This window comes from Variovorax boronicumulans, from assembly GCF_019352895.1.
Classification (GTDB): Bacteria; Pseudomonadota; Gammaproteobacteria; order Burkholderiales; family Burkholderiaceae_C; genus Variovorax; species Variovorax boronicumulans_A.
In genome coordinates, this window is record NZ_JAAAFX010000003.1 from 54,868 (window position 1) to 110,942 (window position 56,075).

Genomic DNA, 56,075 nt, shown 5'->3' on the forward strand with positions numbered 1-56,075 from the left:
CGCGGGCAAGGCGCACCGCGCCACCGACGGCGCGGTCTACAGCGTGGTCGAAGGCCGCGGCACGGCCGAGATCGCGGGCCAGCGCTTCGACTTCGGCCCGCGCGACACCTTCGTCGTGCCCTCGTGGGCGCCGCTGAAGCTCACGGCCGCCGACGAAGTGGTGCTGTTCAGTTTTTCCGACCGCCCGGTCCAGCAGGCCATGGGCGTGCTGCGGGAAGCCTTCCTCCAAGACTGAGCGCTTCAGGTCTCGATCCTTTCATCTTTCATGCGCCGCCGCGTGCGGCAGGAGCCCTCATGTCCTTTGCCTTCACCCCACCCGCGACCGTCGGCCTGCCCATCGTCGGCAGCGACGATCGATTCCCCGTGCGCCGGGTCTACTGCGTCGGCCGCAACTACGCGGCCCACGCGCGCGAGATGGGCTTCGACCCCGACCGCGAGCCGCCCTTCTTCTTCTGCAAGCCCAACGACGACGCCTCGGTGGTGCCGGTGGCCGAGGGAACGACGGCCACGCTGCCCTACCCGCCGCTGACGAAGAACTACCACTACGAGGCCGAGCTGGTGGTGGCCATCGGCAAGGGCGGGCGCGACATCGCGCAGGCCGATGCGGCATCGCATGTGTTCGGCTATGCCGTGGGCCTGGACATGACGCGCCGCGACCTGCAGATCGCCGCGCGCGAAAAGGGCCGGCCCTGGGAAGTGGGCAAGGCCTTCGATTTCTCCGCGCCCATCGCGCCCATCGTGCGCCGTGACGCGGCGCCTGACGTGCAGCGCGCGGGCATCGTGCTCGAGGTCGACGGCGCCGTGCGCCAGCAGGCCACCATCGCGCACCTGATCTGGTCGATCGACGAGGTCATCGCGAACCTGTCCTCGCTGTTCACCCTGCAGCCCGGCGACCTGATCTTCACCGGTACGCCCGAGGGCGTGGGCGCGGTGCAGCCCGGCCAGACCATGGCCGTGCGCATCGACGGGCTGCCCTCGCTGTCGGTGCGTATCGACTGAGCCGGAGCGACGCGATGAATCCCACCACGCGCACTCCGAAGAGCGCGCCCCGCGTGCTGCTGATCGGCGGCGGCATCGGCGGCATGGCGGCAGCCTTGGCGCTGGCGCGGCAGGGCCTCGCGGTCGAGCTGCTGGAGCAGAGCCACGCCATCGGCGAGATCGGCGCCGGCCTGCAGCTGGGCCCCAACGCCTTTGCCGCGCTCGACGCGCTGGGCGTGGGCGAGGCGGTGCGTGCGGGCGCGGTCTTCACCGACCGGCTGGTGATGATGGACGCGGTCGATTGCCGCGAGGTCGCATCGGTGCCCGTGGGCGAGGCCTTCCGCGCGCGCTTCGGCAACCCCTATGCGGTGAGCCACCGCGCCGACCTGCACGGCGCGCTGTATGCCGAAGTGCAGCGGCAGCCGCTGATCCGCGTGCACACGGGCATGCAGGTCGAGGTGCTGGAACTTGGCGGCGCGCAGGTGCGGGCCGTCGCGCACGATGGCCGGATCTTCACGGCCGATGCGGTGGTCGGTTGCGACGGCGTGAAGTCGGTGGTGCGCGAGAAACTGGTCGGCGACGCACCACGCGTGTCGGGCCATGTGGTGTACCGCGCGGTGGTGCCGGCCGAGGACATGCCGGCCGACCTGCGTTGGAACGCGCCGGTGGTCTGGGCCGGACCCGACTGCCACCTGGTGCACTACCCGCTGCGCCATGGCGAGCAGTACAACCTGGTCGTGACCTTCCACAGCCGCGACAAGGAAGTCTGGGGCGTGAGCGACGGCAGCAAGGCCGAAGTGCTGTCGTACTTTGACGGCGTGCACGCACGGCCGCGCCAGTTGCTTGACCGCCCGACCTCCTGGCGCCGCTGGAGCACGGCCGACCGCGAGCCGATCGCCAACTGGAGCGCGGGCCACGCCACGCTGCTGGGCGACGCGGCGCATCCGATGATGCAGTACCTGGCGCAGGGCGCCTGCATGGCGCTCGAGGACGCGGTCACGCTCGGCGCGGCCGTGCAGGCCTGCCGTGCGGCGGATGGCGGCGATGACCTGCCGGCGGCCTTCCGCCTCTATGCCTCGGCCCGTGTGGCGCGCACCGCGCGCGTGGTGCTGTCGGTGCGCGAGATGGGGCGGCTCTACCATGCCAAGGGCGTGGAGCGCGCGGTGCGCAACAGCCTGTGGGTCGGCCGCCCGCCCGAGCGCTTCTACGATGCGGTCGAATGGCTCTATGCCTGGCGGCCGGATCGGTGCCTGGACGAGGCCGACGCGGCGCTGCGGCCCGAACGCCGGCGACATCCGGCCGACGCCTGAAGGCGCGATGATCGGTATTGCGCAAAGAGAAGAAGACCTTCCATCGCAGATCCATCCACCAGGAGACTTCCCCATGCCTTCGATGCCCCCTCTGTTCGCCTCGGCCGCTGTCGCACTGCTGCTGGCGCTGAACACCGGCGCCCACGCGCAGACCGCCGCCGCCGACTTTCCGAGCAAGCCTGTGACGCTGGTCACGCCCTTCGCGGCGGGCAGCGGCCCCGACGCGGTGCTGCGCCTGGTCTCCGAGAAGCTCTCGCGGCTCTGGGGCCAGCGCGTGGTGGTCGACAACAAGCCGGGCGGCGGCGGCTTCATCGCGATCGACCAGGCCAGGCGCGCCGCGCCCGACGGCTACACGCTGCTGCAGCTCGACAGCGAGCACATCGCCGCGCTGCCGCACCTCTACAAGTCGCGCAATTTCGTCACGCTGCAGCATTTCGACCCGGTCGCCTCGCTGTTTCGAACGCCGTTCTTCGTGGCCGTGGGCACCGATTCCAAGTGGAAGAACATGAGCGACCTGATCGCCGATGCCAAGGCGCATCCGGGCGAGATCAGCTATGGCTCCTGGGGCGTGGGCAGCCCGGGCCACCTGGGCGGCCAGCAGCTCGATGCACTGGCCGGCACGCGCATGCAGCACGTGCCCTACCGCGAGGTCTCGCAGCTGTTCGCCAACGTGGGCGCGGGCGACGTGCCGTGGAGTTTCGCGAGCATTCCGTCGAGCCAGGGCATCTACAAGGCCGGCAAGCTGCGCTACCTGGCGATCGCCGCGCCCAGGCGGATTCCGCAGATGCCCGACGTGCCGACCATGGCCGAGGCGGGCGGCCCGCCCTCGCTGGAGGTCAATTCTTTCGTCTCGCTGCTCGCACCCAGGGGCGTGCCGGCCGCGGTCAAGGCGAAAATCAATGCCGATGTCGCCAAGGTCATCGCCGACCCCGAGATCCGTGCCCGCTTCGACACCTTCGCCTTCGAGCCCCTGGCCTGGTCGCCCGAGGAAATCGTGCGCAACGCCGAGGCGAAGTCGAAGGTCTATGGTGAACTGGTCCGCATCGGCAACATCAGCCTCGAGTAACGCCTTTTTGCTTCTGAAAGAGAAAAACATGCGCCGTTCCCTTCTTGTCCTCGCACTGGCGGCCGCCTCCGCCGCCGCCGTGCCCTTCGCCGCCGCGGCCGAAGGTGCCTGGCCGACCCGGCCGATCCGCCTGGTCGTCGGCTTCCCCGGCGGCTCGACGCCCGACATCGCCGCCCGCACCATCGCCGAGCCGCTGTCGCGCGCGCTGGGCCAGCCGGTGGTGGTCGACAACCGCGCCGGTGCCTCGGGCAACATCGCGGCCGACCAGGTGGCCAAGGCCACCGACGACCACACGCTGGGCATCGTCATCAACGGCAACCTCACGTCGTCGAAGATGCTGTACCCCAAGCTGCCCTACGACCCGGCCAAGGACTTCACCTACCTGTCGCTGATCGCCACCGCGCCGCTGGTGGTGGTCGCGCCCAACAACCTGCCTTCCGGCGCCGCCTTCTTCGAGGCCGCACGCAAGGCCGGCGACACCTGGAACTACGGCTCGGTCGGTACCGGTTCGGTGGCGCACCTGGGCATGGAACTGCTCAAGAGCCGCGTGCCCGGCTTCAACCCGGTGCACGTGCCCTACCAGGGCAATCCGCAGGTCGTGACGGCCATGATGGGTGGCCAGGTGCAGATGGCGCTGATCCCGCCGGGCGTGGCCATGCCGCAGATCCGCGGCGGCAAGCTGCAGGCCATCGGCATCACCAGCGGCCGCAGCCCGCTGGTGCCCGAACTGGCGCCGCTGGCCGATGCCGGCGTGAAGGACTTCAACCTCGAGGTGTGGGTCGCGCTGCTGGGCCCGGCCAACCTCTCGAAGGCCGCGCAGGAGCGCATCTCGAAGGAAGTGGCCGTGATCATGAAGTCGCCCGAAGTGCGCCAGAAGCTCTTCGAACAGGGCTGGCAGGCCGTGGGCACCTCGCCCGAAGGCATGCGCTTGCGCGTGGACGAAGAGGCCAAGATCATGAGCCGGATCATTCAAACGCGAGGGATCAAGCTGCAATGACCCAGACCCTGAACGAACCCGCGCGCAGCCTGCCGGTCTACGGTGAATACGACGTGGTCGTGGTCGGCGGCGGGCCGGCCGGCCTGGCGGCGGCGGTGAGCGCGGCGCGCCATGGTGCGCGCACGCTGCTGGTCGAGCGCTACGGCTTCCTGGGCGGCATGGGCACGGCCGGCGGCGTGACCAACTTCGCCGGTCTCTACGGCAAGCGCCAGGGCGAGATGACGCAGCTGGTGCACGGCGTGGCCGACGACCTGCTCGCGCGCATCGATGCGCTGGGCGGCCTCAACAAGCCGCAGGACGGCATGCAGGGCCGCATCCGCGTGCGTTCCTACGACACCTCGGCCTACAAGTGCGCCGCCGACCAGATGATGGTCGACGCCGGCGTCGAACTGCTGTTCCATGCCTATGCGGCCGCGGTGCTGAAGGATGGCGCGCGCATCGCCGCGCTGGTGGTCGAGACCAAGTCGGGCCGCCAGGCGATCCGCGCCAACGCCTTCATCGACGGCAGCGGCGATGCCGATGTGGCGGCCTTCGCGGGCGTGCCCTTCGAGGTCGGCGACGGCCACGGCAGCGGCCTGTTCCCGACCACCATGTTCCGTGTCGGCCAGGTCGATGCGCCGCGCGCACTGGCCGCGGTGGGCGAGTTCAAGGCCATCAACGACCTGATGAACGCGGTGCGCGAGCGCAGCCCCGAGGCCTACCGCTTCCCGCGCGACGGCGCGATCCTGCGGCCCAACATCGACCCGCGCGAATGGCGCGCCAACGTCACGCAGATCCGCAATGCCCAGGGCAAGGCGATGAACGGCGTCGACGCGCGCGAGCTCAGCGACGGCGAGCTCGAGGGCCGGCGCCAGATCGCCGAGTACTTCCGATTCCTGCGCGCCGAGGTGCCGGGCTTCGAGCAGTCGGCCATCGTCGAGATCGCGCCCCAGGTGGGCCTGCGCGAGACGCGCCGCATCGAGGGCGAGTACGCGCTGAGCGGCGAGGACATCCTGTCGTCCGCGAAGTTCGACGACGTGATCGGCCTCAACGGCTGGCCGATGGAGATGCACGCCGACGGCCGCATCGAATGGGCTTTCCCGCGCGACGAGGCCAACACCTTCAACCACCTGCCGTGGCGCATGCTGGTGCCCCGGGCGGTCGACAACCTGCTGGTGGCCGGCCGCTGCGCCGCCATGACGCACGAAGGCCAGTCGGCCGCACGTGCGAGCGGCGGCTGCTTCGTGATGGGCCAGGCGGCCGGCACGGCAGCGGCCACGCTGGGTGCGGGTCGGTTCGCGCAGGTCGACGTGGCGGCGCTGCAGAAGCGGCTGATCGCGGACGGGGCGGACCTGGACCGATAGGCGCACCTGCGGGTCGCCCCGCGCGGACAATCCACCGATGCGCAATCTGGTGGTGGTCCTGGGCGACCAGCTGAGTCTTTCGAGCGTGGCCTTCGAAGGCTTCGACGCCGCGCGCGACCGCGTCTGGATGGCCGAGGTGCCCGAAGAGTCCGAACACGTGCCGAGCACCAAGATGCGCACGGCGCTGTTCCTTTCGGCGATGCGCCATTTCGCCGACGCGCTCGCGGCCCGCGGCCTGCCCCTCGACTACCTGCGGCTGGGCGCGCACCCCTTCGCCTCGATCGAGGAAGCCCTGGCCCGGACGCTGGCGCGCGAACGCCCCGAAGCGCTCGTGATGGTCGATGCCGGCGAATGGCGCCTGGAACAGGCGATCGCGCGCACCTGCCAGGCGGCGGGCGTGCGGCTCCTGCAGCGCGACGACCTGCACTTCATGGCCTCGCGCGCCGACTTCGCCGACCATGCGCGGGGCAAGCCGCGGCTGGTGATGGAGGCCTTCTACCGGCAGATGCGGACCCGGTACCGGGTGCTGCTGGACGCGCAAGGCGGGCCCGAAGGCGGGCAGTGGAACTTCGACGCCGACAACCGCGGCGCCTTCGGCCGCGCCGGGCCGGGCCTGCTGCCACCGCCGCCGTCCTTCGCCCCCGATGCGATCACGCGCGAGGTGCTGGCCGACGTGGAGACGCACTTCGGCGACCACTACGGCAGTGCCGAGGCCTTCGACTGGCCGGTGACGCGCGCGCAGGCCCTGGTTGCGCTGGCCGACTTCATGACCTGGCGACTGCAGGACTTCGGGCGGGTGCAGGACGCGATGTGGACGGACGAGCCTTTCCTCTATCACAGCCTGTTGTCCTCGTCGCTCAACCTGAAGCTGCTCGACCCGCGCGAAGTCATCGATGCGGCCGTTGCGCAGTGGCGGGCCGGTGCGGTGGGGATCGAAGCGGTCGAGGGCTTCGTGCGGCAGATCCTGGGCTGGCGCGAGTTCATGCGCGGCGTGTACTGGTGGCGCATGCCCGCGCTGGCCGAGGCCAACGCGCTGCAGCACCACGAAGACCTGCCGGCCTGGTACTGGTCGGGCCAGGTGCAGATGAACTGCATGCGGCAGGCCATCGGCCAGACCTTGCGCACCGGCTATGCGCACCACATCCAGCGGTTGATGGTCACCGGCAACTTCGCGCTCACCTTCGGCGTCGCGCCGGCGCAGGTGCACGCGTGGTACCTGTCGGTGTACGTCGATGCGGTGGAGTGGGTCGAGCTGCCGAACACCGTGGGCATGTCGCTGTTCGCCGATGGCGCGCGCTTCGTGACCAAGCCCTATGCCGCGGGCGGGGCCTACATCCGGCGCATGAGCAACTACTGCGATGGCTGCCGCTACGCGCCCGGCACGCGCAGCGGCGAGGGTGCCTGCCCGATGACCGTGATGTACTGGGATTTCGTGGCGCGCCACGAACGCCTGCTCGAGAACAACCCGCGCACGGTGATGATGGTGCGCAACCTCCGGCGCATCGATGCCGCCGAGCTGAGCGCGATCCGGCAGACGGCCACCCGGATGCGCGCGCGGCCGGACCTGCTCTAGCGCGGCAGCACCCGCAACACGCGCCCGCTCTGGCTGTCGGTCAGCAGGTACAGCGAGCCGTCGGGGCCCGCGCGCACGTCGCGCAGGCGCTCGCCGAGTTCGGTGAAGAGTATCTCCTGCGTGCCGGGCTGGCCCTTGTCCATCGGCACGCGGCGCACGCTCTTCTCCTTCAACGCGGCCACGAACAGGCTGCCGCGCCAGGCGGGGAACAGCGTGCCGTCGTAGTGGGCCATGCCCGCGGGCGCGATGGAGGGCGTCCATTCCGCCAGCGGCGGCGTGATGCCCGGATAGCTTCGGTACGGCGTGATGCGCGCGCCGGTGTAGTCGACGCCGCCGGTGGTGATCGGCCAGCCGTAGTTGGCGCCACGCGCGATGCGGTTGAGCTCGTCGCCGCCCTTCGATCCATGTTCGTGCGCGTACAGCCGGTTCTGGCCCGGCAGGCTCACCATGCCCTGCGGATTGCGGTGGCCGAGGCTGTAGATCTCGGGCAGCGCACCGGCGTGTCCGACGAAGGGGTTGTCGGCCGGCACGCTGCCGTCGCGGCCGATGCGCAGGATCTTGCCCAGGTGCGTGTGCAGGCGCTGCGCGTCGGTGCGTTCGAGGTTGCCATCGCCCATGCCGACCACCAGCGTGCCGTCGTCGAGCAGCGCCATCCGGCCGCCGAAGTGCTGGCTGTGCGCCTTGGCCGGGCGCGTGGTGAAGATCGGCGTCACCTCGCGCAACCGTGCGCCATCGAGCCGGGCGCGCACCACGCGCAGGTGGTTGGCCGATGCCGTGCCGTGCGCGAACGAGAGATAGACCCATCCGTTCTGCGCGAAGCCCGGGTCGACCAGCACATCGAACAGCCCGGCCTGGCCGCTCGCATGGATCGGCGGCAGGCCCGCGACCGCTTCGGCGCGCAGCACATGGCGCCCCTCGGGCGTGCGGTCGAGGAGGCGCAGGCGGCCGGGCCGCTCGGTCACCAGCAGCCGGCCATCGGGCAGCGCCGCCAGGGCCCAGGGATGCACCAGGCCGTCGGCCACGGTCTCGATGCGGTAGGGCACGCCGGGCGCCGCGGCCTGCGATGGCGCGGGGGCCGCCAGCAGGCCGGCCCACAGCAGCCAGGCGACCCGTGTCCCTGAGGATCGGACTTGCATGCGCCGTGCGCCATGATGGGGGCCTCGTTTCATGTGCCCAGTATCGAACAGCCTGCCTGCCGATGAACCCTGAAGACCCTTCGCACCCTCGCCCATGGCGCACGCGCCTGATGGCCTTTGCCGGCGCGGCCCTGTTCGCCATCGCCTGGGGCTCGCTGGTGCAGACGCAGTTCAACCTGAACGCACTGGTCGCGCTCGGCGTCGAGATGCCGCCGGGCCTGCGGCTGCGGACATCGGTGCAGGACCTGCTCGGCTTCGGGCCCGTCTATGCGGCCATCGTGCTCGCCGCCTGGCTGCCCGCGTTCGCGGTGGCCGGCTGGCTCGCGCGTCGGCGCCCGGCCTGGCGCGCCGCGCTGTTCGCACTGGCCGCCGGCGTAGCGCTGCCGCTCGCCATCCGCGCCATCGACGCCGTCGCGCCCATGCCGGTGCTGATCGACGCCACGCGCGGTCTCGGCGGGCTGTCGGCCATGGTGGCGGGCAGCGTGCTGGGCGGGGCGCTCTTTGGGTGGGGGACGCGGGTGCGGCCCTCGGGCGTCTGATTTCCCTGTGACAGCGCTTCGTCCCGCGCTTTGCTATGGTGCGTGACTCCCTTTTCGCCTCCGCAGCCTTCACGATGACCGATCCCGCCACCCCCACCCGCCTCGTCGACGAACTCGTCGCCCTCATGCAACTCGAGCCGCTGGGCGACGACCGCTTCCGGGCGCAGAGCGAGGACCTGGGCACGCCGGCCGTCTTCGGCGGCCAGGTGCTGGGCCAGGCGCTGATGGCCGCGAGCCGCACCGTCGAGGCCGATCGGCCCGTGCATTCGATGCACGCCTATTTCCTGCTGCCCGGCGAGCATGCGCCCATCGAGTACACGGTCGACCGCGTGCGCGACGGCCGCAGCTTCACCACCCGCCATGTGGTGGCGCGCCAGCAGGAACGCATCATCTTCGAGATGTCGGCTTCGTTCCAGACCGTCGATGCCGGCGTCGAGCACCAGTTCGGCATGCCGCCGACCCAGGCCCCCGAGCAGCTCGGCGACGACCTGCAGCGCCGCGCCGCGCTGGGTGACCGCCTGCCGGAGCGGTTGCGCATCAAGGGCCTGATGCCGCACGGCATCGAGTTCCGCACCGTCGAGCCCGACGACCTGATCGCGCCGGTGCCGCGCGAAGGCACGCGCGCGATCTGGATGCGCGCCGTGGCGCCGCTGCCCGACGATCCGCTGATGCACCGCGCGCTGCTGGCCTATGCCTCCGACCATGGCCTGCTCGGCGCCGCGCTGATCCCGCACGGCCTGACCTACCTGCAAGGCAACGTGCGCATGGCCAGCCTGGACCATGCGATGTGGTTCCACCGCGACTTCCGCTTCGACGACTGGCTGCTGTACGTGCTCGATTCGCCCAGCGCCAGCGGTGCGCGCGGCCTGTCGCGCGGCAGCGTGTTCACGCGCGACGGCGTGCTGGTGGCCTCGGCCGCGCAGGAAGGAATGATGCGCGTGCGCAAAACGGAATCCCAAGGAAAACCATGAGCCAGCTCTTCTCGCCCCTGCAGCTCGACGCCCTCACGCTGCCCAACCGCATCGTGATCGCGCCCATGTGCCAGTACTCGGCCGACGGCGCCGGCAACATGACCGACTGGCACCTGATCCACCTGGGCCAGCTGGCGCTGTCGGGCGCGGGCCTGCTGATCATCGAGGCCACGGCGGTCGAGGCCATCGGCCGCATCACGCCGGCCGACGTGGGGCTCTACGACGACGACAACCAGGCAGCGATCGCGCGCGTGCTGAAGGCTGTGCGCCAGCACTCGCGCATGCCGATCGCGATCCAGCTCGCACACGCGGGCCGCAAGGCCTCGAGCCATGTGCCGTGGGAAGGCGGCCAATGCCTGGCGCCCGCCGAAGGCGCCTGGCAGACGGTGTCGTCCTCCGCGCTGCCGCATGCGGCCGGCGAACCCGCCCCCGTGGCGCTCGACGAGGCCGGCCTGGAGAGCGTGAAGGCCGCCTTCGTGCAGGCCGCGCAGCGCGCGCACGCGCTGGGCATCGATGCCATCGAGCTGCATGGCGCGCACGGCTACCTGCTGCACCAGTTCCTCTCGCCCCTCGCCAACCAGCGCAGCGACCGCTACGGCGGCTCGCTCGAGAACCGCATGCGCTTCCCGCTCGAAGTCTTCGAGGCGGTGCGCGCCGCGGTGCCGGCCGGCATGCCGGTGGGCGTGCGCATCTCGGCCACCGACTGGGTCGAGGGCGGCTGGGACATCGACTCGAGCATCGCCTTTGCCAAGGCCCTGGCCGCGCGTGGCTGCAGCTTCGTGCATGCCTCCTCGGGCGGCGTCTCGCCGCAGCAGAAGATCCCGCTGTCGCCGGGCTACCAGGTGCCGCTGGCCGAACGCCTGAAGGCCGCGCTCGACGTGCCGGTGTTTGCCGTGGGCCTGATCACCGAAGCGAAGCAGGCCGAGGCCGTGATCGCCGCCGGCCAGGCCGATGCGGTGGCCATCGCGCGCGCCGCCTTGTTCGATCCGCACTGGCCCTGGCGTGCCGCGGCCGAGCTGGGCGCGCAGGTCGAGGCGCCGCCGCAGTACTGGCGTTCGCAGCCGCGCGACCTCAAGGCGCTGTTCGGCGAGGCCCGCATCGGCGCCCGCTGAGCGAGTCTTCTTTTTCTTTTCGTCTGGAGGTATCGCCCATGTCCCGTTTCGACAAGTACCGCATCGGTGCCAAGGTCCGCCTGGCCGACATCGATCCGGGGAACAAGGGCTTTCTCAAGGGCGACGAGGCCGCGCAAGGCGCGCAGCTCGACGCCCTGGCCATCCAGCTCGACGAACTGCAGAACCTCATGCATGCCGAGGGCCGGCGCAAACTGCTGCTGGTGCTGCAGGGCACCGACACCAGCGGCAAGGACGGCACGGTGCGCTGGGTGTTCTCGCGCACCTCGCCGCTGGGCGTGCGGGTGGCGGCCTTCAAGGCGCCCAGCCTCGAGGAGCAGGCGCACGACTTCCTCTGGCGCTGCCATGCGGTGGTGCCGCGCACCGGCGAGCTCGCGGTATGGAACCGCAGCCACTACGAAGACGTGCTGGTGCCGGTGGTCGAAGGCTGGATCGACAAGGCCGCGACGCAGCGCCGCTATGCGCAGATCAACGACTTCGAGCGGCTGCTGACAGAAACCGGCACGGTGGTGCTCAAGTGCATGCTGCACATCGACAAGGACGAGCAGCGCCAACGCCTGCAGGCGCGCATCGACGACCCGTCCAAGAACTGGAAGTTCAGCATGGGCGACCTCGAGGCGCGCAAGAAGTGGAGCGACTACCAGCGCGCCTACGCGAAGGCGCTGGACGCCACCTCGACCGACGTGGCGCCCTGGTACGTGGTGCCGGCCAACAGCAAGACGCACCGCAACCTGATGATTGCGCAGCTGCTGGTCAAGACGCTCAAGGACATGAAGCTCAGCGTGCCGCCGCCGGACCCGGCGCTCAAGGGGCTGGTGGTGCGCTGAAGGGCGGCGCCGCTCAGCGCGCCAGCAGCCGGCGCAGGTCCGCGCGGGCGCGCCGCAGCACGCGGCGCGGCAGGCCAAGGCGCGCAGGGGGCGCCACCACGCAGGCGATCGCTTCGGCCGGGGGCGCCACCACGGCTTCCGCTGCAGGCGCAGGCACGTGCGGTGGCAAGGCGGCCAGCGTGCCGCGCAGCGTCGCGGCCACTTCCTTCGGCACGATGCTGCCCTGGATGTGGGCCGCCAGTTGCGCACCGCGCCTTGCCGCCTCGGTCCGATCGGCTGCGATGAAGCGCAAGGCGGCCACGGCCGACGCGAGATCGGGTTCGGCCCAGTGCTGGTCGGGCGTGTAGCTGCCGTTGGCCTCGCCGGGCCGTACCGGTGCGAGCGTCCAGTCGACGAAGCAGGCCGCCTCTGGATCGAGGAAGGCGGTCGGGCCGCCCCAGCCCGTGATCACCACCGGCTTGGCCGCGAGCGCGGCCTCGAAGGCGCCCAGCCCCCAGCCTTCGGCCCGGCACAGCGAGACGAAGCAGTCGCCGGCCTCGTGCAGCGCCTGCAGGGCGCCGTCGGAGAGTTCATCGGTCAGCAGCCGGATCGGTGGCGGCACCCGGCCGTGGCGCAGCACCGCGCGGCCGATCATGGCTTCGAACTGTGGTTGCACCGGCACGCTCTGGCCTTCGTGGCCGGGGTCGCGGCGCACGCGCTCCAGGTCGTGCGCCGTGGTCTTGATGACCAGCGCCACCGGGTCGTCCGGGCCGAAGGCTTCGGCAAAGGCCGCGACCAGCGGGTCGATGGACTTGCGCTCCAGCCAGGTCGAGACCGTGTAGAAAATCTGCCGCCCTTCCAGGCCCGCCAGCAGCGGCCGCAGGCCGGCACGGTCCGCATCGCTCGCCGGCCGCTGCGACCGCGGCAGGTGGGGCACCACCCAGATCGGAATGTGCACGCCGCTGGCGCGGAAGACCTCGCGGTTCCATTCCGTCGGCACGATCACTGCGTCGAGGCCGTTGATCAGCGCCGGCCAGTGGGCGGGCAGGCGGTCGGTCTCCCACACGGTGTGGCCCACGATGCGACGCGCGCCCCGCGCACGTTCGCGTGCGATGAAGTGCGGGTAGTACTCGGGCACGAAATGGACGATGACGTTCTCGCAGGCGCGCGCATCGTTACGTAGCGGCCACAGGTCCTCGGGGCCCGCCTCGGGCGAAGGCGCCGGCGCGTAGCCCAGGCCCAGCGCGCCGCCGGGCAGCATCGGCTCCCAGGCGATCTCGGCGCCCGCATCGCGCAACGCGCGCACCAGCGCGGCGGCCGCCACCGCATAGCCGCTGGTGTCGCCCAGGCCCACGTAACGCAGCGCCGGACCGGCCGGGAAATGATTGAGAGACATTGGTAACAAATAGTGTACATTTGATCGACAGTGCCCCGTCGAGGGGCAGGAAGAGGGCCGGATCCAGCCCTGCCCCAGGGGCAAGAGGGGCCGCACGGCCGCTTCGAAGCCTCCCTTCGCGGTGCCTGCTGTCGGACAGCGCTTCTGATCCTTGGCCGTATCTCCCGTGACAGCATCTTCCGCCCCCCGCATCCCGAACACGTACCACTTCGTCTTCGGGCTGCGTCCGCAGACCGAGCCCTTTCACCTGATGCACTACCTGTGCCTGGCCTCGTGCCTGGGGGTGAACCAGCCCGACCGCGTGGTCCTGCACCTGCACAACGAGCCTTTCGGCGAACTGTGGGACCTGATTCGCCCACGGATCGAGGTGGTTCCGATTCCCGAGCACGAGCTGCGCATCGATCTGCGCTACGACGACGACTACATCCGGCGTTTCGCCTACGCGCATGTGTCCGACTTCATCCGCCTGCGCATCCTGCACGAGCAGGGCGGCATCTATGCCGACATGGACTCGCTGTTCGTCGCACCGCCGCCTGCGCACTTGTTCGAGGCCTCCTGTGTGATGGGGCATGAGCGCGTCGACGTTGGCGTGTCGTCCTCACCTGAAGGCTCGCTGTGCAACGCGCTCATCATGGCCGAGCCCGGTTCGCCCTTCATCGCCACCTGGATCGAGCGCATGCCCGGCGCCTTCGACGGCAGCTGGAGCAACCACTCGACCTTCTTGCCCTACCGCCTGAGCCGCGAGTTGCCGCAGCAGATCCGCGTCGAGCCCGAGAGCCGCTTCTTCTCGCTGGACTGGTCGCGCGACGGTATCGCCGCGCTGTTCGAGCAGGACCGACAACTGCCGCCCGATGCGACCAGCCTGCACCTGTGGGCCCATCTCTGGTGGGACGTGGAGCGTCGTGACATGTCCGACTTCAACCACACGCTGCTGACCCCAGCCTACGTGGCGCATGCACGCACCACCTACGCCCGGATCGCGCGCCCCTTCCTGCCGCCGGGCTTGGCGCCGTCGGCCTTCGGGCACTGGCTGCGACAGCAGGCCGCGCCCCAGGGCTGGCTCGGGCGGCTGCGGGGTGGGCGTGCGGCGTCATGAGCGCGCCAGCCCCTGCGCGCAGCCGTGCACTGCTGCTGACCCACGTCTTTCCTGATCCACGGGGCGTCGGCCTGGCACGGCGCGGCTGGCGTTGGGCCTGCGAGCTCGCGGCCCAGCACGACCTGGAGATCGTGCTCATCACGCGCAACGCAGACCAGCCCGTCGCGCCGTCGCCCTTGCCCGGCACGCTGCACGTCGTGCATTGCACGGGCGCACCCCTCGCATCGCGACGGCTGGCCGACTGGTTCGACCCTGACGCCGCCGCGGCGCAGGCGCTCGGTGCACTCGACGGCCGGCGCCCCGCGCGCATCGTGGTGTTCCGCTTCTACCTGCACGACATGGCGGCGCAACTGCCCGCCGACTGGCGCGCGATCGCCGAGATGGACTGCGACGACCTCGAGTCCGCCACGCGCTGGAGCCTGGCCGCGCTGGCCTTGCGCCGCGGCCGCTGGTCCGCGGCGCGCGCCTGCATGGCGCAGGCGAGGGGCTATGCAAAGCTCGAACGCAGCCTGTTGCCCGCCTATGCCACGGTCCATGTCTCGGCCTTCGAGGATGCGGCACGGCTGCGCCGGCTGCCAGGGATGAAGGCGGTGCACGCGAGCCCCAACAAGCTCGTGCCCGAACCCGATCTCGTGCCCGCACCGATGCCCTTCGGCGGCCGCACGCTGCTGTTCGTCGGTGCGCTGTTCTACCCGCCCAACGAGGATGCGCTGCTGTGGTTCGCCAGCGCCGTGCTGCCCGCGCTGCGGCGGCTGGTGCCGGATGTGCGCATCGTGGCCGCGGGCCGCGCCGAAGAGGCGCTGGTGCAGCAGCTCGCGCGGCACGGCATCGTCTACGTCCATTCGCCCGCGGACCTGCGCCCGCTCTATGCCGAGGCCACGGCCGTGATCGCGCCGGTGCGCGGCGGCGGCGGCACCAAGCTCAAGGTGCTCGAGGCCTGGCAGCACGAGCGTCCGCTGGTCGCGACCTCGCATGCCGCGCGCGGGCTCGCGGTCGAATCGGGGCGGCATCTGCTGGTGGCCGACCGCCCGCTGGATTTCGCGCGCCACTGCGCAGCCCTGCTCGCCGATCCAGTGCTGGCGGCCGCGCTGGTGCGCGACGCCGCGGTGCTGCTGAAGGCGCGTTACAGCCTCGACGTGCCCGCGCGCTGAAGGAGAGTCGTGAACCTGTCATCTGACACCCCGGTGCCGTCGTCGCCGCTGTTCATCCTTTCGGTCGCGACCGGCTATGGTGGCGCGGAGCGCGACATCGAGATCCTGCTGCCCTACCTGGCTGCCGGCCGCAAGGTCGTGGTCTTCGCCTGCAGCAGCTACCACCTCGAGCGGCTAAGTCGCATCGAGCGGCCAGGCCTGGAGATCCATCGCATCGATGCCTCGCGCGACGGTTTCGTCGAAGCCGGTGCACGTTTGTTCGTGCAGCGCTACTTTGCGCTGCGGCCTTCGGCGATCCTGGCCAACACGCTCGATTCGCTGCGCATCCTTGCGCACGCCGCGAGCGACTTGCCCGGGCTCGATGTGCAGTCCTGCTTCTATGTGCGCGACTTCCAGTGGTTCGACCATGTGCCACTGCTGCAGACGATGGCCCGCGCCACGCTGCTGGTGCCCGACCGCTCGGTGCTCGAGAAGCCCGACTACATCGGTCAGTACGCATGGCCGAACGGTCCGCTGCGCGCGCTGGTGATGCCCAATCCGGTGGACATCCCGCCGGCCGCGTCGTCTGCCTTGCCCGTCGATGCCCCCTTCCTCCACCTGGCCACGGTCAACGGCTTCAAGGGCCATCGGCGGCTGGCCGATGCAGCCGCGATCCTGCATCGCAACTGCCCGGGTCTGCGCATCGAATCGCATGGACATCGACCGATCCCCGCGCTGTACGAACAGCTGTGCGAGCACATCGATGCGGTCGGTGCTGCGCAAACGCTGGTGCTGCACGAGCACGTGGTGGATCCGTCCGCGCTGCTGCGTCAGGCGCGCGCCGTTCTCGTGACCTCGATCTCGGAACATGGCGGCCCCGAGACCTTCGGCCGTACCCTGATCGAGGCCTGGGCCCACGGTCGGCCGGTGATCGCCTTTGCCTGTGGCGCGCCCGCCCACCTGGTCCGCCACGAGATCGACGGCCTGCTGGTCAACGAGGGAGACGTCGAAGGCCTCGCTGCGGCCATGGCCCGGCTGCACCATGACCCGGCATTGGCGGATCGGCTCGGCCGCAATGGCAGGGAACGTGCCGAGCGAGAGTTCGCGCCCGGCGTGGTGTTGCGGCAATTGCTGCCCGTGCTCGAGGGGCAGTGGTGCCCGCAGCCCGCCGCATCCCTGCGCCCGCCCACGGAGGATGGGCCCGTCACGCTGTTCGATGTCTCGCTCTCGCTGATGCTGGGCTGGCACTCGCCCGTGGGCATGCTGCGCGTGGAGAAGGACCTGGGCGAGCTGCTGGCGCTGCAGCGCACGCCGGTGCAGCTCGTGCGGCATGGCGCCGACGACGGGGGCTACCGTCGCCTGACCGCGCGCGAGCTGGAGTTCCTCGCCAACCGGCATGACGGCCGTGACGGCATCGGCATGCTGGCTGCGCGCGAACTCGCCACCACGCCGCTGCCGCCGCCCCGGCTGCCGCTGAGCGTCGGACGCTCGCTGCGGTTGTTGGGCAGGCTTCATCTGGCGCGGGGTGTGCATGGCGTGCGCGGCGCTGGAGGCCGACGTCTGTCTCGCTGGCTGCGCGGCCGCGCCGAGTCGGCGGTACGCAGCGCGCCGATCGACGCGGCGCGCTTTGCCCCAGGTGCGGGCGATGCGTTGCTGAGCGTCTCCAATCCCTGGGACTATGTCGGCCTGGGCGCCTTCCAGGCCTTGCGCGCCCGCGGCGTGCGCATCGTGCTCGCCGTGCACGACCTCATGGTCTGGGAAACGCCGCAGTGGACGGCCGGACGCGATCCGCGCGACCATGCGGCGAACATGCTGCCGGTGCTGGCCGAAGCGGACCGGCTGGTGGCCGTCTCGCAGCACACCGCGAAGGTGGTCGCGCAGGCCTTCGCCTCGATCGACCGGTCGCTGCCGCCGATGCGCATCGCGCATCCCGCGGGCTTGTCCAGCACGCATCTGCCCTTCGGCGGACCGCCCCCGGGCCTGGACCCCACACGCCCCTTCGTCGTCTATTGCTCGACCATCGAAGTACGCAAGAACCACTTGTTGCTGCTGCACCTGTGGGAGCGTCTGCGCCAGAGTCTGCCGCCCGAGCGATTGCCGGTGCTGGTCATTGCAGGGCGTTGGGGGTGGGGCGTGGAGCCGGTGCGCCTCGCGGTCGAGCGCAACTGGCGTCTTGCATCGCATGTGCACGTCGCGCAGGAGCTGCGTGACGAGCAGTTGCTGTGGCTCTATCGTCATGCGCGCTTCGCCGTCTTCCCCTCCTTCAACGAAGGTTTCGGCCTGCCGGTGGCGGAAGCGCTGGCAGTGGGCACGCCGGTCGTGGTGTCGGACCATCCGGCGCTCGTCGAGGCCTCGGGGGGGGCGATGCCCGCGATCGACGCGGGCGACCTGCCAGCCTGGCAGCGAGAGGTCGCTGCGCTGTGCCTGGACGATGCGCGCCTGGAGCAGTTGCGCGCGAGGGCTCAGACCTGCCGGGTCGCAGCACCCGACGAATTGCCCCGGGCGCTGGCCGATGCCGCGGGGCTTGCGCCATGACCATCGAACGAGACACCTTCGCGGAAGTGCCGGTGCGCGACGAGCGCTCGACCGCCACGCGATCGCTGCGTGCTGCGTTGCATTACTTCTCGGCGACGCTGCAGTCCCAGCAGGGGCTGCTCGATGCGCGACGGCGTGAGCTCGCTGCGATCGGGGACAAACTCGAAGAAGTCACCGACACGTTGGCCCATCGGCAGGCCGAGATCGAGGGGCTGCGGCAGACGCTGGCGCAGCGCGAGGCGGAGATCGACCGGCTCGCACAGGCACTGGCCCGGCCCTCGCGCTTGCGGCTCGTGTTGCGGCACCCGGTGCGCGCCGTGCGCTATGTGCTGCGTCGCATCGTCCAGCGGCTGCGCCCGGTGGCACCGCCCCAGGCCGCCGTGCTGCCGCAGCCGACGCCTGCGCTCGGCTGGATGTCCACGCCCGTGCCTGCGCGCGTCCAGCCTTCCGACTATCGGGATCGCATGCGTGCCTTGCTGGACGAAGGCCCGTTCCGGGGGCTGCGCACATTGACGCTCGTCGTGCCGCCCGCGATGCGCCAAGCCGGTGTCGCGATCGAAAGCGGCCTCGCCGAGACCGGCCTGGCCTGCACCGTCGCCTTCGCGATGCCTGCGCAGTTCACCGATGCGCTCTACCTCGTCGTGAATCCCTGCGCCTTCGCTCGATTGCCACCGGCTGGCCGGCGCATCGTGTGGCTGGTCGAGCCGGCCGAGCAAACGGCGACCCTGTCGGAGGCGGTGCTCGCGCCACTGGCCGAATCGCTGGCGATCTTCGATGCGTCGCTCACGCACATCGCGGCCTTGCAGGCGCGCGGCATTGCGCTGTACCAGACCTTCTATGTGCCGCTCGACCTTGCGACTGCTCCCGATGCCCTGCTGGCCGACGATTCCCCGATGGGCCTGGCCCATCTGCTGCCGCGCGCACTGCACGGTTGCGGCGCGATCGACGACGAGGCCTTCGAGCGTGCCACGCGCGGCACGCGCCTGGACGCGGACCATCTGGTGCTCTGCCTGCCGGAGTCGCTGGCCCGTTTCGAGAGCGCACGGGCTCACCTGCGGCCGGGCGCCGCGCTCTTTCCCGGTCTGCGCCAACTCGACGGATGGAAGGGCACGGCCCTGAGCTACCGCTTCATGGCACGTCGTGCGCTGGCCGCGGGACGCACGCGGCTGATCGTGTCGGAGGACGATGCCGAGTTGGGCGAGGGCTTCGAGGCGAGGCTGGCGAAGACGCTCGAGCACCTCGACCTGCATGCCGGCCGCTGGGACCTGTTCTCGGGCCTGCTGACCGACTTGTCGGAGCGCGCCGAGGTCAAGGCGGTCGAGGCCAGCGGGAGCGACCTGTTCCTGCGGCTGGACTCGGTCATCGGCATGGTCTTCGGCATCTACGGACCGCCCGCGCTCGCGGCACTGGCGACCTACCGCGTGGCGGGCAACGACACGATGAAGGACACCATCGACCGCTACCTCGAAGCGCTGCGGTTGCGCTGCGTCACGATCTTCCCGCCGCTGGTGTGGCATGGCGAGGACTTCGCGTCCACGCTGTGGATGCCAGAGGGCTGGCGCTTCTCCAGCAACGAGTCGATGAACCCCATGATCCACCGCAGCCAGTTGCGGCTGGTCGCGAAGATCGGCGAGTGCCTCGAGCGCGATCAGACGCCCAGGTAGCGTGCCCACAACCCCCGGTCGGCATCGAGCGCCGCCGAGTCCCCGCGCCACACCACGCGGCCGCGTTCGAGGATCAGGTGGCGGTCGGCCAGCGGCAGCAGGCGCTGCACGTACTTGTCGACCACCAGGATCGCCTCGCCCTCGGCCTTGAGCGTGGCCAGGCAGCGCCAGATCTCCTCCCGGATCACCGGGGCCAGGCCCTCGGTCGCTTCGTCGAGGATCAGCAGGCGCGGGTGCGTCGACAGCGCGCGCGCGATGGCCAGCATCTGCTGCTCGCCGCCCGAGAGCTGGTTGCCGGCATTGGCCTTGCGTTCGGCCAGCCGCGGGAACAGGCCGTAGAGCGCCTCGACGGTCCAGCGTGGTGCGCCGTGCTTCGCATCGGCGCGCGGCCGCGCGAAGGCGCGCAGGTGCTCGTCGACGCTGAGGTTCGGGAACACATGCCGGCCCTCGGGCACGATCGCCACGCCGCGGCGCGCGATCACGTCGGGCTTGGCGCCGCCGATGTCGGCGCCGTCGAAACGCACGCTGCCGCGCAGCGGCTTGAGCGTGCCGGTCAGCACCTTGAGCAGCGTGCTCTTGCCCATGCCGTTGCGGCCCAGCAGCGCCAGCACTTCGCCGGGGCGGATGTCGATGTCGATGCCGAACAGCACCTGGCTTGCGCCGTAGCCGGCTTCGATGCCGGCGGCTTGCAGAAGTGGGGTCATGCGTGTCCTTCCGCTTCGGTGCCGAGGTAGACGGCCTGCACGTCGGGGTGGCCGCGCACTTCGTCGGCAGTGCCGGTCATCAGCACCTTGCCCTGCACCAGCACCGTGAGCCGGTTGGCGAGCTTGAACACCGCATCCATGTCGTGCTCGATCAGAAGAATGGCCATTTCGCTGCGCAGCGATTCGATCAGCGTCACCATGCGTGCCGATTCGTCGGGGCCCATGCCGGCCATCGGCTCGTCGAGCAGCAGCAGCTTGGGTTGGGCGGCGAGGGCGAGCGCCACGTCGAGCGCGCGCTGCGCGCCGTGCGGCAGGGTGCCGGCGATGCGCTGGCGTTCGCTGGCGAGGCCCACGCGCTCGGCCAATGCCTCGGCCTGCGCGACCAGGTCGGCCTCGCGGGCGCGCGGCGCCATGAAGCGCATGCTGCTGCCCGCGTGCGCCTGCACCGCGAGCATCAGGTTGTCGTGCACCGTCTCGTTGGCGAACACGCGCGTGACCTGGAAGCAGCGCGACAGGCCCGCGCCCACGCGCTGGTGGTCCTTCAGGCCGGTGATGTCGCGCTCGCCCAGCCAGATGCGGCCGGCATCGGCCTTGAGCAGGCCCGAGATCAGGTTGATCAGCGTGGTCTTGCCGGCACCGTTGGGGCCGATCAGCGCATGCACCTCGCCGGCATCCACCGTGAGGTTCACATGGTCGGTCGCGAGCAGGCCGCCGAAGCGCTTGACCAGGCCTTCGATTCTGAACAGGCTCATGCGGCCACCGCCTTCTTCCTGCGCGACAGCGCCGCCAGCCCCTTGGGCGCCCACAGCGCCACCGCGATCAGCAGCAGGCCCAGCGGCATGTGCCAGTGTTCGGTGTGCTGCTTGAGCACCTCCTCCAGCAGCAGCCACACGGCCGCGCCGACGGGTCCGCCCCAGCTGCGGCCCAGGCCGCCGATCACCACCATCACCAGCAGCGTGGCCGACTGGGTCCAGTGCATCGCGCCGGGGCTGATGAAGCCGTTGCCGCCCGCGAGCAGCGCGCCCGCGAGGCCGGCGATCGCGCCCGCGATGGCGAAGGCCGCGAGCTGGATGCGGAACACCGGGTAGCCCAGCGCGCGCATGCGCGTCTCGTTGTCGCGGATGCCGCGCAGCGCATGACCGAAGCGCGAGCCCGTGGCGCGGTGCATCCAGCTCAGCAGCAGCGCGACCAGCGCGAGCACCACCCAGTAGAAATTCGATTCGTTGCCCAGGTCGACGCCCAGGCCCAGCACCGGGCGCGCGGGCAGCGTGTAGCCGTCGTCGCCGCCGTAGGCCCGCAGCGACACCGCAATGAAGTACAGCATCTGCGCGAAGGCCAGCGTGGTCATGATGAAGTAGACGCCGCGCGTGCGCAGCGCCACCGTGCCCACCAGCGCCGCGACCATGCCCGCGACGAGCATCGCGGCTGGCCAGAGGATCCAGGCCGACATCACGCCGGCATCGGACAGGGCCACCACCGTGTACGCGCCGACCCCGATGAAGCCCGCATGGCCCAGCGCCACCATGCCGCCGAAGCCCAGGATGAAGTTGAGGCTGGCTGCGGCCAGCGCGATGATGAGCACGCGCCGCATGAAGCCAACGTAGAACTCCATGCCGAACAGCGGTGCCACCAGCGGGAAGGCCGCAAGCGCGAGCAGCAGCGCCACGAGAAGAAGGGTACGGGGCTTCATGCGCGAGCTGAGAAGAGGCCGGAAGGGCGGAAGATCAACACGACGACCATCAGCGCGTACATCGCCACTTCGGCGAACAGCGGGCCGAGGTCGGCGGCGGTGGCCGGCGGCAGCGTGGCGCGCAGCAGCATGGGCAGGAAGGCGCGGCCGACGGTGTCGACCAGGCCCACCAGCAGGGCCGCCACGAAGGCGCCGCGCACCGAACCGATGCCGCCGATGACCAGCACCACCAGCGCGGGGATCAGGATCTGTTCGCCCATGCCGACCTGCACCGCGACGATGGGCCCCATCAGCGCGCCGGCCAGCGCGGCCAGCGCCGCGCCGAGCAGGAACACGCCGTTGAAGATGCGGCCCACGCGCACGCCCATGAGCTCGGCCATCGGCCGGTCGGAGGCGCCCGCGCGCACCCGCATGCCGACGCGCGTGTGGTTCACCAGCACATAGAGCGCCAGGGCCACGGCCACGCCGGCACCGAGGATCACCAGCCGGTAGGCCGGGTAGGGCAGGCCCTCCATCAGCTGCACCGGGCCGCTCAGGGCCGCGGGCGTGGGCGCCATCACCGGCGAGGGGCCCCAGATCATCTTGACGATGTCGTCGGCCACCAGGATCACGCCGAAGGTCGCGAGCACTTGCGCGAGGTGGTCGCGCTTGTAGAGCCGGCGCATCAGCAGCACCTCGAGCAGCGCGGCGACCACGACGGTGACCACCACGGCCAGGACGATGGCGGCCACGAAGGAGCCGCTCTGCTGGTGGGCCTGCGCCGCGACGTAGGCGCCCGACATGAACAGCGAGCCGTGCGCGAGGTTCAGCACGTCCATGATGCCGAACACCAGCGTGAGCCCGGCGGCCAGCAGGAACAGCATCAGGCCGAAGCCGAGTCCGTTGAGCAGTTGCTCGAGAAGAAGAATACCGGTCATGGATCCAGACGGTCTTGGATGACGGATGCGAGGAACACCGCCGGGCCGATTCCTGCCGGGCCGGCGGTGTGGGAGAAGAAGAGGCTGGCGCGGCGCCGGCCTTCAGGCACCAGGGCCTACTTCAGCGGGCACTTGTCGGCGTAGGTGTCGCCGTAGTTCGTGAGCAGCGTGCTCACCGTCTTGTTCGTGACCTTGCCCTGGGCGTCCTTGCCGATCACGCGCAGGTAGAAGTTCTCGATGGGGTAGTGGTTGTTCGCGTACTTGAAGCTGCCGCGCGTCGACGCGTAGTTGGCCTTCTTCAGGGCGGCGATCACGGCTTCGCGGTTCTGCGCATTGCCACCGGCCTGCTTCACGGCCGCGTCCATGGCCAGGATCACGTCGTAGGCCTGGGCGGCGTACAGCGAGGGGTAGCGGCCGTTGTATTCCTTGCGGAAGGCGGCGACGAAGGCCTTGTTGGGGGCGTTGTCGAGGTCGTGCGCCCAATGCGAGGTGTTGAACAGGCCCAGCATCGGTTCGCCCACCGCGCCGATCACGTCCTCGTCGGCCGAGAAGCCGCTGGTGACCAGCGTGATGTCCTTCGACAGGCCCGCGCCCACGAACTGCTTGATGAAGTTGATGCCCATCGCGCCGGGCAGGAAGAAGTAGATCGAGTCGGGCTTGGCCGCGCGGATCTGCGCCAGCTCGGCCGCATAGTCGATCTGGCCCAGCTTGGTGTAGAGCTCGTCGGCGACCTGGCCCTTGAACTGGCGCTTGACGCCGCCCATCGCGTCCTTGCCCGCGGGGTAGTTGGGGGCGATCAGCACCATCTTCTTGAAGCCGCGGTCCTGCGCGAACTTGCCGGCCGCTTCGTGGAACTGGTCGTTCTGGTAGGCGGTGCCGAAGAAATAGGCATTGCACTGCGCGCCGGCGAACTGGCTGGGGCCGGCGTTCGACGAGAGGTAGGGCACCTTGGCCGCGAACAGCGTGGGGCCGACCGCGATCGCGATGTTCGAGCCGATCGGGCCGCTGAACAGGTCGATCTTGTCGCGCTGGATCATGCGGTCGACCAGCTGCTTGGCCTGGTCGGGGCTGCCGGCCATGTCGGCCTGGATGAACTCGACCGGCTGGCCGCCCAGCTTGCCGCCCAGCTGCTTGATGCCCAGCGCGAAACCGTCACGCGCCTCGGCACCCAGCGCGGCGAACGGACCGGAGATGTCGAGCGCCAGGCCCACCTTCACCGGCTCGGCCAGCGCACCGCCGGCAAAGCCGAAGGCGGAGGCCAGCGCCAGGGCGCACAAGGAACGTGACAGGCGGGTCGTGGCGGGCGGCGGGGTGATCTTCGAGCGCATGGAGACTCCGGTAGTAAGGGTTGGCACCACATCGATGCATGCGGCCCCGGCATTGTGCGGAGCCACTTCATTCACAAGTCAATACTTTATGCATGAAGCATCTGGTGTCAACGGGGCTTGCACGAATGGTGCCAACCCTTAGCCGGCGCGGCCGTGCCGCCTCGGGCGCCTGCCCGGCGCCGCCCTCAGTCCGCCGTGCCGCCGGTTTCGTAGAGCCGCCAGGCCGCCTCGGCGCCGAGGCCGCGGTGGATCATGGCCATCAGCGCGGCCACCACGCCCGAAGGGTTGGCATGCTGGTAGACGTTGCGTCCGTAGACCATGCCGACGGCGCCCTGGTCCAGCAGCACGCGCGAGCGCGCGAACACCTGCTGCAGGTCCTCGCGGCCGCCGCCGCGCACGAGCACGGGGCAGCGCGCGGCCTGCACCACGCGGTGGAAGTCGGCGGGGTCGCTGGTCGGGTCGGCCTTGACGATGTCGGCCCCCATCTCGCGTGCCAGGCGCGTCAGCGTGACGATCTTCTCGGCGTCGCCGTCGACGCTGTAGCGGCTGCCGGCGGTCGGGGCCTGCATCACCAGCGGCTCGATCATCAGCGGCATGCCGTAGCGGTCGCAGTCGGCGCGCACGCGCGCGATGTTCTGCACGCACTGGCGGAACAGCTCGGGCTCGTCGGGCAGCATGAACAGGTTGACCACCACGCAGGCGGCGTCCATCTGCACCGCGGGCAGCACCGGGTCGTCGTGGTTCTGCAGCACGGCCCACATCGCGCGGTGCCGGGTCGCGTTGTAGGGGTTGCCCATGTCCAGGCGCATCACCAGCGCGGGGCGGCCGCGGCCGGGGCGGTGCTGCAGCAGGTCGGCCTGGCCGAGGTTGAGCTGGATGGCGTCGGGCGCAGCGGCCACGAGCTTGTCCAGCACCGCGGGCATGTCCTCGAGCCCGTCGAGGAAGGTGGGTTCGTTGCACACGCCGTGGTCGAGCGCGATGTCCAGGCAGCGCCCGTTGTGCAGCAGCCGGCTCAGGCGTGCGGTCTTGTCCGTCGACATGGGAAGAGGTCCTTGAGTGGAGAGGGAAGGGGAGTCAGGCCAGCGCGTGCAGGTGCGCGGCCGCGGCCGCGTCGATGCGTTGCAGTGCCTCGTCGTGCAGGGCCAGCGCACCGGCGGCTGCGTTCTCGGTCGCCTGCTGCGGCACGCGCGCGCCGCACAGCGCCACCGACACGCTGCCGCGCGCCAGCGTCCAGGCGATCATCAGCTGGCCGAAGGAGCAGCCGAGCTGCCGGCGCAGCGGCTCGAGCGTCTCGAAGAAGGCCGCGAGCCTGGCGCGGTTGCCAGCGCTGAAGCGCGGGTTGCTCGCGCGCTGGTCGTCGCCGGTGAACTGGCGCGCGGGGTCGATGGGGCCCGCGAGCAGGCCCAGCGCCAGCGACGAATAGCCCAGCACCGCGACGTCGTGCTCGGCGCACAGCGGCAGCAGCGTCTGCTCGATCTCGCGGTCGATCAGGCTGTAGCGCTCCTGCGCCGCATCGACGGGGCCGTACTGCAGGTACTCGGCCAGCGTCTCGGGGCTCACGTTGCTCACGCCGATGGCGCGGATCTTTCCCTGCTGCTTGAGCGAGAGCAGCGCGTCCATGGTCTCGGCCACGGGCGTGGTGCTGTCCTGCCAGTGCGTGATGTAGAGGTCGATGTGGTCGGTCTGCAGGCGCCTGAGGCTCTCTTCGCATTCATGGAAGATCGACTCGCGGCCCAGGTAGCGGTACACCGGGTGGCCGTCCTCCTCGAAGAAGTGCGTGCCTTCCCGCGTGTGCCAGACCAGCCCGCACTTGGTGGCGATCACGGCTTCGTGGCGGCGGCCCTTGAGCGCGGCGCCGACGATGCTTTCGGAGCGCCCGAGCCCATACGCCGGCGCGGTGTCGATCAGCGTCACGCCTGCGTCCAGCGAAGCCTGGATCGCGCGCACGGCCGCTGCCTCGTCGGCACCACCCCACATCCATCCGCCCATGGCCCAGGTGCCCAGGCCGATGGCCGAGCATGCGATGCCCGAGGGGCCGAGCGTGGTCTTCTTCATCGTCGGTGCGTTGTCGTTCATCGCTGGGTCTTTCGTGTGTTCAGGAGGTGGTCGATGGTCACGGCCGCGAGCAGGATCAGGCCCTTGATCACGTCCTGCCAGTAGGGCGAGACGTCGAGCAGGATCAGCGAGCTGGTCACCACCGACAGCAGCGCCAGGCCCAGCACCGCGCCCAGCACCGTGCCCGCGCCGCCCTTGAGGCTGGCGCCGCCGATCACGGCCGCGGCGATCACGTTGAGTTCCATGCCCATGCCGAAGGTGGGCGTGGCGGCGCCGAAGCGCGCGGTGTAGATCACGCCGGCCAGGCCGGCCGAGGCCGAGCACAGCACCGTGACCCAGAACTTCACATGGCCCACGCGGATGCCCGAGTACAGCGCGGCCTTCTCGTTGCTGCCGGTGTAGAACACGCGCCGCAGCAGGGTCGAGCGGCGCAGCACGAAGTCGCTGACCACCACGATCGCCACGAAGATCAGGATCACCGCCGGCACGCCGAACAGCGTGCCCTGGCCGATGAACTTGAACTCGGCCGGCAGCGAGAACAGCGACTGCGGCGTGCCCTGCGTGAGCGCCAGGCACAGGCCGCGCACGATCACCATGAAGGCCAGCGAGGCGATGAAGTGGTTGAGCCCGATGCGCGTGACGCAGCCGCCGATCATCGCGCCGATGCCCGCGCTCGCGGCGATGGCGATGAGCCCGGCCGTCCACGGATCGAGGCCCATGAGGAACAGCTTGCCCGTGACCACCATCGCGAAGCACACCACCGAGCCCACCGACAGGTCGATGCCGCCGACGATCAGCAGGATGGTCATGCCCACCACCACGATGCCTTCGATGGAAAAGGACAGCAGCATCGCGCGCACGTTGTCCCAGGTGAGGAAGTAGGGCGAGGCGAAGCTCATCGCCACGCACAGCGCCGCGATGATCAGCAGCAGGCCCATCTCGCGCATGCGGATGAGCTGGAGGGCGGGCTTCGCCGGTCGCGGCGCCAGGCCCGCGTCGAGTTGTGCTGGAGGGTTCATGCTGTTTCCTGTTCGCATAGTCCGGAGGCCAGCCGCAGCAGCGCCTCTTCCGTCATGTCGTGGCCCTGCAGCTCGCCGGCCAGCCGGCCGTCGCGGATCACCAGCGCGCGGTCGCACAGGCCGATGATCTCGGGCAGTTCCGAGGAGATCACCACCACGCCCGTGCCCTGGTTCGCGAGCTCGCGCAGGATGTGGTGGATCTCCGACTTGGCGCCCACGTCGACGCCGCGCGTGGGCTCGTCCATCAGCAGCACCGAGGGTTCGGTGGCCAGCAGCTTGGCGATCGCCACCTTCTGCTGGTTGCCGCCCGACAGGCTGGCCACCTCGATGGCCACGCCGTCCGATTTCAGCTTGAGCTTGGCGCCCAGCGCCACCGCCAGCCGGTGTTCGGCCGCGCGCTGCAGCAGCCCGAAGCGCGAGCTCACGCGCTGCAGCGCCATCGAGGCGATGTTCTGCGCGATCGGCAGGTCGAGGTAGACCCCGGCCGCCTTGCGGTCCTCGCTGAGGTAGGCGATGCCGGCGCGCAGCGCGTCGCTGTATTTGCGAATCGACAGTGCCTTGCCGCGCAGCCGCACCGTGCCGCGCGTCGCGGGGCGCAGGCCGCACACGGTCTCGGCCAGCTCGCTGCGGCCCGCGCCCATCAGGCCCGCGATGCCGAGGATCTCGCCACGCCGGAGCGCAAAGGACACGCCGTGCACGCGCGCGCCGTCGGCGACGTCGCTCACCTCCAGCACGGCATCACCCGCGGCCGAGGCCTGCTGCTTGGGCGGGTAGTAGTTGCCCAGGTCGCGCCCGACCATGCGGCGCACCAGGCCGTCGGCATCGAGTTCGGCCAGCGGGCCGCTGTGCACGTTGCGCCCATCGCGCAGCACGGTCACGCGATCGCAGTGCGCGAAGATCTCGGCCATGCGGTGGCTGATGTAGACGATGCCGATGCCCTGCGCCTTGAGGTCGTGCAGCACCTTGAACAGCGCGGCCGATTCGTTGTCGGTCAGCGCGGCGGTGGGCTCGTCGAGGATCAGCACCTTGCAGTCGAGCGTGAGCGCCTTGGCGATCTCGACCAGCTGCTGGCTCGAGATGCTGAGCTCGCTCACGCGCGCGGCGGGGTCGATGTCCTGCCCCAGCCGTTGCAGCACCGTGGTGGCGCGCGCGTTGAGGCTGGCGTAGTCCATCCACGCCTGCCGGCCGGCGTTGATCTCGGGCATGAAGATGTTCTCGGCCACGGTGGCGTCCGCGCACAACGCGATCTCCTGGTGCACCAGGCCGATGCCCAGGCGCATCGCATGCGCCGGGCCGTCGATGACCACCGGTTGGCCGTCGAGCGTGATCTGCCCCTCGTCCGGCTGGTGGATGCCATCGATGATGTTCATCAGCGTGGACTTGCCCGCGCCGTTCTCGCCGCACAGCGCGTGGATCTCGCCGCGCGCGAGCGAGAAGTCCACGCCCGAGAGCGCGCGCGAAGCGCCGAAGCGCTTGCCGATGCCGCGCAGTGCGAGCAGATCGCTCACAGCGTTCATTCGCCGATGCCCTTGGTGCCGCGGCGCGCGAGGTACTTGTCCCAGTAGAAGTCGTCGGCGTTGGCCTTGCTGACCACGGCCAGGCCGTTGTCGAGGAAGGGCACGGCCATCGGGTTGGTGCCGTTGCGCTTGGCGTCGTTCATCGGATCGATGAGGCCCGGGTTCTTGGCCAGGAACAGCATCATCATCCCCATGTAGCCCTGCATGCCCTGGTTGGGGTTGATGGAGCCGAACACGTCGCCCGACTTGATCATGTCGAGGATCTTGGCGTTGACGTCGCAGCACATCACCTTGATGTTCTTCTTGCTTTCCACCTTGGCCTGCGCCGCGCCCAGCGCCGAGTTGGCCTCGGGCATGAACAGCGCGCCCAGGTTCGGGTTGGCCTGCGCCAGGCTCAGCACCGCCTGGTAGGCCTTGTTCGGGTCCTGGTTGCTGGCGGCGCGGCCGACCAGCTTCATGCCCGGGTGCTTGGCCTTCATGCGGTTGATGAAGGCGGCGATGCGGCGGTCGTGGTTGTCCTGGCCGGGGTTCTCCAGCACCGCGTACTCGCCCTTGCCGCCCATCGAGGCCGCGATCGCGTCGGCCGCCTGCGTGCCTTCGCGGTCGTTGTCCGAGGTGATGAAGGAGGTGCGCTTGGAGTTGGGCGAATCGGCCGCGAAGGTGACGACCGGGATGCCCATCGCCGCCGCGCGATTGATCGGCTCGATGAAGGGATCGGGGTTCATCGGGTGCAGCAGGATGCCCGCCGGTTTGCGCGCCAGTTCCTGCTCGAACGACGCCAGTTGCTTGTTGACGTCGTACTCCGGCGTGCCGGTGTAGCGCGTCTTCACGCCCAGCGTGCGGCCGAGCTGCTTCATCATTTCGTAGACCGGAAACCAGTACTCGACGCCCGACACCATCACGTTCATCACGTAGACGTCGCCGGCATTGCCGCGCAGGCCGGTGCCGGCCGCGGCAGGGGCGGGGGCTTGCTGTTGCGCGAGCGCGCTGGCGCCGGCCAAACCGATACCGGCGGCGGCCGCGGACTTCAGGAAATTACGCCTCATTCTTTGTCTCCTCACGTGGACTGGCAGAGCTGGCGACCTGCTGTTCGGGCAGGCCATACAGGACCTTGGTGTCACCACAGTTGTTATGACAGGTAGAATGTAAGCGCAGCCCGTTTCTTCGCATAACTAGGGGAAACGCTACTGGAAACACGCTTTCAATGCGTCGAAGCTGTTATGACATGAAGTCCAACATACTGATCGGCATCGACATGGGCTCGAGCAGCCTCAAAGCCCTGGCCCTCGACGCCGGGAGCGGCCGGGCGCTGGCGCTGTCCCGGCTGCCCCTGCCGCACGACCGGCTGCCAGCGGGCGGATGCGAAACGAGCGGGTCCGCCATCCGCGCCGCCCTGACCCAGGTGCTGCGCGACGTCGCCCGGCAACTCGGCGCGCGCGTGAACGACGTGCGCGCCATCGGCTGCACCGGCCACGGCGCCGGGCTCTATGCGCTCGATGCGAACCATGAACTGGTGGGCGGCAGGGCGGTGGCCTCGACCGACCAGCGCGCCGATGCACGGGCGCGTTCGCTGGCGCGGCGGCACGGCTCCATGCTCTTCGCCGACGTCGGCTGCCAGCCCTGGCCGGGCCAGCCCACGGTGATCGCGGCCGAGCTGCTGGGCGCCGACGCGGTGCAGCGTGGTGCGCTGCACCGCCTGCTGTTCGCCAAGGACTACCTGGGCTTCCTGCTGACCGGCGAGATCGCCACCGATGCCAGCGACGCCAGCACCGCGGGGCTGCTGGCTATCGGATCGGGCCAGTGGTCGCAGCCGGCCTTCGACGCCTGCGGCATCGCCGGGCTCGGCCCACGCGCCTTCGGTCCGCTGCTGCGCAGCGGCGAGGTGATGGGCCTGCTGCGGCCTTCGGAGGCGGCTTCGTGCGGATTGCCCGCAGGCATTCCGGTCGCGATGGGCGCCATCGACCTGCTGGCCTCGATGAACGCGGTCGGCGCCGAAGCGCGCGGCCGTGCGGTGTCGGTGCTCGGCACCTGGTGCGTGAATGCAGTGATCGGGCCGGTGATCGAGCCCAAGCCCGATGTCGTGGCGGTCGTCAACTTCGGCCGCACGCAGCAGCGGCTGTATTTGGAGAACAGCCCGTCGTCGATGGCCAACATCGCGTGGCTGGCCGGCGTGCTGGGCCTGCCCGATGCGCGGGCCGTGCTCGACCTCGCGATGTCGGTGCCGCTGGGTGCGCGCGGCCTGCGCTTCCTCCCTTTCGTGAACGGCGGTGCCGGCATCACGGCCGGCTTCGTCGGCCTGCAGAGCCATCACACGCGCGCCGACATGGCGCGTGCGGTGGTCGATGCCACCGCGGCGCTGCATGCCCGCCACACGGCGCGCCTCGCGGCCTGCGGCCTGCCGGTGTCGGCCTCGACCGTGCTGGGCGGCGGCGCCAGCGATGTGCGGCTGGTGCGCCTGCTCGCATCCTTGCTGGGCCGCCCGGTCGAGCGCTGCGCCGACGACGAGACCGGCGCGCGCGGGGCGGCGCTCTATGCCGCCATGTCGCAGGACATCGACCATGCGGCACCCGGCAGCGTGCTGCTCGCGGCTTGCGACAGCGTCGAGCCCGACGCGCGCGAGGCGCGGGCCCATGCGGATTTCAACGCGCGCTTCAACGAACTGATCGACACCATGTCTCCTGTGTTCTCGCATCTCGCGGAGTCCGTGCCATGAGCAACGAGACGCTTCCCTTCGTGCGTCCGGCCGCGATCGCCGAGCGCCACTTCTCCACCGTGATCATCGGCGCCGGCATCAACGGCGTCGGCGTGTTCCGCGACCTGTGCCTGCAGGGGGTGGACTGCCTGATCGTCGACAAGGGCGACTTCAGCGCCGGTGCCAGCAGCGCGCCCTCGCGCATGATCCACGGCGGCCTGCGCTACCTGGAAAGCGGCAGCTTCTCGCTGGTGGCCGAGGCCACGCGCGAGCGCAACCGCCTGCTGCGCAATGCGCCGCACCTGGTGCAGCCGCTGGAGACCGTGGTGCCGCTGTCGAGCTTCTCCGGCGGCCTGATGAGCAGTGCGCTGAAGTTCTTCGGCCGCACGCCGCCGCCGCGCACGCGCGGCCTGCTGGCGGTGGCCGCGGGCCTGCGGCTGTACGACCTGCTGGGCCGCCGCCAGCGCGTGATGCCCACCCACCGCATCCGCCGCGTGCCGCCGGCCGACCGGCGCCTGTTCCGCGCCGCCGTGCGCTGGACCGCGACCTTCTTCGACGCCTGGATCAGCCACCCCGAGTGGCTGGTGCTCGAACTGATCGGCGACGCCTGCCGCGACCAGCCGCGCTCGGCCGCCGCCAACCACTGCCGCCTGGTGGGCTGCGCCGGCAACATCCTCACGCTGCGCGACGCGCTCACCGGCGCGCTGGTGCAGGTGACGGCCGACACCGTGGTCAACGCCACCGGCGCCTGGCTCGACCGCAGTGCATCGGTGCTCGGCGGCGCGGACGCGCGCGTCACATCGCGGGTCATGGGCACCAAGGGCTCGCACCTGGTGCTCGACCATCCCGCGCTGCGCGACGCGCTCGAAGGCCGCATGGCCTACTTCGAGGCGGTGGACGGGCGGGTGTGCATCGTCTATCCCTTCCTCGACCGCGTGCTGGTGGGCTCGACCGACATCCCGGTCGACGACCCCGACCAGATCGCGACCGAGCCGGCCGAGGTCGACTACCTGCTCGAGGTGCTGGGCGAGGTGTTCCCGAACCTGGCCTTCGGTCGCGGCGACGTGGTCTACACCTATGTCGGCGTGCGCCCGCTCGCGCGCTCCGACGCCGACCAGCCGGGCCAGATCTCGCGCGACCACTCGGTGGTGGTGGACGCGCCCGACGCCACGCGCGACATCCCCGTGGTCGGCCTGGTGGGCGGCAAGTGGACCACCTTCCGTGCGCTGGCCGAAGAGGCCACCGACGAAGTGCTGCGGCTGCTGGGCCGCGCGCGCAACGCATCGACCGCGGCGCTGGCCATCGGCGGCGGTGCGGCGCTGCCGGTCGATGCCTCGTCCATCGAGGACTTTCTCGACCGCGTGGTGGCGTCGTCGGGCCTGGGCCGTGCGCGCGCGCAGGCCCTGCTGCGCCGCTATGGCGCCAAGGCCTTGCCGCTGGCGCCGCGGCTGGCTGCCGCGGGCGACGTGCCGCTGCTGCATGCGCCCGACCATTCGGTGGCCGAAATCCGCTACCTGTGCCGCGAGACGGGCGTGCTCCATCTCGACGATCTGGTGATGCGCCGCACGCTGCTGGCGATCCGCGGCATGGTCACCGACGCCGCGCTGGCCGAGATGGCCGCTGTCGCCGCCGATGCGCTGGGCTGGGACGCCGCCCGCCAGCACCAGGAGCTGCAGGCCTGCGCCACCGCGCTGCGCGAGCGGCACGGCGTGCGCCTCGCGCCGGTGCCACCGCCATCGCGCGCAGCCGCCTCTTCTTTCAATGCATCATTGACGAACCGCTCGGCCCTTGGCCAGTCCTAATGTGAACGCTTCCAACGACCCTTCGACCGTGCTCGACCGCGGCTCCGAATCCCCCCTCTGGGCCCAGTTCCGCGATGCCATCCGCCTGCAGATCCTGCAGGGTGTGCTGCCCATCGGCGCCAAGCTGCCGTCCGAGGCCGAGCTCGGCGAGCAGTTCGGCATCTCGCGCATCGTGGTGCGCGAGGCGCTGGCCGACCTGGTGCGCAACAACCTCATCTACAAGATCAAGGGCCGCGGCGCCTTCGTGTCGGCGCGCGAGCGCGACGAGGACTTCGTCTCGACCGTGCTCGGCTTCTCCGACGAGATGGAGCGCAAGGGCCGCTCGGTGCGCACCCAGATCCTCGTGCAGGAGCTGCGCGCACCCACCGAACAGGAGGCCGCCTCGCTGGGCCTCACCGACGGCACACAGGTGGTCGCGCTCAAGCGCCTGCGCAGCGTCGACGGCGAGCTGCGCCTGCTGGTCGAGACCGTGGTGCCGGCCGACCTGGCGCCGGGACTGCACCGCACGCGCCTGGACGACCGCTCGCTCTACGACGTGCTGCGCCGCCAGTACGGCCTGCGCCTGGTGCGCGCCGAGCGCTGGATCGACGCGGTGCTGCCCGATGCGCAGACCTGCGAACTGTTGAACCTGCCCACGCCCGAGCCGCTGCTGCGCATCGAATCGATCGCCTACGGCGCCAACGGTCGGCCGCTGGAGCACTACCGCGCGCTGCACCGCTGCAAGACCAGCCGCCTGCACGTGCAGACGACGACCTGAACGCGGTGTGTCAGGCCGTGGCCGCGGGCTTCGCCGGCCACAGCACCGAAGCGATCGCCACCATCATCAGCGCCACCGCGACGCCGTCCTGCCAGTGCACCACCTCGCCCAGCCACACCGCACCGCTGAACACGCCGAGCACCGGGATGAACATCACGCTCAGGGTCGAGGCCACGGGCGGCAGGCCGCGCGCGAGGGAGAACCAGGCGGCGTGCGCAAAGCCGAAGATCAGCACCGCGTTGTAGCCGATCGAGCCCCAGGTCACGGCGCCGGGCCAGACCAGCTGGTCGCGCTCGAAGAGCAATGACAGCACGGTCATCACCACGGCCGTCATCGCCGTCATCCAGAACGAGAGCGTGAGCGTCGGCAGCCCGATGCGCGTGTGGCGCAGTTGCTGCGTGCCCAGGGCCCAGGTGGCGGCCGCGACCAGCGCCAGCGCCACGTAGCCGGGCCGTCCCGCGAGGCCGGTGAGTTCGTGCCACAGCAGCAGCCCGACGCCGATCGAACAGGCGCCCACGCCGAGCCATGCGCGCCGCGTGAGCATGGCCGAGAACAGCAGCGCCCCGATCACCGCAGAGAACACCGGCATCGTGTAGCCCAGGATCGCGGCACGTCCGCCCGACAGCGCCTTCACCGCCAGGATGATGCAGGCGTGCCAGACGAACATGTTGGTGGCCCCCAGCCACACCAGCTCGGGCCAGGCGCTGCGCGGCACGCGGAACGGCACCTTCATCCACACCAGCGCGAGCCCCAGCACCGGCAGGCCCAGCCAGATCGAGATCGCGCGGAAGCCCAGCGGCGGGTAGTCCGCCACGCCGAGCTTCATCACCGGCCAGTTGAAACCCCAGGCGAGGGTCAGGAGAACGAGGAGGATGAACTGGCGTGGAGTGAAGGAGGGCATGGGGCGCGATTGTGGCGTGGGGTGTGCGTTGGTTGGCGCGCGAAGGCAAGGCCGGCCTGGGAGGTGTTCATCGTTGCCGCGCGAGCGCGAATCTTCAGTCGCCGGACGCCGCCAGAGGCAGCAGCACGGTCACGGCGCTGCCCCGTCCGAGTCCTTCGCTGGCGGCCGATACCTCGCCGCCATGCCGCTCGACGATCTTTCTCACGATGGCCAGGCCCAGGCCCAGCCCACCTTCGGCATTGGACGCGGCCCCGGGCGCCTGCACGAAGGGTTCGAACAGTTCCTCGATGGCGCCGGGCTGCATGCCGATGCCGTTGTCGCTCACGGTGACGGCCACCTTGCGCGTCGCGGTGATGCGCAGGCCCAGTGCCAGGTCGCCGCCCGGGTCGGTGTACTTGGATGCGTTGTTGAGCAGGTTCGCGAACACCTGTACCAGGCGCGTCGCATCGCCGAGCACCGTCACCGGCGCGGTGCCCAGGTCGGTGCGCAGCCGATGCCCCTTCTTCGCGATCAAGGGCTCGCTCTGCTCCAGCGCCTGCGCGAGCACCGTACGCAGGTCCACCGGCTGCGGATCGATGTGGAACTCGCCGCGCATGACGCCCGAGAGGTCGACCAGGTCGTTCGCCATGCGCGTCATCTGCAGCACCTGCCGCCCGATGAGTTCGCTGGCCCAGACCACCCGCTTCGCGTCGTCGGGCGCGCGCCGCAGCAGCTCCTGCGCCGAGTGCAGCGCCGACAGCGGGTTGCGGATCTCGTGCCCCAGCGTGGCCATGGCGTGGTCCTTGGCGCGGTTGCTGGCCTTCAGTTGCCGCACGCTCTCGGCCAGGGCATGGCGCGAAGTCCGCAGGCGCCCGCCGATGACGCCGATGCTCAGGCCGATCACCAGGAACAGCACGGTCCGGCTGAGGTTCTGCGGCTGGAGGAAATCGTGCAGCCCGGTGCCGCTGCCGATGAAGAAGTAGGTGCCGATGGAGGTGCTCAGCACGGTGGCGAACAGCGCCGGCCCGAAGCCTCCGTAGAGCGCGGCCACCACGACGGCGAGCGACAGGATGAGATAGGGCCCCTGCTGCCCCAGCAGGGGGTTCATCAGGTAGCGCAGCAGCAGCGCGGCCAGCACCGCCGCCAACGCGATGGCGTAGTCGCGCGCCTGCGCGCTGGCGGAGGGTTGCTCGGGCGGCATCAGTGGCATGGTCTGGGGGCCGGGTGCGGCTGAAGAAACACGCTCGTCTCAGAGCAGCCGCTTCAGATACCGCCCCGTGTGGCTCGCCTCGTTCGCCGCGATGTCCTCCGGCGTGCCTTCGCCCACCACCGTGCCGCCGCCGGCGCCGCCTTCGGGGCCCATGTCGATCAGCCAGTCGGCGGTCTTGATGACGTCGAGGTTGTGCTCGATCACCACGATGGTGTTGCCCGCGTCGCGCAGCTGGTGCAGCACCTTGAGCAGCAGCTCGATGTCGGCGAAGTGCAGGCCAGTGGTCGGCTCGTCGAGGATGTAGAGCGTGCGGCCGGTGTCGCGCTTGCTGAGCTCGAGCGCGAGCTTCACGCGCTGCGCCTCGCCGCCCGACAGCGTGGTCGCGGCCTGGCCCAGCTTGATGTAGGAGAGGCCCACGTCGAGCAGCGTGTGCAGCTTGCGTTCGATGGTCGGCACGGCCTTGAGGAAGGCGTGCGCGGTCTCGACCGTCATCTCGAGGATCTGCGCGATGTTCTTGCCCTTGTACTGGACCTCGAGCGTCTCGCGGTTGTAGCGCTGGCCGTGGCAGACCTCGCACGGCACATACACGTCGGGCAGGAAGTGCATCTCGACCTTGACCACGCCGTCGCCCTGGCAGGCCTCGCAGCGGCCGCCGGCCACGTTGAAGCTGAAGCGGCCCGGGCCGTAGCCGCGTTCGCGCGCGGTGTTGGTCTCGGCCATCAGCTCGCGGATCGGCGTGAACAGTCCGGTGTAGGTGGCCGGGTTGCTGCGCGGCGTGCGGCCGATCGGGCTCTGGTCGACGTTGATGACCTTGTCGAAGTACTCGATGCCTTCGATGGCCTCGTGCTCGGCCGGCTCGTCGTGGGCGCGGTAGAGCGTGCGTGCCACCGCGCTGTAGAGCGTGTCGTTGACCAGCGTCGACTTGCCCGAGCCCGACACGCCGGTCACGCAGGTCAGCAGGCCCACCGGGAAGGCCACGCTCACGTTCTTCAGGTTGTTGCCGCTGGCGTTGACCACGCGGATCTCCTGCAGTTCGCCCTGCGAAGCCAGGTGCGCGGCCTCGCGCGCGGCGCGCCGCTCGGCGGCCGGGCTCTGCGGAAAGCGCGAAGAAGAAGCCTTCTTGCCTTCGTTGAAAGCCGGCTTGGCGACCACCGGCAGCCAGGCGGTGCGGTGCGCGGGCACCGCGATCTTCTTGGTGCCCGACAGGTACTGGCCGGTGAGTGAGTCCGGGTTGGCCGCGACCTCTGCATAGGTGCCCTCGGCCATCACGCGCCCGCCGTGCACGCCCGCGCCCGGGCCCATGTCGATCACGTGGTCGGCGGCGGCGATCATGTCCTCGTCGTGCTCGACCACGATCACGCTGTTGCCGATGTCGCGCAGATGCTTGAGCGTGCCGATCAGCCGGTCGTTGTCGCGCTGGTGCAGGCCGATGCTGGGTTCGTCGAGCACGTACATCACGCCCGTCAGGCCCGAGCCGATCTGCGAGGCCAGCCGGATGCGCTGCGATTCGCCGCCCGACAGCGTCTCGGCGCTGCGGTCCAGGCTCAGGTAGTTGAGGCCCACGTCGTTGAGGAACTTGAGCCGCAGGCCGATTTCGCGCACCACCTTGTCGGCGATCTCGGCCTTGGAACCGCGCAGCTTCAACGTCTGGAAGTAGGCCAGGCTGTCGCGCAGCGTCAGATGGCTCACTTCGTAGATCGCCATGCGCGGCGGTTCGGTGCCCTCCGCGCGTTCCGAGATGTCGTCGACCAGGAACACGTTGCGCGCCTCGCGCCGCAGCCGCGAGCCGCCGCAGTCGGGGCAGGGCTGCATGTTGCGGTAGCGCGCCAGGTCTTCGCGCACCAGCGTGGAGTCGGTCTCGCGGTAGCGCCGTTCCATGTTCGGGATGATTCCCTCGAAGGGGTGCTTCTTCACCAGCTTCTTGCCGGCCGAGGCGCCCGATTCCATGGTGTAGCTGAACTTGATCTCTTCCTCGCCCGAGCCCTGCAGCAGCACCGCCTGCACCTCGGCCGGCAGCGACTCGAAGGGCGCGTCGAGGTCGAACTTGTAGTGCTTGGCGAGGCTCTCCAGCATGCTGAAGTAGTAGCCGTTGCGGCGGTCCCAGCCCTTGATCGCGCCGCTGGCCAGCGACAGCGAGGCGAAGGCGACCACCCGGCTCGGGTCGAAGAACTCGCGGTGGCCCAGGCCGTCGCAGCTCGGGCAGGCGCCGACCGGCGAGTTGAACGAGAACAGCCGCGGCTCCAGCTCGGCCAGCGAGTAGTGGCAGATGGGACAGGAGAACTTGGCGTTGAACAGGTGCTCCTTGCCGGCCACGGTGTTCTCGTCGCCCATCTCCAGCGCGATGGCGCGGCCGTCGGCCAGGCGCAGCGCGGCCTCGAAGCTCTCGGCCAGGCGCTGCTGCATGTCGGGGCGTGCGCGCAGCCGGTCGATCACCACGTCGATGTCGTGCTTCTCGGTCTTCTTGAGCTTGGGCAGGTCGTTGTATTCGTAGGTCGCGCCGTCGACGCGAAAGCGCACGTAGCCCGCGGCCTGCATCTCGGCGAACAGCTCGAGGAACTCGCCCTTCTTCTCGCGCGCGACCGGCGCCAGGATCATGAGGCGCGGCTCGTCGGGGATGGCCAGCGTCGCATCGACCATCTGCGAGACCGTCTGCGCCTGCAGCGGCAGGTGGTGGTCGGGGCAGTAGGGCGTGCCGGCGCGGGCATAGAGCAGGCGCAGGTAGTCGTGGATCTCGGTCACCGTGCCCACGGTCGAGCGCGGGTTGTGGCTGGTGGCCTTCTGCTCGATGCTGATCGCGGGCGACAGGCCCTCGATCACGTCGACGTCGGGCTTGTCCATGAGCTGCAGGAACTGCCGCGCATAGGCCGACAGGCTCTCCACATAGCGGCGCTGCCCCTCGGCATAGAGCGTGTCGAAGGCCAGGCTGGACTTGCCCGAGCCCGACAGGCCGGTGATCACCACCAGCTTGTTGCGCGGGATGTCGAGGTCGACGTTCTTGAGGTTGTGCGTGCGTGCGCCGCGGATGCTGATGCGCTGCTGCGCGAGCACGGCACCGAGGTAGGCGTCGTTTTGGGGCGAATTCACAGGCGGCGGTCCGATTTTTTGGGCAACCGGACATGATAGACGCCCGGGCTTTCCTCGGCTGGGATCTGGTTTAGGGCAGATTCAGGGTCGCCGCGCTGCCCGGCGACGGCCGGTTCCCGAAGGCCGGGCCCGAGCGTAGATAATCGCAGGTTCATTTTTTCCTCCTCTTCATCCATTCATCAGGGGCAGTGCACATGGCATCGGTCAACAAAGTCATCCTCGTCGGCAATCTCGGCCGCGATCCCGAAACCCGTACCTTCCCGAGCGGGGACCAGGTCTGCAACGTGACCCTGGCCACCACCGACAAGTGGAAGGACAAGCAGAGCGGCGAGATGAAGGAAGCGACCGAGTGGCACCGCCTGGTGTTCAACGGCCGCCTCGCCGAAATCGCCGCGCAGTACCTGCGCAAGGGCTCGCAGATCTACGTCGAAGGCCAGATCCGCACCCGCAAGTACCAGGACAAGGACGGCGTCGAGAAGTACGCCACCGACATCCGTGTCGACCAGATGCAGATGCTGGGCAGCCGCCAGGGCATGGGCGGCCCGGCCGGCGCCGCTGACGACGGCGGCTATTCGCAGGGCGGCGGCAATGGCGGCGGCGGTGGTGGCGGTGGCGGTTACTCGCGCCCGGCGGCCGCGGCACCGCGCCAGGCACCGGCTCCCCGCCAGGCGCCGGCTTCGGCGCCCGCGCGTTCGTCGTCGGGCTTCGACGACATGGACGACGACATTCCGTTCTGATCCGACGCCCTGCGGCGAGACGACAAGGCGCGGTGCCGGCAGGCCCCGCGCCTTTTTTTCGCCTGCGCCCGTCGCCGCAGACAATGCATCCCCATGACCATCAACCTGCAGACCCTCAAGTGCGCCGAATGCGGCAGCAGCGTGCTCACGCGCACCGGCCTCAACCAGTACGAGTGCGCGCATTGCGGGTCGGTGGCGGTGGTGGAGGACGATGTCTCGGCGCGGCTCGACCGGGTGCTCGAGCAGGTCAAGGATGCGGCGGCCGATCGGCTGGCGAAGGAGCAGGCGGCGCGCGGTGCGCAGCAGATCCGGATGATGGGGCTGGCCTTCGGCGCGGTGGTGGTGCTGGGCGCCGTGGTCTTCGCCGTCAGCGCCTTCCTGCCCAAGAGCCGCTCCGGCGCGGCGATCGCGCCGATGGCGGCGGCGAAGGTCGACCGCACGATCCCGGTCGACGGGCTCAAGCTGGGTGAGGCGCGCCAGGTGCTGGTCGGCAGCGGCAGTTCGGCGCGGCCCAGGCTCTTCGTGCTGGCGCGCAACGAGACCGGCCAGGCCCTCGAGACGCCGCGCGTCGAGGCGCAGTTCTACGACGGCGAGACCCGGCTCGGCACCCGCACCGAAAGCTTGCCGGTCGCGCTGCTGATGCCGGGCGAGTCGGCGCCGCTGCTGATCGATCTGCCGGGCGGTGACCAAGCGGTCACGCGCCAGGACCTGACGGTCTCGCGGCTGTCGGCGCCCCACCGGGCGGTCGAAGGGCCGGCGCTGCGCTTCGCGCGCGTGCGGCTGGTGCAGCAGAAGGACGAGGTTCGGCTGGTGGGCCGCCTGGTGAACACGCGCACCGATGCCACGCTGACCGGCCTGCAGGTGCTGGCCACGGCCTACGACGACGGCGGCGTCCCGATCGGCTTCGGCCGCGGCTATGTGCAGGGCAGTGAACTGCGTCCCGGCGAGCGCAGCGCGGTCGAGGTGCGCATCGAGCGCTTCGGCGGCAGCACGCCGATCGCTGCCTGGGACTACCGCATCGACCAGCATGTGAGTGCAGCCGACGGCAGCCGCAACGCGGTGCTCGCAGCCGACCGCGTGGTGCGCACCGTGGGTGCGCCCGAAGCCTTCAACCCCGAGCTGCGCATGAGCACCGAGGACCTGCTGGCCGAGGATGCCGAACGCTTCAACCTGGCGCAACTCGAGCTGTTGCCGCTGATCCCCGGCGTCAACACGATCCGCCAGCGCACCTACATGACCGAGCTGGTGAACCGCAGCAAGGACCTGATCGCCGTCACGCCGGCCGCCGTGATCTCGCGCTTCGACGGCAACACCCTGGACGGCACGACCCGGCTCGACGGCATGGCCTACCTCTACCCGGGCGAGCGCATGCCGGTGCAGGTCGATCCGCGCCGGGCCGACCGCATCACGCAGACCCGGGTCGAGTGGAAGCCGATGCGAGCTGCGGCGCTGCCGGGCCCGCGCATCCCGCTCGAGGTCCGGGTGACCGGCACCGAGGCCCAGATGGGCAGCGTGCTGGTCAACTTCAGCCAGCGCTTCAGCTACAAGGCCGTGCTGGTGAAGGGCGAGGTGAAGAACCCGGGTGCGGCCATCGTGCGCAAGGCGCGGGTCTGGGTCAGCCTGCGCGACAAGACCGGGCGGCTCACCGGCTTCAAGCCGGTCGACAACCTGCCGGCCATCGGTCCGGGCGAGAGCGTGCCTTTCGAGGTGCGCGTCGAGCAGCAGGGCGACGATTTCGCGACGGTGAGCACGGTCTACCAGAGCAACGAATAGCCGGCAGGCGCACGCGCGCAGGCCCTCAAGTAAAGTGGCGCCCCTTGCTCCAGACAACGAATCCCCCTTTGCCCGCCGACGGCCTTCGCCTCGAGGATGTCACGCTGGTGCGTGGCACGCGGCGCGTGTTCGAGCGGCTCACGCTGCACCTGACCGAGCGCCGCATCGGCCTGATCGGTGACAACGGCGCTGGCAAGAGCAGCCTGTTCCGCCTGCTGTGTGGGCTCGACCGGCCCGACGCGGGCTGGGTGCGGGTGCACGGGCTGGACACGGCGTCCGAGCGCCGGCAGCTGCCGCGCCACATCGGCCTGATGTTCCAGAACCCCGACGACCAGATCATCTTTCCCACCGTGGCCGAGGAACTGGCCTTCAGCCTGATGGCGCAGGGCGCGGCGCGCGCTGCGGCACGCGCGCAGGCGAAGGATTTTCTCGCGCAGCGCGGCCTGTCGGACTGGGCCGGCCGCGCGGTGGGCGAACTCAGCCAGGGCCAGCGCCAGCAGGTCTGCCTGCTGGCGCTGCAGATCTGCAGCCCGCGCACGCTGCTGCTGGACGAGCCCTTCGCGAGCCTCGACCTGCCGAGTCAGGCGCGCCTGTCGGCACAGCTCGCGGCGACCGAACAGCAGGTCGTGGTGTCGACCCACCAGCTCGACACCGTGCGCGACTTCGAACGCGTGCTGTGGCTGGCCGATGGCCAGGTGCGCGCCGACGGCAGCGGCCCGGCGGTGTGCGCGGCCTACGTCGACGACGTGCGGGCACGTGCCGATGTCGAGCAGCGTCACGGCGTGCCGCATGCGTAGCCTCTATTCGTCGCAGGCCACCTGGCTGCACGCGCTGCCGGCCGGGCTGAAGCTCGCGCTCCTTTCCGTGGGCGGCACGCTGCTGGTGCTGATGGACCGGCCGCTTCCGCTCGCGGTGGTGGGCGGGGGCGTGCTGCTGTGCTTCCTGTCGCTCGGCCCGCCCGCATGGCGCCGCGCGCGCATGCTGCTGGGCATGGCGGTGGCCGGGGCCCTGATCATCGGCTTCCATGTCGCGCTGGGCTCGACGATGCTGGGCGTGGTGAGTGCCCTGCGGCTCGCCAGTGCCGCGCTGTTGGCGTTGATGCTCACGCTGAGCACGCGCTTCGACGACCTGCTGGCCGTGCTCGAGGCCGTGCTGCAGCCGTTGCAGCGCCTGGGCGTGCCGACCGAGCGGCTGGCGCTGGGCATCGGGCTGATGCTGCGTTTCGCCGAGAATTTCCATGCGCAGTGGCAGCGCCTCGACGACGCCTACCGGGTCCGCGCGGGCCGTGGCGGTGGCTTCCGCCTGCTCGCGCCGCTGACCATCCGCACCCTGCAGACCGCGGAACGCGTGGCCGACGCACTGGCCGCCCGGCTGGGCCGTTGATGCGCGGCCTGTGCATCGAAATTTTCCACGTCTTCTTCACCGGATCGACACCATGACTTCTTCTGCCGGGTCCCTCACTTCGTCGCGCTCGCTGTCGTACGTCGCTTTGTTCGCGGCGCTGATGGCCGTGTTCGGCCTGATCCCCAAGGTCGACCTGCCCTTCGGCGTGCCGATCACGCTGCAGTCGCTGGGCGTGATGCTGGCCGGTTGCCTGCTCGGGCCGCGGCGCGGCTTCTGCGCGATCGCGCTGTTCCTGCTGGCCGTGGCGCTGGGCCTGCCCCTGCTGCCGGGGGGCCGCGGCGGCCTGGGCGTGTTCGTGGGCCCGACCGCGGGCTTCCTGTTCGGCTGGATGTTCGGGGCCTTCGCCTGCGGCCTGCTGATGCGCCGCATGGCGCGCCTGAGCGGCGCGGCCCTGTGGGCCGGCGCCTTCGCCGCCGCGCTGGTCGGCGGCATCGGGGTGGTCTATGCCTTCGGCATCGCCGGCCTGGCGTGGGCGGCCCACATGTCGCTGACGCAGGCCACGATGGCCATGCTGATCTTCATCCCGGGCGACCTGATCAAGTGCGCGCTGTGCGCGCTGCTGGTGCAGACCGTGATGCGCGGCATGCCGGGCTGGCGCCTGGACCGCGATTGAGAACATGTGAGGGAACCTGCTGCGCGCCCCGATCCCGCATCTGCGGTGCTCACCGCACGTGAGTGCGGCTCCGCTCCTCAATGCAGGCCCGGGTCGCTCGCGACGGTTCCTTCACATGTTCCAAGCCTTCAATCGCCCGGGCGTCGGAACACAGTTTCCGATACATAGGCCTTGCGCGGCCCGTGCACGGTGTGCTGGATGACGAAGCGGCCGTCGGCCAGGAAGCGGTAGCGGCTCTCGTAGGTGTCGGGCGTGCACAGGTGGGTGGCTGCGCCGGTCCAGCCGTCGCCGTCGGGCGCCAGCGCGATGGCATGGAAGAGCCGCGGCGGGGTCTCGGCGAAGAACACGGCCAGGCCGTCCGGCGCCCGTTCGAAGCGGTACTCGCGGTGCCCGTCGAAGGACTGGCCGTTGGCCAGCCGCACCCGGCCGTCCTCGCGGTAGTGCAGGCTGTCGGGCCCCTCGCGCGTGAACCGCGCCACGCCGCGCATCTCGGCCTGGCCTTCGATGGTGCGCATCAGTTGCCAGGCGCCTTCGAGCCCGTCGAAGACCGACGCGGCGCCGCCCCAGGGCGCGCACGGTGCAGAGGAGGGGCTGGGCAGCGTCATGCATCGGGACTCTACGCCACGGGGGCGCGGCCCTAGCAGACTGCGCAATGGCCTGCCTCAGCAGGCCAAAGCCGATCGGTCCATGATGCGCGCCATGGCCGATTTTTCCATCCTCGATCTCTCTCCGATCTGCGAAGGCGGCGACGCTGCGCAGTCGTTCAAGAATTCCCTCTCGCTGGCGCAGCACGCCGAGGCGCAGGGCTACCGCCGCTATTGGCTGGCCGAGCACCATGGCATGCCGGGCATCGCGAGCGCGGCCACGGCCGTGCTGCTGGCCTACATCGGCGCCGGCACCTCGACCATCCGCATCGGCGCGGGCGGCGTGATGCTGCCCAACCATTCGCCGCTGGTGATCGCCGAGCAGTTCGGCACGCTCGAGTCGCTGTACCCGGGCCGCATCGACCTGGGCCTGGGCCGCGCGCCCGGCTCCGACCAGCGCACTGCGCGCGCGCTGCGCCGCAACCTCGAATCGGATTCCGACCAGTTCCCGCAGGACGTGATCGAGCTCATGGACTTCATGAGCAAGGAGCCGCGCCAGCCCGTGATGGCGGTGCCGGGCCGCGGGCTCGAGGTGCCGGTGTGGATCCTGGGCTCGAGCACCTTCGGCGCGCAACTGGCGGCGCACCTCGGGCTGCCCTATGCCTTTGCCTCGCACTTCGCGCCGCAGCAGATGATGGCGGCCATCCGGATCTACCGCGAGAGCTTCAAGCCCTCGGCGCAGCTGGCCAAGCCCTATGTGATGCTGGGCTTCAATGCCTTCGCGGCCGAGACCGACGAGGAAGCGACATTCCGCGCGAGCTCATGGCAGCAGGCCTTTGTGAACCTGCGCAGCGGACGGCCCGGCCGGCTGCCGCCGCCGGTCAAGGACTACTACGCGAGCGTGGGGCCGGCCGAGCGCGCGCTGCTCGACTCGGTGCTGTCGTGCTCGGCCGTCGGTTCGCGCGAGACGGTGCGCGCCGGCCTGGCCGCGTTCATCGAGAGCACCGGCGCCGACGAACTCATGATCACTTCGCAGGTGCACGACCATGCGGCACGGCTGCGCTCCTACGAGATCGTGGCCGGGCTGCACAAGGAACTGTTCCCGGCCCGCGCCTGATGCCGGTTCAGGTGGGGTAGCTGCCGGGCAGCAGGATCTTTTTGTCCACGTTCTGGATGTTGGTGTGGCCGCAGAAGGCCATGGTCACGTCCAGTTCCTTGTGGATCAGCTGCAGCGCCTTGGTCACGCCGGCTTCGCCCATCGCGCCCAGGCCGTAGGCCATGGCGCGGCCGATCATGGTGCCGCGCGCGCCCAGCGCCCAGGCCTTGAGCACGTCCTGGCCGCTGCGGATGCCGCCGTCCATCCAGACCTCGGTCTTCGAGCCCACCGCGTCGATGATCGGCGGCAGCGCCTCGATGCTCGAGGGCGCGCCGTCGAGCTGGCGGCCGCCGTGGTTGCTCACCACGATCGCATCGGCGCCGGCATCGACCGCCAGCTGCGCGTCCTCGGCCACCATGATGCCCTTGAGGATCAGCTTGCCGCCCCATTGCTTCTTGACCCATTCGACGTCGGCCCACGACAGCGTCGGGTCGAACTGCTCGTTGGTCCAGGCCGACAGCGAACGCATGTCGCTCACGCCCTTGACGTGGCCGACCAGGTTGCGGAAGGTGCGGCGCTTGGTGCCCAGCATGCCCAGGCACCAGGCCGGCTTGGTGGCCAGGTTGACGATGTTCTTCAGCGTGGGCCGCGGCGGCGCGGTCAGGCCGTTCTTCAGGTCCTTGTGGCGCTGGCCGATCACCTGCAGGTCCAGCGTGAGCACCAGCGCGCTGCACTTGGCGTTGCGGGCGCGCTCGATCATGCGGGCCATCGATTCGCGGTCGCGCATCATGTAGAGCTGGAACCAGAAGGGCGCCTTCGTGTGCTCGGCGATGTCCTCGATCGAGCAGATGCTCATGGTCGAGAGCGTGAACGGGATGCCGAACTTCTCGGCCGCGCGTGCCGCGTGGATCTCGCCGTCGGCATGCTGCATGCCGGTCAGGCCGACCGGCGCGATCGCGACCGGCATCTTCGCGGCCTGGCCGACCATGGTGGTGGCGGTGGTGCGGCCTTCCATGTTGACCGCCACGCGTTGGCGCAGCTTGATCTTGTGGAAGTCCTCGCTGTTGGCGCGGTAGGTGCCTTCGGTCCACGAACCGGAGTCGGCGTAGTCGTAGAACATGCGCGGCACGCGCTTTTCGGCAAGGACGCGCAGGTCTTCGATGGTGGTGATGGTGGTCATGGCAATGGAGGCAGTGCAGGGCAGGCCGGCCGATGGGGCCGGGGCGGCGGAGGGCCGTGCCGCACTCTAGGGGCAGCCGGCCGGCGGCGGCGTGAATTATGGGCGGGTCGGGCGTGAAGCTTTTTCAAGGCGGTGCCGGGCCGACAGCGCTCAGTCGTCCAGCGCCTGGCGCAGCCAGTCGACGAAGGCCGCGCATTCCCAGCGCTCCAGCGTGCCCGGTTTCCAGCACAGAAAGTAGTCGTTGGGTGAGCGCACGCTCTCGCGCGACAGCCGGACCAGCCGTCCGCTGTCGAGCCAGGCCTGGCCCAGCTTGAGGCGCATCAGCGCGACGCCGAAGCCGGCCACCGCGGCGTCGAGCACCAGCCCCAGGTCGTTGAACTGGGTGCCGGTGCGCGGCTCGGGCAGCCCGATGCCGCAGGCCCGGAACCAGGTGTGCCAGGGCTCGAGCGGCGAGGGGATCAGGTGCGCGCGCGCCACGATCTCGTCGCTGTCGAAGCCCTCGAGCGGGCCGGTCTCGTGCAGGTATTCGGGGCTGCAGACCGGGCAGATGTCCTCCGACAGCAGGTGCGTCGACTCGCGGTCGGCGAAGGCGCCCTGGCCCAGGCGCAGCTCGATGTCGGCCTCCTCGGCCGTCAGGTGGTGGCCCGGGATCGTGACCTGCAGCATCAGCTCGATCTCGGGATAGGCATGGCGAAAGCGCGCCAGCCGCGGCAGCAGGATCTGGCGCGAGAAGGTGGGCGTGACGGCCACCCGCAGCCGGGTCGGCGCCTCGGGATGGCGCTGGCGCCCGGGCGTCTGCTGCAGCGCGGCCAGGGCCTCGCGCACGCGCGGCAGGTAGGCCGTGCCCTCGGGGCTCAGGCTGAAGTCGCCGCGGGCGAAGACCTTGCAGTCGAGCTGGGTCTCGAGCTGGCGGATGCGGTGGCTCACCGCGCTGGGCGTGACGCTCAGTTCCTCGGCTGCCTGCGTGACGCTGCGCAGGCGCGCCAGCGCCTCGAAGGCGAGCAGGCTCTGGATGGGCGGGATGCGGGACATGGCGGGGATTGTGGCGTGCCCGCATCGGCCGGGGCCGCTCGGTGATTTCCCGCATGCGGGCACCGGTCGGCCGGGGCTGGGACAATGGCGCCCTATGACAAAGCAGCGCATCGTGGTCGGCCTGAGTGGCGGCGTCGACTCCGCCGTCACCGCGCACCTGCTCAAGCAGCAGGGCCACGAGGTGGTCGGCATCTTCATGAAGAATTGGGAGGACGACGACGACAGTGAATACTGCTCGTCGAACGTCGACTTCATCGACGCAGCCAGCGTGGCCGACGTGCTGGGCATCGAGATCGAGCATGTCAACTTCGCGGCCGACTACAAGGACCGGGTGTTCGCCGAGTTCCTGCGCGAGTACCAGGCCGGCCGCACGCCCAACCCCGACGTGCTGTGCAACGCCGAGATCAAGTTCAAGGCCTTCCTCGACCACGCGATGCGGCTGGGCGCCGAGAAGATCGCCACGGGTCATTACGCGCGGGTGCGCCTGAACGAAGGCACGGGCCGGCACGAACTTCGGAAGGGCCTGGACCCGGCCAAGGACCAGAGCTATTTCCTGCACCGCCTGAACCAGGCGCAGCTGTCGAAGACGCTGTTCCCGGTGGGCGAGCTGCACAAGACCGAGGTGCGCCGCATCGCCGACGCCATCGGCCTGCCGAATGCGAAGAAGAAGGACTCGACCGGCATCTGCTTCATCGGCGAGCGGCCGTTCCGCGAATTCCTCAACCGCTACATCTCCAAGGAGCCCGGCCCGATCAAGGACGAGCGCGGCCGCACGCTGGGCGAGCACCAGGGCCTGAGCTTCTACACGCTGGGCCAGCGCCAGGGCCTGGGCATCGGCGGCGTGAAGGAACGCGGCGCGCAGCGCGGCGCGGGCGACCATTCGCCCTGGTTCGTGGCGCGCAAGGACATGGCGGCCAACACGCTCTGGGTGGTGCAGGGGCACGACCATCCCTGGCTGCTGTCGCAGACATTGAGCGCCGACGACGCGAGCTGGGTCGCGGGCAGCGCGCCGGTGGCGGGCGGCTACGGCGCCAAGTCGCGCTACCGGCAGGCCGACGCGGCCTGCGCGCTGGGCGCGGGCGCGAACGGCGCCTTCCACCTCGATTTCGCGCAGCCGCAATGGGCGGTGACGCCGGGGCAGTCGGCGGTGCTGTACGACGGTGACGTGTGTTTGGGCGGAGGAGTCATCGAGTCCCTCCCCGAAGCGCCTTCGGCGCCTCCCCCCTCCGGGGGGCGACACCAGCGGCCCGGCTGAAAACGTGCGAATGAACCTGCTGCGCACCCCGATCCCGCATCTGCGGTGCGCACCGCACGGGCCTGCGGCTCCGCTCCTCGCTACAGGCTCGGGGCGCTCGCGACGGTTCCTTCACACGTTTTGAGTCGACTCAACGCAGTGGCGTGGCGTGCACCGACGCATCGGTGTGGATCAGCGACAGCGGATGGCGCTGGCCCGTCAGGTAATCCTCGATGCATTCCAGCAGCAGCGGGCTGCGGTGCCGGTCGGCGCTGGCGCGGAGTTCGTCGGGCGTCATCCAGAGCGTGCGCACGATGCCTTCGTCGAGCGCGCGCCCGGGCTCGAAGGCGCCCAGCGTGCCGGCGAAGGCGAAGCGCAGGTAGGTGACGTCCTCCTCGCTGTCGCGCTGTTCGGTGGCGCTGCCCGGCGCGCGCTGGAAGCGGGCCATGTAGATGCCCACCAGCGCAGTCGGCTTGAAGTGGTGGGCGGTTTCCTCCAGCGCCTCGCGGGCGCAGCCCTCGGCGGGCGATTCGCCGGGGTCGAGGTGGCCGGCCGGCGTGTTGAGCTTCAGGCCATGCGCCGTGTGCTCCTCCACCAGCAGGAAGCGGCCGTCGCGTTCGATCACGGCGGCCACCGTGACGTTGGGTTTCCAGCGCGTCGTCATGCCGGACTCAGCGCAGCACGTAGCCGCTGAAGCGCCAGATACGGTCGCTGTCGAGATGGAAGCTCAGCAATTCGCGCACCGGCGTGGGCCGGTCGGCGAAGCGGCTCTCGTATTCCACGCTCACGTACTGGCCGCCGAGCTCGGGGTCGGCGTCGTTCACCACCTGCCGGTTCACCGCCACCCAGGTGCGCTGCTGCGGGGCGCCCAGCGGTGCGCGCGCCTTGGCGACCATGGCAATGAAGTCGGCGCGCGGCACCCGCTTGCGCGCGGCCGGCGCGGCCCCGTCCCAGAGCTCGCCCACCTTGTCCTGGTCGATCATCTGCACCGCCTGCAGTCCACCGCGCACCATGTCGCTGGGCTCCACCTCCTGGGCGGTCGCAAGGCCGAAGCCGCCGGCGAGGCAGAGGGCGACAACAACGAGTCTGGCAAGGCGGATCATCTTTTCATTCCTTGTGGTGGAGGTGATGACACAGTGCCTGCATTTCGGCAGCGCTGGGTCGCGGGAGAACCAGGGTGACGGTGCAACCGGCATCGGCTGCACTGTCGATCTCGATGGTGCCGCCATGACGTTGCACGGCGGTACGCACCAGCAACAGGCCCAGGCCCACGCCGTGCACCTCCGGGTGGCTTTCACGATGCAGGCGATGGAAAGGCTGAAACAGCTGTGACTGTAGCGCCGGGGGGATGCCCGGGCCATGGTCGCGCACCGCGACGGCCCAGAAGCCCTCGCGTGCGCGGACCGAGCAGTCGAGCTCGGCGCCGACCGGCGAGTACTTGAGGGCGTTGCTCAGCACATTGGTGAGCGCGCGGGTCAGCAGGGCGCGGTCGGCGATGCAGGGTGCCTCCTCGTGCGTGCTGAAGAAGCGCACCTGGACCTGCTTCTTGTGCGCATGGGCCCAGGCGTTGTCGATGGCCTGCTGCAGCAGGCTCGCCACGTCGAGCACCTCCGCGTGGAAGGGCTGGGCCTCGGCGCGCGCCAGGTTGACGAAGCCGTCGGCCAGCTCGAGGCCGGTCTGGGCATGGCGCTCGATGCGCTCGAGCAGCGCCTGGCCGCCCAGCACCTGCGGACGTGTGCGCGCCAGTTCGATGGCCGTGAGGATCGATGCGCTGGGCTCGCGGATGTCGTGCGAGATGAAGCGCAGCGCCTCGTCGCGCTGGCTCTGCGCCTCCCGCATCGGTGTGACGTCGACCAGTGCGCTCATCCAGCCGGCATGCTTGTTCCGCGCGTCGAAGAAGGGCACGCAGCGCAGCAGCAGGATGCGGCCGGAGGCATCTTCTCCCTCGCCGAGGATGGGCACCAGGTCGGGCGCGTTCAGCACGCCGGGCGTCACCATGGGTGCGCCCGTGGTGCGCCAGCGCAGGTCGGCCAGCAGGTCGTGCGCGTCGTGGCCGACCAGGCCGTGCGGCGCCACTTTCCAGTGGCGGGCCGCCGCGAGGTTGGCGATGAAGACCAGGCCGTTGCGGTCCAGCACCAGCGTGGCATCGGCCATGTGGTCGATGCCGTCGCGCACGAAGCGGTGCAGGTCGCGCATGCGCAGGCCGGCGGCCGAGGTGGCGGTCATCTGGCGGTCCAGGAAGTCGCCCGCCAGCCTCGGCGGGCCGGCCACGGGCAGGCCGTCGAGGGCTTCGTTGAGCTGTTCGGTGCCCCAGCGCAGGTAGCGCAGCGCCGCCGTCAGCCGCATCAGGCTCCACAGCGGATAGACCAGCAGCAAGCCCAGAAACCCGGAGGCCGGCGTGAACTGGATGCCCACCCAGGGCCGGGCGTTGTGCAGGCCCAGGCGCACCGCGAGCAGCGCGCAGATCAGCGCCACCACCGCCAGCGGGCGCAGCCACAGCAGGCCCAGCAGCGCGATGGCCATCGGCACCAGGTTGTACGCCAGGTCCTGTGTCGGGCTCGCCACCACCACGTGGCGTCCGTGGAGCAGCGCCTGCAGCACGCTGGCGAAGATCTCGACACCAGGCACCAGTCCGTTCGGGTTGGGCGTCGACGTGGCATACAGGTCGCCCAGCCCGGCGGCCGTGGCGCCCACCAGCACGTAGCGGTCGCGGAAGGTGTCCGGCGGGACGCGGCCGCGCAGCACGTCGATGTACGAGACGGTCCTGAAGGCCGGCGTATCGGCCGTGCCGGCGGTGAAGATGAGGGCCTCGTGCCCGCTGCGCAGCCAGGGTCCCGCAGGCGCGCGCGCCGGGGCCGAGGGGGCGGGCTCGGACGGCATGGGGCCGCCGGCATAGGCTTGCGCCGCTTCCTGCAGTGCCAGCGCGAAATGCGGCCAGCGCTGGCCGGCAAAGCCTTCGCGCAGGTAGACGCTGCGCACGATGCCGTCTTCGTCCAGCGACAGGTGCGCGTGGCCGATGGCGGCGGCCGCCTTCGCCAGCACCGGGATCGGCAGCATCTCGGAGGGTTGTTGCGAGCCGCGCGCCTGCAGCGCCATCGGGAGCACGACGCAGCCGCTGTCGGCGATGCCCGTCGCCAACACCTCGTCATCGCCGGGGTGCTCCAGATCGGGTTCGGTGAGCAGCATGTCCAGGCCGATGCAGCGCGGATTTTCCGCGGCGATGCGACGCAGCAGCTCGGCATGCAGTGCGCGGCGCCAGGGCCAGCGGCCGATGGCGGCCAGGCTCTTCTCGTCGATGGCGACGATCACGATCTCGTGCGACGGCGACTGGCGCATCTCGGCGCTGGCGTTGTCCTGCAGCATGCGGTCGAAGCGCGGCATGGGCTGCGCCAGCGTGAGCAGCGTGACCAGCCCGATCAGCCCGAAGGCCAGCAACAGCCAGGCCATGCGACGCGCCAGCATGCGCCGCAGCCGGCTCAGCCGGCTCAGCCGGCGCGGGCGTCGGTCGCGGTGGGAGGGCGCCGGGGGGGCGGGCATGGCGTGGGGGTGTTCAGGGCCGCTCGATCGGCGTGCCGTCGTCCGCGCTCAGGAAATCGCCGCTCGAGGTGTTCACCACCGGGCCGATATGCACGCGGCGGGCCGGCGAGAACGGGCCGGTCAGGCCCGACGCGTCGCGCGCCTGCAGGCGCACGTGGTAACTGCCGCGTGCCGCACCGGTGATCGTCCAGTTCGGCGTGGCCAGTTCGACGTCGAGCAGCGGCGCGCGGAAGTCGGGGTCACGCGCGAGCTGCGCGCGGAAGGTCTGGCCGGGCTCGGCACGCCAGCGCAGGGTCGGCTGCTCGCGCGGGTCGTCCAGCCGGAGGTCGACGATGGCGGGCGTCGGCACGACGGTGAAGGGTTGCGGCGCGGCGAAGGGACCGTGGCGCGGAGCGCCGCTCGTATCGCGGGCGAGCGAGGCCACGCGCCACCAGTAGGCGCCGGGGGCCAGTGCAGCCAGGCCGACATCGCAGCCATCGGTGTGTGTCTCGTCGCGCAACGGCTGCGCGAAATCGACCGTGGACGCCACCTGCAGGCGCACACCCTGCGCCTCGGCCGGCTCGGCGCAGACCAGCCGGCCGGCCTCGCTGGTGAGGCGTGCGCCCGGCGCAGGCGCGCGGTAGCGCGGCGGCACCGGCCGCGCATGGACGCGGAAGGCATGTCCCACCTTGGGCCCGGTCAGTCCCTCGCGGTCGATGGCGCGCACGCTCATCCGGTAGTCGCCGTCGTCCAGCGCCGGGAACTCGATGCGCCCGCCTTCGAAGATGCCGTTGCGCAGCACCTCGCTCAGCCGTTCCGGCCGCGCGATGCGCACTTCGTAGCCGGCCACCGCCCCTTCGGGCGGCGGCAGCTGGAACACCAGCCGGTCGGCGTCCTGCAGCAGGTCGGGCAGGGTCGACGGGTCGGGGGGAGGCGGCAGCGCCGGCCGCTTGTGGAAGGCCCCGCTGGCCTCGAGCACCGCGCCTTCGCCGGCCTGCAGGTCGGCCATGGGCGCGCCGTGCTGGCCGTGCGTGTGTGGCCGGACCTTGACCACGCCCGTGGTCACCGCGGTCGAGACCCGGCCCTCGGGCGAGACGGCCACGGCGAAGCGCGTGCCGCGCACGCTGGCCACGGCGCCCGGGGCATGGATCTCGAACAGCCGACCCTTCGGTTGCGGCACCACCTCCGACTCGACCTTGCCACGGCGCACCTGGATCACCGATTCGTACGATCCCGTGCCGCGCCTGCTGCGCAGGCGCTTGAGCTCGACGTCGGAGCCGGCCAGCACGCGCACGACCGAGCCGTCCGCGAGCCGCAGCCGCAGAAAGCCGTCCGTGGGAACCTGGATGTGGGCCCCTTCGGTCACGGCATCCCCGGTGGCGAGCGGCGCCGAAGGCGCGGCGGAGGCGTCGTGGGGCAGCGCGCTCGTGGCCTGGCCCTGAACGAACTCGACCTTGGCCGTCGCCAGGTTCGCGGGACGCAGCAAGGCACGCGGGATGCGGACCACGCTGCCTGCCTCGAGGTCGTTGCGATCGCTCAGGCCGTTGATCGCCTGCAGCTCGCGCCAGCGCGACGGCGCGCGCAGATAGCGCGCACCCAGCAGCTGCAGCGTCTCGCCGGCCGCCACCCGGTGGCGGAGGTCGCCGCGTGGCGACACCGCGGCTTGCGCACTGCCCACGGCCAGGGCGCAGGCCACCAGGGCCGCCTGCGCACGACGGCGCGGGCAGCTCGGGACGATCATGCCGAAAGGCCGCTCGCCGATTCCTTCAGGCTCGTGAAGTCGGTGCCGTCGATGGATTCCAGCCGGTAGCCCAGGCCATAGATGGCCGACAGCAGAAAGCCGTTGGCGGGGCGCAGGTCGAGCTTGGTGCGCAGCCGCGAGATGTGGGTGTCCAGCGAGCGCGAGGGCGTCTCGGCGCCCAGGCCCCAGACCGCTTCGCGCAGGTGCTCCCGGGACAACAGGCGGCCCAGGTTCTGGAACAGAAACAGCGCGAGTTCGTACTCGCGATGCTTGAGCTCCGTGGGCTCGCCCTTGAACTTCAGGGTGCGCGAATGGGGGTGGAAGTGGTAGGGGCCGAAGACCAGTTCCGGCTCGAATTGCGCGGGGTAGGAGCGCCGCAGCAAGGCGCGCACGCGCGCTTCGAGTTCGGCGATCCGTATCGGCTTCACCATGAAGTCGTCGGCGCCCGCGGTGAGGCCTTCCACCATGTCGGCTTCTTCGCGCCGGTTGGTCACGAAAAGAATGGGCAGGCGGCTGTTGAGGTCTTCGCGGATCCACTTCACGACGGAGGGGCCCTGCACGTCGGGCAGGGCCCAGTCCAGGATCAGCAGGTCATAGCTCTGCTGGCGCAATTCGCGCAGCAGTGAGCTTCCGTCAGAGAAACCATGGCATTCATGGCCGATCCCTTCCATGGTCAAGCGAATCAGGTCCAGTTGGACTGACTCGTCATCAAGTGCGGCAATTCGCATTGCATCTCCCTTTTGTTTTGAGGCCCGGAGTCTAGGTGTTGAGCATCTGTTGACCAAGAGTGATGGCTCTTGTAACTGTCAACTAGTGCACGGATTCAAGTCTCAATGGTCAATAAGTGTCATTAATCGTCAAATATCCGCGTATTGGCTTTGAGTGTGCTCGATTGAATGATTACATTGGGCGCCGCAGGATTTCAATTATTTTTATTTGACATTGTTTTGCAATTGACCCGCGGGGCTGGTGCATTGATGAACCGAAGCAATTCCCTGAAAAAGTTCGCCTGGCTGGCTGGCGGCGTGTGGTCGCTGGCCGGCTGTGTGTTGCCGGCGATTCCGCCGAGTCGTGACGCGGGCGCGGCGTCCGCCACCTTGCCGGCCGGGTCGCGGGCGGTGCGGGGGGCCGGCAGCTTTCCGGACCGGGCGCTGGTGGCACAGGTCGAGCCCGGGGTGCCAGCGGCCGCTCTGCTGCGATGGTTCGGCCGGCCCGATCTCGGCGACGAGCGCAGCGACGCCGGTGCCGGGGACTGGGAGTACATCTTTCACTTTCGCAGCGGTGGCGGCGTCACGACCTGCCGCTACAAGGTGGCATTCGACGGCGCGCGTGTGGCGCGCAGCTTCCATTGGCAACCCGCGGCATGCGGCGATTGGCTGGCCGTCAAGGCGCCGGTGCAGGCACAAGGCAAGGCTGCGCCCTGAGGTCCGAGGTCGGTGGATGCGCGCGTTCTTTCCGAATCTGCGCGAGCGCCCCCGTGAGGCGTGCGCGGCCCGTCGGCGGGGCCTTCGGGTAAGCTTCCTGACGAACAACAATGCAGCCCCGCGCTGCCCCGAGGAGATTCCCTATGCTGATAGGTGTACCGGCGGAGACGCTGGCCGGAGAAACACGCGTGGCGGTGACGCCGGAGACCGCGAAGAAGTTGGTGGCGCAGGGTCACACTGTGCTTGTTCAATCGGGCGCGGGCATTGCGGCCAGCGTGACCGATGCGGCCTATGAAGCCGTCGGTGCGCGCGTCGTCGATGCGGCCGAGGCCTTTGGGGCCGAGATCGTGCTCAAGGTGCGGGCCCCTTCGGATGCCGAAGCCGCGCTGCTCAAGCCCGGTGCCGTGGTGGTCGGC

General features: G+C 70.1%; 50 protein-coding genes (2 of these 50 only partly in view). 27 read left to right on the forward strand and 23 right to left on the reverse strand.

The features are described from left to right. From gtdA to K0H49_RS01335, 7 genes are all read left to right on the forward strand, one after another. A protein-coding gene (gene gtdA / locus K0H49_RS01305; RefSeq protein ID WP_219209338.1) for a gentisate 1,2-dioxygenase crosses the window boundary here: on the forward strand, positions 1-235 show its 3' end. Its footprint begins 818 nt before the window's first position; 235 of the gene's 1,053 nt are visible here — the last part of the coding sequence; its start codon lies beyond the left edge, outside the window; the stop codon is at positions 233-235. 59 nt (positions 236-294) lie between these two features. Continuing rightward, positions 295-999 (forward strand): fumarylacetoacetate hydrolase family protein, encoded by a 705-nt coding sequence (locus tag K0H49_RS01310; protein ID WP_219209339.1) that lies wholly within the window; start codon positions 295-297, stop codon positions 997-999. A 14-nt stretch (positions 1,000-1,013) separates the two neighbouring features. After that, positions 1,014-2,288, forward strand: coding sequence for a 3-hydroxybenzoate 6-monooxygenase (locus K0H49_RS01315; protein WP_219209340.1), 1,275 nt, complete (start codon positions 1,014-1,016; stop codon positions 2,286-2,288). Positions 2,289-2,370: 82 nt separating this feature from the next. Beyond that, positions 2,371-3,354 carry a Bug family tripartite tricarboxylate transporter substrate binding protein gene (locus tag K0H49_RS01320; protein WP_219209394.1) on the forward strand — a complete coding sequence of 328 codons (984 nt, stop codon included), beginning with the start codon at positions 2,371-2,373 and terminating at the stop codon, positions 3,352-3,354. A gap of 28 nt (positions 3,355-3,382) precedes the next feature. Next, on the forward strand, positions 3,383-4,351 hold the full coding sequence (locus K0H49_RS01325) for a Bug family tripartite tricarboxylate transporter substrate binding protein (RefSeq protein ID WP_219209341.1): 969 nt from the start codon (positions 3,383-3,385) through the stop codon (positions 4,349-4,351). Further along, positions 4,348-5,694 (forward strand): FAD-dependent oxidoreductase, encoded by a 1,347-nt coding sequence (locus K0H49_RS01330; RefSeq protein WP_219209342.1) that lies wholly within the window; start codon positions 4,348-4,350, stop codon positions 5,692-5,694. Before K0H49_RS01325 ends, K0H49_RS01330 begins: the two co-directional genes overlap by 4 nt. Before the next feature lie 37 nt (positions 5,695-5,731). Then, a complete protein-coding gene (locus tag K0H49_RS01335) occupies positions 5,732-7,267 on the forward strand; it encodes a cryptochrome/photolyase family protein (RefSeq protein WP_219209343.1) in 1,536 nt (511 codons plus the stop codon). Here the strand turns inward: K0H49_RS01335 and K0H49_RS01340 are convergent. After that, the gene (locus K0H49_RS01340; RefSeq protein ID WP_219209344.1) at positions 7,264-8,403 is read right to left on the reverse strand and encodes a PQQ-dependent sugar dehydrogenase; all 1,140 of its coding nucleotides are present in this window, start codon (positions 8,401-8,403) and stop codon (positions 7,264-7,266) included. The two genes, K0H49_RS01335 and K0H49_RS01340, sit on opposite strands and share 4 nt — an antisense overlap. Before the next feature lie 62 nt (positions 8,404-8,465). Between K0H49_RS01340 and K0H49_RS01345 the strand changes: the two genes are divergently transcribed. The 4 genes from K0H49_RS01345 (at position 8,466) to K0H49_RS01360 (ending at position 11,870) form a co-directional block, all read left to right on the forward strand. Next, positions 8,466-8,942 carry a hypothetical protein gene (locus tag K0H49_RS01345; RefSeq protein ID WP_219209345.1) on the forward strand — a complete coding sequence of 159 codons (477 nt, stop codon included), beginning with the start codon at positions 8,466-8,468 and terminating at the stop codon, positions 8,940-8,942. Positions 8,943-9,016: 74 nt separating this feature from the next. Beyond that, entirely contained in the window at positions 9,017-9,913 is an 897-nt protein-coding gene (locus K0H49_RS01350) for an acyl-CoA thioesterase (protein ID WP_219209346.1), read from the forward strand. Continuing rightward, positions 9,910-11,025: an NADH:flavin oxidoreductase/NADH oxidase gene (locus K0H49_RS01355; RefSeq protein ID WP_219209347.1), complete on the forward strand. Its 1,116-nt coding sequence runs from the start codon at positions 9,910-9,912 to the stop codon at positions 11,023-11,025. The genes K0H49_RS01350 and K0H49_RS01355 overlap by 4 nt, the downstream gene beginning before the upstream one ends. Before the next feature lie 38 nt (positions 11,026-11,063). Continuing rightward, entirely contained in the window at positions 11,064-11,870 is an 807-nt protein-coding gene (locus tag K0H49_RS01360; protein ID WP_219209348.1) for a PPK2 family polyphosphate kinase, read from the forward strand. Between the two features lie 13 nt (positions 11,871-11,883). On the opposite strand, the gene K0H49_RS01365 is transcribed toward K0H49_RS01360, so the two are convergent. Beyond that, positions 11,884-13,245 (reverse strand): hypothetical protein, encoded by a 1,362-nt coding sequence (locus K0H49_RS01365; RefSeq protein ID WP_219209349.1) that lies wholly within the window; start codon positions 13,243-13,245, stop codon positions 11,884-11,886. Positions 13,246-13,411: 166 nt separating this feature from the next. Here K0H49_RS01365 and K0H49_RS01370 point away from each other — a divergent pair, with 166 nt between their 5' ends. From K0H49_RS01370 to K0H49_RS01385, 4 genes are read left to right on the forward strand one after another with little or no spacing between them, the layout of a single operon-like run. Further along, positions 13,412-14,341, forward strand: coding sequence for a glycosyltransferase (locus K0H49_RS01370; protein WP_219209350.1), 930 nt, complete (start codon positions 13,412-13,414; stop codon positions 14,339-14,341). Then, a complete protein-coding gene (locus K0H49_RS01375) occupies positions 14,338-15,492 on the forward strand; it encodes a glycosyltransferase (RefSeq protein ID WP_219209351.1) in 1,155 nt (384 codons plus the stop codon). Before K0H49_RS01370 ends, K0H49_RS01375 begins: the two co-directional genes overlap by 4 nt. A 9-nt stretch (positions 15,493-15,501) precedes the next feature. Then, a complete protein-coding gene (locus tag K0H49_RS01380) occupies positions 15,502-18,006 on the forward strand; it encodes a glycosyltransferase family 4 protein (RefSeq protein WP_219209352.1) in 2,505 nt (834 codons plus the stop codon). Then, on the forward strand, positions 18,003-19,670 hold the full coding sequence (locus tag K0H49_RS01385; protein ID WP_219209353.1) for a hypothetical protein: 1,668 nt from the start codon (positions 18,003-18,005) through the stop codon (positions 19,668-19,670). Before K0H49_RS01380 ends, K0H49_RS01385 begins: the two co-directional genes overlap by 4 nt. On the opposite strand, the gene K0H49_RS01390 is transcribed toward K0H49_RS01385, so the two are convergent. The 10 genes from K0H49_RS01390 to K0H49_RS01435 all read right to left on the reverse strand — a co-directional run bounded on the left by K0H49_RS01390 (position 19,655) and on the right by K0H49_RS01435 (position 29,946). Beyond that, entirely contained in the window at positions 19,655-20,374 is a 720-nt protein-coding gene (locus K0H49_RS01390) for an ABC transporter ATP-binding protein (protein WP_219209354.1), read from the reverse strand. The genes K0H49_RS01385 and K0H49_RS01390 overlap by 16 nt on opposite strands. Then, entirely contained in the window at positions 20,371-21,126 is a 756-nt protein-coding gene (locus K0H49_RS01395) for an ABC transporter ATP-binding protein (protein ID WP_219209355.1), read from the reverse strand. Before K0H49_RS01395 ends, K0H49_RS01390 begins: the two co-directional genes overlap by 4 nt. Then, positions 21,123-22,064: a branched-chain amino acid ABC transporter permease gene (locus tag K0H49_RS01400; RefSeq protein ID WP_219209356.1), complete on the reverse strand. Its 942-nt coding sequence runs from the start codon at positions 22,062-22,064 to the stop codon at positions 21,123-21,125. The genes K0H49_RS01395 and K0H49_RS01400 overlap by 4 nt, the downstream gene beginning before the upstream one ends. Beyond that, complete coding sequence (locus K0H49_RS01405; RefSeq protein ID WP_219209357.1) at positions 22,061-22,981, reverse strand: branched-chain amino acid ABC transporter permease; 921 nt, start codon at positions 22,979-22,981, stop codon at positions 22,061-22,063. Before K0H49_RS01405 ends, K0H49_RS01400 begins: the two co-directional genes overlap by 4 nt. 116 nt (positions 22,982-23,097) lie before the next feature. Continuing rightward, positions 23,098-24,309, reverse strand: coding sequence for an ABC transporter substrate-binding protein (locus K0H49_RS01410; RefSeq protein WP_219209358.1), 1,212 nt, complete (start codon positions 24,307-24,309; stop codon positions 23,098-23,100). 185 nt (positions 24,310-24,494) lie between these two features. After that, positions 24,495-25,349 (reverse strand): class I fructose-bisphosphate aldolase, encoded by an 855-nt coding sequence (locus K0H49_RS01415; RefSeq protein WP_219209359.1) that lies wholly within the window; start codon positions 25,347-25,349, stop codon positions 24,495-24,497. A gap of 34 nt (positions 25,350-25,383) precedes the next feature. Continuing rightward, positions 25,384-26,364 carry an aldo/keto reductase gene (locus K0H49_RS01420; RefSeq protein WP_374122294.1) on the reverse strand — a complete coding sequence of 327 codons (981 nt, stop codon included), beginning with the start codon at positions 26,362-26,364 and terminating at the stop codon, positions 25,384-25,386. Between the two features lie 17 nt (positions 26,365-26,381). Beyond that, positions 26,382-27,383, reverse strand: coding sequence for an ABC transporter permease (locus tag K0H49_RS01425; protein WP_219209361.1), 1,002 nt, complete (start codon positions 27,381-27,383; stop codon positions 26,382-26,384). After that, positions 27,380-28,900 carry a sugar ABC transporter ATP-binding protein gene (locus K0H49_RS01430; protein ID WP_219209362.1) on the reverse strand — a complete coding sequence of 507 codons (1,521 nt, stop codon included), beginning with the start codon at positions 28,898-28,900 and terminating at the stop codon, positions 27,380-27,382. The genes K0H49_RS01425 and K0H49_RS01430 overlap by 4 nt, the downstream gene beginning before the upstream one ends. After that, entirely contained in the window at positions 28,897-29,946 is a 1,050-nt protein-coding gene (locus K0H49_RS01435; RefSeq protein ID WP_219209363.1) for a substrate-binding domain-containing protein, read from the reverse strand. The genes K0H49_RS01430 and K0H49_RS01435 overlap by 4 nt, the downstream gene beginning before the upstream one ends. Positions 29,947-30,125: 179 nt before the next feature. On the opposite strand from K0H49_RS01435, the gene K0H49_RS01440 reads away from it, so the two are divergent. Genes K0H49_RS01440 through K0H49_RS01450 form a run of 3 tightly spaced genes read left to right on the forward strand, consistent with a single transcriptional unit; the run spans position 30,126 to position 34,151 of the window. Further along, complete coding sequence (locus K0H49_RS01440; RefSeq protein WP_219209364.1) at positions 30,126-31,613, forward strand: FGGY family carbohydrate kinase; 1,488 nt, start codon at positions 30,126-30,128, stop codon at positions 31,611-31,613. Next, a complete protein-coding gene (locus tag K0H49_RS01445; RefSeq protein WP_219209365.1) occupies positions 31,610-33,394 on the forward strand; it encodes a glycerol-3-phosphate dehydrogenase/oxidase in 1,785 nt (594 codons plus the stop codon). Before K0H49_RS01440 ends, K0H49_RS01445 begins: the two co-directional genes overlap by 4 nt. Position 33,395: 1 nt before the next feature. Continuing rightward, positions 33,396-34,151 (forward strand): GntR family transcriptional regulator, encoded by a 756-nt coding sequence (locus K0H49_RS01450; RefSeq protein WP_219209366.1) that lies wholly within the window; start codon positions 33,396-33,398, stop codon positions 34,149-34,151. 10 nt (positions 34,152-34,161) lie between these two features. On the opposite strand, the gene K0H49_RS01455 is transcribed toward K0H49_RS01450, so the two are convergent. The 3 genes from K0H49_RS01455 to uvrA all read right to left on the reverse strand — a co-directional run bounded on the left by K0H49_RS01455 (position 34,162) and on the right by uvrA (position 39,325). Beyond that, positions 34,162-35,052, reverse strand: a complete 891-nt coding sequence (locus K0H49_RS01455; protein WP_219209367.1) for a DMT family transporter — start codon at positions 35,050-35,052, stop codon at positions 34,162-34,164. Between the two features lie 94 nt (positions 35,053-35,146). Then, a complete protein-coding gene (locus tag K0H49_RS01460) occupies positions 35,147-36,241 on the reverse strand; it encodes a sensor histidine kinase (RefSeq protein ID WP_219209368.1) in 1,095 nt (364 codons plus the stop codon). Positions 36,242-36,280: 39 nt separating this feature from the next. Further along, positions 36,281-39,325, reverse strand: a complete 3,045-nt coding sequence (gene uvrA, locus K0H49_RS01465) for an excinuclease ABC subunit UvrA (protein ID WP_219209369.1) — start codon at positions 39,323-39,325, stop codon at positions 36,281-36,283. 194 nt (positions 39,326-39,519) lie between these two features. On the opposite strand from uvrA, the gene ssb reads away from it, so the two are divergent. The 5 genes from ssb (at position 39,520) to K0H49_RS01490 (ending at position 43,852) form a co-directional block, all read left to right on the forward strand. Next, the gene (ssb, locus tag K0H49_RS01470) at positions 39,520-40,062 is read left to right on the forward strand and encodes a single-stranded DNA-binding protein (RefSeq protein WP_219209370.1); all 543 of its coding nucleotides are present in this window, start codon (positions 39,520-39,522) and stop codon (positions 40,060-40,062) included. Positions 40,063-40,155: 93 nt separating this feature from the next. Beyond that, on the forward strand, positions 40,156-41,835 hold the full coding sequence (locus tag K0H49_RS01475; protein ID WP_219209371.1) for an FxLYD domain-containing protein: 1,680 nt from the start codon (positions 40,156-40,158) through the stop codon (positions 41,833-41,835). 68 nt (positions 41,836-41,903) lie between these two features. Further along, entirely contained in the window at positions 41,904-42,632 is a 729-nt protein-coding gene (locus tag K0H49_RS01480; RefSeq protein WP_307885881.1) for an energy-coupling factor ABC transporter ATP-binding protein, read from the forward strand. After that, positions 42,625-43,218, forward strand: a complete 594-nt coding sequence (locus K0H49_RS01485) for an energy-coupling factor transporter transmembrane component T family protein (protein ID WP_219209373.1) — start codon at positions 42,625-42,627, stop codon at positions 43,216-43,218. The genes K0H49_RS01480 and K0H49_RS01485 overlap by 8 nt, the downstream gene beginning before the upstream one ends. 52 nt (positions 43,219-43,270) lie before the next feature. Next, the gene (locus K0H49_RS01490; RefSeq protein ID WP_219209374.1) at positions 43,271-43,852 is read left to right on the forward strand and encodes a biotin transporter BioY; all 582 of its coding nucleotides are present in this window, start codon (positions 43,271-43,273) and stop codon (positions 43,850-43,852) included. Between the two features lie 128 nt (positions 43,853-43,980). Here K0H49_RS01490 and K0H49_RS01495 read toward each other — a convergent pair whose 3' ends face one another. After that, positions 43,981-44,457: a DUF6314 family protein gene (locus K0H49_RS01495; protein ID WP_219209375.1), complete on the reverse strand. Its 477-nt coding sequence runs from the start codon at positions 44,455-44,457 to the stop codon at positions 43,981-43,983. A 94-nt stretch (positions 44,458-44,551) separates the two neighbouring features. On the opposite strand from K0H49_RS01495, the gene K0H49_RS01500 reads away from it, so the two are divergent. Continuing rightward, entirely contained in the window at positions 44,552-45,553 is a 1,002-nt protein-coding gene (locus K0H49_RS01500) for an LLM class flavin-dependent oxidoreductase (RefSeq protein WP_219209376.1), read from the forward strand. A gap of 7 nt (positions 45,554-45,560) precedes the next feature. Here K0H49_RS01500 and K0H49_RS01505 read toward each other — a convergent pair whose 3' ends face one another. Together K0H49_RS01505 and K0H49_RS01510 are read right to left on the reverse strand one after the other, a co-directional pair. Then, a complete protein-coding gene (locus K0H49_RS01505; protein ID WP_219209377.1) occupies positions 45,561-46,712 on the reverse strand; it encodes an alpha-hydroxy acid oxidase in 1,152 nt (383 codons plus the stop codon). A 150-nt stretch (positions 46,713-46,862) separates the two neighbouring features. After that, the gene (locus K0H49_RS01510; protein ID WP_219209378.1) at positions 46,863-47,744 is read right to left on the reverse strand and encodes a LysR substrate-binding domain-containing protein; all 882 of its coding nucleotides are present in this window, start codon (positions 47,742-47,744) and stop codon (positions 46,863-46,865) included. 94 nt (positions 47,745-47,838) lie between these two features. Here K0H49_RS01510 and mnmA point away from each other — a divergent pair, with 94 nt between their 5' ends. Then, the gene (gene mnmA, locus K0H49_RS01515; RefSeq protein WP_219209379.1) at positions 47,839-48,999 is read left to right on the forward strand and encodes a tRNA 2-thiouridine(34) synthase MnmA; all 1,161 of its coding nucleotides are present in this window, start codon (positions 47,839-47,841) and stop codon (positions 48,997-48,999) included. A 130-nt stretch (positions 49,000-49,129) separates the two neighbouring features. Here the strand turns inward: mnmA and K0H49_RS01520 are convergent, their stop codons facing one another. The 5 genes from K0H49_RS01520 to K0H49_RS01540 are packed head-to-tail and all read right to left on the reverse strand — an operon-like array spanning position 49,130 to position 54,963. After that, complete coding sequence (locus K0H49_RS01520; RefSeq protein ID WP_219209380.1) at positions 49,130-49,642, reverse strand: NUDIX hydrolase; 513 nt, start codon at positions 49,640-49,642, stop codon at positions 49,130-49,132. 7 nt (positions 49,643-49,649) lie between these two features. Further along, positions 49,650-50,081 carry a DUF4019 domain-containing protein gene (locus tag K0H49_RS01525; protein ID WP_219209381.1) on the reverse strand — a complete coding sequence of 144 codons (432 nt, stop codon included), beginning with the start codon at positions 50,079-50,081 and terminating at the stop codon, positions 49,650-49,652. Positions 50,082-50,085: 4 nt separating this feature from the next. Next, complete coding sequence (locus K0H49_RS01530) at positions 50,086-52,515, reverse strand: CHASE2 domain-containing protein (RefSeq protein ID WP_219209382.1); 2,430 nt, start codon at positions 52,513-52,515, stop codon at positions 50,086-50,088. Between the two features lie 13 nt (positions 52,516-52,528). Beyond that, on the reverse strand, positions 52,529-54,235 hold the full coding sequence (locus K0H49_RS01535) for a FecR domain-containing protein (RefSeq protein WP_219209383.1): 1,707 nt from the start codon (positions 54,233-54,235) through the stop codon (positions 52,529-52,531). Further along, positions 54,232-54,963: a response regulator transcription factor gene (locus K0H49_RS01540; RefSeq protein WP_219209384.1), complete on the reverse strand. Its 732-nt coding sequence runs from the start codon at positions 54,961-54,963 to the stop codon at positions 54,232-54,234. The genes K0H49_RS01535 and K0H49_RS01540 overlap by 4 nt, the downstream gene beginning before the upstream one ends. Positions 54,964-55,131: 168 nt before the next feature. Between K0H49_RS01540 and bamE the strand changes: the two genes are divergently transcribed. Both bamE and K0H49_RS01550 read left to right on the forward strand, forming a co-directional pair. Continuing rightward, on the forward strand, positions 55,132-55,659 hold the full coding sequence (gene bamE / locus K0H49_RS01545; protein WP_257624548.1) for an outer membrane protein assembly factor BamE domain-containing protein: 528 nt from the start codon (positions 55,132-55,134) through the stop codon (positions 55,657-55,659). Positions 55,660-55,802: 143 nt separating this feature from the next. After that, the coding region annotated (locus K0H49_RS01550; RefSeq protein ID WP_219209385.1) for an NAD(P) transhydrogenase subunit alpha crosses the window boundary (this coding region is incomplete at its 3' end): on the forward strand, positions 55,803-56,075 show 273 of its 918 nt. 645 nt of the annotated region lie beyond the right edge of the window.

Bases quoted from the DNA above. Each gene is read 5' to 3' on its own strand.
- K0H49_RS01310 (WP_219209339.1), top strand. From the start codon at position 295: ATGTCCTTTGCCTTCACCCCACCCGCGACCGTCGGCCTGCCCATCGTC.
- K0H49_RS01315 (WP_219209340.1), top strand. From the start codon at position 1,014: ATGAATCCCACCACGCGCACTCCGAAGAGCGCGCCCCGCGTGCTGCTG.
- K0H49_RS01320 (WP_219209394.1), top strand. From the start codon at position 2,371: ATGCCCCCTCTGTTCGCCTCGGCCGCTGTCGCACTGCTGCTGGCGCTG.
- K0H49_RS01325 (WP_219209341.1), top strand. From the start codon at position 3,383: ATGCGCCGTTCCCTTCTTGTCCTCGCACTGGCGGCCGCCTCCGCCGCC.
- K0H49_RS01330 (WP_219209342.1), top strand. From the start codon at position 4,348: ATGACCCAGACCCTGAACGAACCCGCGCGCAGCCTGCCGGTCTACGGT.
- K0H49_RS01335 (WP_219209343.1), top strand. From the start codon at position 5,732: ATGCGCAATCTGGTGGTGGTCCTGGGCGACCAGCTGAGTCTTTCGAGC.
- K0H49_RS01340 (WP_219209344.1), bottom strand. From the start codon at position 8,403: ATGCAAGTCCGATCCTCAGGGACACGGGTCGCCTGGCTGCTGTGGGCC.
- K0H49_RS01345 (WP_219209345.1), top strand. From the start codon at position 8,466: ATGAACCCTGAAGACCCTTCGCACCCTCGCCCATGGCGCACGCGCCTG.
- K0H49_RS01350 (WP_219209346.1), top strand. From the start codon at position 9,017: ATGACCGATCCCGCCACCCCCACCCGCCTCGTCGACGAACTCGTCGCC.
- K0H49_RS01355 (WP_219209347.1), top strand. From the start codon at position 9,910: ATGAGCCAGCTCTTCTCGCCCCTGCAGCTCGACGCCCTCACGCTGCCC.
- K0H49_RS01360 (WP_219209348.1), top strand. From the start codon at position 11,064: ATGTCCCGTTTCGACAAGTACCGCATCGGTGCCAAGGTCCGCCTGGCC.
- K0H49_RS01365 (WP_219209349.1), bottom strand. From the start codon at position 13,245: ATGTCTCTCAATCATTTCCCGGCCGGTCCGGCGCTGCGTTACGTGGGC.
- K0H49_RS01375 (WP_219209351.1), top strand. From the start codon at position 14,338: ATGAGCGCGCCAGCCCCTGCGCGCAGCCGTGCACTGCTGCTGACCCAC.
- K0H49_RS01385 (WP_219209353.1), top strand. From the start codon at position 18,003: ATGACCATCGAACGAGACACCTTCGCGGAAGTGCCGGTGCGCGACGAG.
- K0H49_RS01390 (WP_219209354.1), bottom strand. From the start codon at position 20,374: ATGACCCCACTTCTGCAAGCCGCCGGCATCGAAGCCGGCTACGGCGCA.
- K0H49_RS01395 (WP_219209355.1), bottom strand. From the start codon at position 21,126: ATGAGCCTGTTCAGAATCGAAGGCCTGGTCAAGCGCTTCGGCGGCCTG.
- K0H49_RS01400 (WP_219209356.1), bottom strand. From the start codon at position 22,064: ATGAAGCCCCGTACCCTTCTTCTCGTGGCGCTGCTGCTCGCGCTTGCG.
- K0H49_RS01405 (WP_219209357.1), bottom strand. From the start codon at position 22,981: ATGACCGGTATTCTTCTTCTCGAGCAACTGCTCAACGGACTCGGCTTC.
- K0H49_RS01410 (WP_219209358.1), bottom strand. From the start codon at position 24,309: ATGCGCTCGAAGATCACCCCGCCGCCCGCCACGACCCGCCTGTCACGT.
- K0H49_RS01415 (WP_219209359.1), bottom strand. From the start codon at position 25,349: ATGTCGACGGACAAGACCGCACGCCTGAGCCGGCTGCTGCACAACGGG.
- K0H49_RS01420 (WP_374122294.1), bottom strand. From the start codon at position 26,364: ATGAAGAAGACCACGCTCGGCCCCTCGGGCATCGCATGCTCGGCCATC.
- K0H49_RS01425 (WP_219209361.1), bottom strand. From the start codon at position 27,383: ATGAACCCTCCAGCACAACTCGACGCGGGCCTGGCGCCGCGACCGGCG.
- K0H49_RS01430 (WP_219209362.1), bottom strand. From the start codon at position 28,900: ATGAACGCTGTGAGCGATCTGCTCGCACTGCGCGGCATCGGCAAGCGC.
- K0H49_RS01435 (WP_219209363.1), bottom strand. From the start codon at position 29,946: ATGAGGCGTAATTTCCTGAAGTCCGCGGCCGCCGCCGGTATCGGTTTG.
- K0H49_RS01440 (WP_219209364.1), top strand. From the start codon at position 30,126: ATGAAGTCCAACATACTGATCGGCATCGACATGGGCTCGAGCAGCCTC.
- K0H49_RS01445 (WP_219209365.1), top strand. From the start codon at position 31,610: ATGAGCAACGAGACGCTTCCCTTCGTGCGTCCGGCCGCGATCGCCGAG.
- K0H49_RS01455 (WP_219209367.1), bottom strand. From the start codon at position 35,052: ATGCCCTCCTTCACTCCACGCCAGTTCATCCTCCTCGTTCTCCTGACC.
- K0H49_RS01460 (WP_219209368.1), bottom strand. From the start codon at position 36,241: ATGCCACTGATGCCGCCCGAGCAACCCTCCGCCAGCGCGCAGGCGCGC.
- ssb (WP_219209370.1), top strand. From the start codon at position 39,520: ATGGCATCGGTCAACAAAGTCATCCTCGTCGGCAATCTCGGCCGCGAT.
- K0H49_RS01475 (WP_219209371.1), top strand. From the start codon at position 40,156: ATGACCATCAACCTGCAGACCCTCAAGTGCGCCGAATGCGGCAGCAGC.
- K0H49_RS01485 (WP_219209373.1), top strand. From the start codon at position 42,625: ATGCGTAGCCTCTATTCGTCGCAGGCCACCTGGCTGCACGCGCTGCCG.
- K0H49_RS01490 (WP_219209374.1), top strand. From the start codon at position 43,271: ATGACTTCTTCTGCCGGGTCCCTCACTTCGTCGCGCTCGCTGTCGTAC.
- K0H49_RS01495 (WP_219209375.1), bottom strand. From the start codon at position 44,457: ATGACGCTGCCCAGCCCCTCCTCTGCACCGTGCGCGCCCTGGGGCGGC.
- K0H49_RS01500 (WP_219209376.1), top strand. From the start codon at position 44,552: ATGGCCGATTTTTCCATCCTCGATCTCTCTCCGATCTGCGAAGGCGGC.
- K0H49_RS01505 (WP_219209377.1), bottom strand. From the start codon at position 46,712: ATGACCACCATCACCACCATCGAAGACCTGCGCGTCCTTGCCGAAAAG.
- K0H49_RS01510 (WP_219209378.1), bottom strand. From the start codon at position 47,744: ATGTCCCGCATCCCGCCCATCCAGAGCCTGCTCGCCTTCGAGGCGCTG.
- mnmA (WP_219209379.1), top strand. From the start codon at position 47,839: ATGACAAAGCAGCGCATCGTGGTCGGCCTGAGTGGCGGCGTCGACTCC.
- K0H49_RS01520 (WP_219209380.1), bottom strand. From the start codon at position 49,642: ATGACGACGCGCTGGAAACCCAACGTCACGGTGGCCGCCGTGATCGAA.
- K0H49_RS01525 (WP_219209381.1), bottom strand. From the start codon at position 50,081: ATGATCCGCCTTGCCAGACTCGTTGTTGTCGCCCTCTGCCTCGCCGGC.
- K0H49_RS01530 (WP_219209382.1), bottom strand. From the start codon at position 52,515: ATGCCCGCCCCCCCGGCGCCCTCCCACCGCGACCGACGCCCGCGCCGG.
- K0H49_RS01535 (WP_219209383.1), bottom strand. From the start codon at position 54,235: ATGATCGTCCCGAGCTGCCCGCGCCGTCGTGCGCAGGCGGCCCTGGTG.
- K0H49_RS01540 (WP_219209384.1), bottom strand. From the start codon at position 54,963: ATGCGAATTGCCGCACTTGATGACGAGTCAGTCCAACTGGACCTGATT.
- bamE (WP_257624548.1), top strand. From the start codon at position 55,132: ATGATTACATTGGGCGCCGCAGGATTTCAATTATTTTTATTTGACATT.